This window comes from uncultured Deefgea sp., assembly GCF_947072475.1.
In the GTDB taxonomy this organism is placed as follows: domain Bacteria; phylum Pseudomonadota; class Gammaproteobacteria; order Burkholderiales; family Chitinibacteraceae; genus Deefgea.
In genome coordinates, this window is the sequence record NZ_CAMTIA010000013.1 from 1 (window position 1) to 57671 (window position 57671).

Consider the following 57671-nt stretch of genomic DNA (forward strand, 5'->3'; position numbering starts at 1 on the left):
TAAGCCCCAGCTCGACGAGCGCGGCACAGCATCAACACCAAATCTGAACATTACCATTATTTTTACTGACTGCTCGCAAAGGCGGCGTTGTTTTGCCGCTAAAGTCGATGCCAATTGCAGCGTAGATCAAATAATGACGGGCAATGCTGATAAAAGGTGAAGGCATGCGTCATTTCGCATGCCTTCACCGTAGCCCAATGCTTACTCAGCAGGGCGCGGCGGGATGAGAAGGCGCTCAACAATTCGCCCGTGCAATAAATGCTCGTTGACGATTTCATCAATGTCGTCTTTGTCGATATAGGTATACCAAGTCTCTTCAGGATAAATCACGATCACCGGGCCTTCTTCGCAGCGCTCAAGGCAGCCGGCTTTATTAATCCGCACTTGGCCATCGCCATTGAGTTTGAGCGCTTTCACCCGCTCTTTGGCGTAGGCCCAAAGTTGATCTGCGCCGCAGCTATTACACGACTGACGCTCGCCAGGTTCGCGCTGATTCAGGCAAAAAAACACATGGTATTGATAATGGCTCATTCTCAGCTCCTTTTATTGCAATGCCGGTGCTTTGGTGTGCGGCGTGATAAACAATGGCAAACCATCGGTATCGAATACCGCCTGTACGCCGTCAATAAAGACCAAATCGCTCATCCGGCATTCGAGCATTAATTCTTGAATATACTGCGCAATCAGCTCGACATGGTCGGACGGTAAGAGCGGCCAAACATAGCCTTCCCAGCGTTCCGGATCTTCTTTACTGGCAAAGGTAATCCGAATTTCATTGTTTTCATGGGCGGCAACGGTCACCACTGGGCTGCGCCCTTTGCTGCGAATGCTGCGCAGCGCATTGCTGGTCATTACTTGCAGCCGAGTTTCAAGCTGCGTAACGCGGCCGACATCTTGCGCGGCCAGCCAAGGCAGCGGCGTGCGTGGAATCGGAAATAAGGTTACGCCGTCGGTCTGGAGCGCTTCGCCAATCAGATTGGCCAGTGGCATGCCCCAGCTACCGACTTGGCCACCGAGCGTGATGGCGGCGGGAGCGCCGGTGCGTTCAATCACTACGCCGATTAAGTAGCGTAGTAGCACCGCTTCGTCTTTAAATTTGATCGCGCTACCGGCCGAATCAATCGGGAAGTCGCGGGCCACGCTGAGTGTCGCGCGCCATTCAGCCAATTGCGCTGGGCTAATGGCCGCCAAAATATCCGGACCTAGCAATGCACCTGACAACCAAGCATCGGCATCGGCCGCAATCACGCCATGTTCACGCAAAATAGCCAGCGCCGCATCGCCATCGATTTCGCTCGGCAGTGTGGTTTCACCTTTGCAGCCAGCGACCAATACCACCGGAATGGCAAATAAAGTGGCCGATTGTTGCGCGTGTTGGCTAGGGCTTTCTACTTCTTGACGCAGCGCATGCCACAGTGTCATCCATGCGTCTTGCGATGGCGCTTGAGTCAGTGCGCCATTGAGGGCGTAATGATCTTTGGCCATGAGTAATTCGGCCATCAGCTGTTGCAAGCCGAGGCGTTTTTGCGCTACTTGTGCAGCATCGCGCTCAGTCAATAACGACATTAGTTGACGAATAATCGGATTTTGCGGGTTAACGCGAGGGTATAGACGAGGATCAGGCAGGTTCATGGCAGGCGCTAAGTGAAACCAAAACGGCAATTATACCCATCTGATTGCAATCTGTCGGCATCCCGGCGAGCGCGGCGCGGATTGGTGTGGGCAATGGCGAGACGCTGGCGCAGTCAATCGAACGAGTTGGTGTCATCGCTGCCGGATATGCTTGATTTTGCTGACCAATTATCCCACCAAGCTGGTGGATGCCGGTCCCGCTTTGGTGCGCATGTTTGTGGTATCGGCGGCGGCGAAGCTATTTTTTGTGCGACGAGTTTGCGGTTTGCGGCGAATTTACTGCATGATGCGACTTTTTAATTGCTTGGAATGCTCATGCAAACGCGTTTTATCGATCAGGCGGTATTGTCCGAATTGCTGTGTGCTGCCGAGCAAACACCACGGCAGCGCAAAAACTTTAATTTTCACACTGCTGACGGTGCTAGTTGCCATCGCTTACTCAACGCACTGCAACCCAATAGCTATGTGCAACCGCATTGTCATTTGTCAGTAGATAAAGCCGAAACCATGGTAGTGCTGACTGGGCGAATGGGGGTGCTGATTTTTAATGCCGAGGGCGAGGTGATTGCGCAAAAAGTGATTGCGGCGGGGGGCGATTGTCTGGGTATTGATATTGCGCCGGGGGTATTTCATAGTTTGGTCGCATTAGAGCCTACGGTGTTTTTTGAAGCTAAAGCCGGGCCGTATCTTCCGGTGGCGAGCCATGAGCGCGCATCTTGGGCGCCAGCAGAAGGGGCGGCTGGCGCGGTTGAATATCTAGCTTGGATGAGTTCACGATTTGATGTATAGCCAGCTGGCCTATATTTAATATAGTTTACCGCGCTATACCTATTAGTTTTACGCAGATGTTTTGGTCGGCTCGTTGTGTCGTTCTAGATGTGGTGTTGCTGGCTTAAGCTCGGTTAGTCTTCGGTCGCGGTCGCGGTCGCGATTGACATTAACGTTGGCGCGGCACAAAAAAGCCGCGCCATTGGGCGCGGCTGTTGCTGCGGGCTGCTTGCTTATTTCACCCGCATGCCCGGTTTTGCGCCTTCGTGCGGCTCTAAGATATACAGGCCGCCGTCACCGCCAGCAGCCAATACCATGCCCTCAGACAAACCAAACTTCATTTTTCTCGCGGCTAAATTGGCCACCATTACGGTGTGCTTGCCGATCAAATCTTCGGGTTTATACGCCGACTTAATCCCAGCAAAAACATTGCGTGTTTCATTGCCTAAATCGAGCGTCAGTTGCAGGAGTTTTTCCGCGCCAGCAACGTGCTGTGCATCCGCGATGCGCGCAATGCGTAAATCCACCTTCATAAAGTCATCAATGCTGATGGTTTCACTGATGGCGGGGATTTCGTAAGCGGGCGCTGTCGGTACTGGGGTGTCGAGCACTTGCACATTGGCTTCGATCATTGCGGCAATGTTTTTCGGGTCGATTCGCACCATCAAATGGCTGTAGCTGTTGATGCTGTGATCGAGCAATAAATGCTGAGCATCAGACCATTGCAGTGGCGCGATGTTCAAGAACGCTTCAACGTCATTGGCCAGCTTTGGCAATACGGGTGATAGGTAAATCGTCAAAATACGGAAAGCATTGATCAAGAAGCTGCATACCGCATGCAGATTGTCACTTTGCTCTGGGTGCTTGGCCATTTCCCATGGTTTAACGGTGTCGACGTATTGATTGACTTCGTCGGTTAAAGCCATGATTTCACGAATGGCGCGGCTGTATTCTCGGCTTTCAAACAGGCTGGCAATGCTGTCGCTAGCGCCTTGCAGTTTCTTTTGCAGTGCCACAATCGCCGGCATTAGCGCATAGGTTTCCGCTTCAAAGATGCCGCTGTGTAGGCGACCTGCAAAGCGTTTGCTGATAAAGCCGGCGGCGCGGCTGGCGATATTGACGTATTTGCCGATTAGGTCGGAATTGACCCGTGCGGTAAAGTCTTCGAGGTTTAAGTCAATGTCTTCAGCGGTGTTAGAGAGTTTGGCAGCATAGTAATAGCGCAGCCACTCCGGGTTCAGGTGGTCTAAGTACGACTCGGCGGTGATAAAGGTGCCGCGCGATTTGCTCATTTTTGCGCCGTCAACGGTCAAAAATCCGTGGCTATAAATCGCAGTTGGCGTGCGATAGCCCGAGTACTCGAGCATCGCAGGCCAAAATAGCGAGTGGAAATACAAAATGTCTTTGCCAATAAAATGATACAGCTCGGCGTCAGAATCTTTATTCCAGTAGCTATCAAAGTCCAAACCTAAGCGATCGCACAGGTTTTTGTGGCTGGCCATATAGCCCACCGGCGCATCGAGCCAAACGTAAAAATACTTGCCCGGCGCATCGGGGATTTCAAAACCAAAATACGGCGCATCGCGCGAAATATCCCAATCGGTCAGTCCTGATTCAAACCATTCCTGCATTTTATTGGCTGCTTCTTGCTGCAACTTGCCCGGCGTGGTGGTCCAAGTCTTTAAGAAGTCTTCGCATTCGCCCAGCTTAAAAAAGAAATGTTCTGAATCTCGTAGTACCGGTGTTGCGCCTGATACGGCAGAGTATGGGTTTTTAAGCTCGGTCGGCGCATACGTTGCGCTGCATACCTCACAATTATCGCCGTATTGATCTTTAGCGCCGCACTTTGGGCATTCGCCTTTGACAAAGCGATCGGGCAAGAACATTTGTTTTTCGGGGTCAAATAATTGCGAAATGGTTTTTTTGGCAATTTTGTTGTTGGCTTTGAGCTTAGCGTAAATGTCGTAAGCAAAGTCGCGGTTTTCTGGGCTGTTGGTGCTGTAGTAATTGTCAAATGCGACATGAAAACCGCTGAAGTCACGTAAATGTTCACCGTGCACGCGGGCAATCAGCGCCTCGGGTGTAATGCCTTCTTTTTCTGCGCGCAGCATGATGGGTGTGCCGTGCGTGTCGTCCGCACAAACATAATGGCATTGGTGACCGCGAGATTTTTGAAAGCGAACCCAGATGTCGGTTTGGATGTATTCAACCAAGTGACCAAGGTGAATCGCGCCATTGGCGTAAGGTAGGGCAGAGGTAACGAGTATTTTGCGGGTCATGGTCGGCCAAAATATGCAAGAAAATGACCTTGATTATAACGCAGAGTCAGCAATGACGGTTTGACAGAAAAATAGAAAGGCCTCGACTATAGTATTTTCAATACCCATACAAAAACTTGTCAATCAATGTCAACAATAAAGCAAAAAATTCAGCATTTGAATGATTTTCGCTTACTGGCGGTGGTGATCGTTGGTGTGGTGTTGTCGATTTTTGTTTGGCAATTTGCGGCGATTAAGCTTAAACAGCAGACCGATATTCAATTTGAGCGGCAATCTGAGCCCTTGGTCAACGCTTTAAAGTTGCGGGTACAAAGTTTGGCTTTGGGTCTGTATGGCGCGCGCACCGTGCCTTTAATGGCGCACGGGCAATTAAAGCCACAGCATTTTAAGCAGTATGTGGCGCAATTAAATTTAGCCGATGTGTTTCCTGGTGCTTTGGGGGTTGGCTTTATTCGCCGCGTTGAGCCACAAGATGTGGCGGCTTTTGTGCGTGAGCAGCAGCACTACCGGCCTGAATTTCAGTTGCGCGCCAAAGGCCCGAATGCGGGGACAAAATACTTAATTCAATTTATTGAGCCACTCAAAGGCAATGAGGTCGCGGTCGGCTTGGACATTGCTAGTGAGCCGATGCGTAAAGCGGCGGCGGTGAGCGCCATGCATTCAGCAGGGATGGCGATGAGTGCGCCGATTCAACTGGTACAAGATGGCAAAAAGTCGCCAGGATTTTTGATTTTGCTGCCCTATTATTTGCTACCGAATGCGGGGGATGAAAACCCATCGGCCAAACTTCGTGCTGAATCACTCCTCGGCTGGGTGTATGCGCCGGTGCTGATGTCTAAGTTGGTGGCGGGTTTAAATGATTATCAGAAAAAAACCATCGATTTTGAGGTGTACTCGGGCAAAGTGCTCAAGCCGGAGTTTTTATTGTATGACGACGATTCACACTATGTGCTAGGTGCCAGTCATCCCGAGTATCGTAATCTGCGGCGACAAGTCGAGCTAGAACTCGGTGGCCAGACGTGGACGGTGGTGCTGAGCTCAAACGATAGCTTTGCTGCACGCTTAGAGAGCTGGTTACCCTTGGGATTATTGCTATTTGGTCTGTCTATTACCGCGTTGATTGCCGCTACTTTGCTCAATGCCGCTAGGTTAAAAGAGAAGGCGCAGTCATTGGCTGAGGCGATGTCTTTGCATGCGCGCCAGCGTGAAATTCAACTTGATGCGGTGATTGATAGTACGCCCGATGTGATTGTGACCGCCGATCTGCAAGGGACGATTTTGGGGGTGAATCGTTCGGTCACATCGATGTTTGGTTTTGCTGTGGATGAGGTGCTGGGAAAAAACATTAAAATCTTTATGCCGGAAGAATTGGCGCGCAAGCATGACGATTATGTGGCGCAATATCGCTATCAAAATGGCGCTTCGATCATGGGCAAGGGTCGTGAATTGTGGGCCAAGCACTTCGATGGCCATTTAATTCCCATCGAGGTGAATTTGAATCAATTTCATATTGATGAGGCTACTTTTTTGGTGGCGCAAATTCGAGATATCAGTGTGCGTTTAGCGAGTGAGCAAGCATTGCGCGCCAATCAGCGGCAGTTGTCGATGATTGTTGAGGCATCAGGCTTGGGGATTTGGGATTTAGATTTACGTACCGGGGAGTCATTTTTTGGGGGTATGTGGGGCGAGATGTTGGGTTTTGTCACTCAGGAGCTGATACCCAGCGTAGAAACTTGGAGAAGCTTATTACACCCCGATGATTTGCCCTTGGCCGAAGCTTCTTTGACCGCCCATTTGGCTGGGCATTCGGCGATCCATAGCTGTGAATTAAGAATGAAAACCGCGCAAGGTCTGTGGCGGTGGGTGCATGCGATTGGGCGGGTGTATGAGCGTGACGCGCAAGGTGCGCCGATTAAAATCGCCGGGATTCATCTGGATATTGATGCGCGTAAGTACAATGAATTAATGCTCATTGAGCAAGATACCGCGTTAACCCATTTGCAGCAGCAATTACGCAGTGTGGTGAATTCGGCTACCGAAATTTGTATTATCGCGACCGATATTGCCGGAGAAATTCAGCTGTTTAATGTCGGTGCCGAAAAAATGCTCGGTTATTCTGCCGACGCAGTGATTGGCGTTTTAACCCCAGAAGCCTTTCATGATCCCTCTGAGTTGGCGAGCCGCGCGCAATCTATTGCGGCCCAAACTGGCGTGTGTGTGAGTGGGTTTGAAGTGCTGGTGTCTATGGCAAAACAAGGGGGCAGCGACACCCATGAGTGGACGTATATTTGCCAAGATGGCTCACGTCTGACTGTCAATCTAATTGTGACTGCGCGCTACGATGATGCGGGTCAATTGATTGGTTATTTAGGCGTTGCCACCGATGTGACCGAGCAAAAACATATTAATGCTGCTTTAGAGTTGGCGATTGATCAGGCTGTGGCGGCGAGTCAGGCGAAAAGTGATTTCTTGGCCAATATGAGTCATGAAATTCGCACGCCGATGAATGCGGTGATTGGTTTTTCGACCTTGCTCGCCGATACGCCGTTGAATGCGGTGCAACTGGAGTTTGTTGGCGCGATTCAGCAATCAGGCGATGCTTTACTGAGTTTGATTAATGATATTTTAGATTTTTCTAAGATTGAAGCGGGGCATTTACAGCTTGAGCATATTGAATTTGATGTGCGCTATTTGCTAGAAGGGGCATTAGATATTGTGGCGGAGAAAGCCGCCAAGCAGGCGCTTGATTTGGCCTGTATTACCAGCCCGAATGTGCCTTTGCGGCTGATTGGCGACCCAAGTCGTTTGCGGCAGGTGGTGCTTAATTTACTCAATAACGCGATTAAATTTACGGCGCAAGGCGAGGTGGTGGCGCTGCCAGGTTCAAATGATGAGCGCTGTGTATTGCGTTTTAGCGTTAAAGACACCGGCATTGGCATGAGCGAGTCGGCGCAAATATCGTTGTTTAAGCCATTTTGTCAAGCCGATGCATCGACCACGCGCCGCTTTGGCGGTACGGGCTTGGGCTTGTCAATTTGTAAGCGCTTAATCGAAGCCATGGCCGGTGCAGTGGGCGTGGTTAGCGTTTTGGGTGAAGGGTCGGAGTTTTGGTTTGAGGTGACGTTGGCGGTTGCCAAAGTCGAAGCGCCGCCGCCTGAGGTTGAGCTGGCCTTGCAAGGTCTGCGCGTGCTGGTGGTGGATGATTTTGCGGCCAATCGTGAGCTGATTACTTTGCAGTTAACGTCTTTTGGTATGCTGCCGGCGTGTTTTCATTCGCCGCATGAGGCGCTGGCTGTTTTGGCGCAAGCGCCAGCGCATTTTTCATTGGCTTTGGTTGATTTACAGTTGCCTGATCTGGATGGTTTGCAATTGGCGCGGCAAATTCAGGCTATGGTGGGTGAAACGCCATTGCCTTTGGTGTTGCTGACTTCGATGGCGGTGCCTGGGCTTGCCGCAGAAGCCAAAGCGGCTGGGTATTCTGCTTTTTTAACTAAGCCCGTCCGACAAACGCAGTTGCTCCATGTTATTGAAGAGGCCTTGAAAATGCGGCAATTTCCACGTGGAGCGCAGCATCTGGTGACGGCGCATCATTTGGCCGAGCAAATCGCAGCAAGTAAACCGTATTTATTATTGGCTGAAGATAACCCCATCAATCAGAAGGTGGCGGTATTGATGTTGGAAAAATTTGGCTGTCGGGTCGACGTGGTTGAAAACGGCGCATTGGCGGTCGCAGCCGTTGAGCAGCGCCGTTATGATATGGTGTTGATGGATTGCCAAATGCCCGAAATGGATGGTTTTGTGGCCACACAAACGATTCGTGCATTGCCGCCCGAGCAGGCGGGTGTTTATATTGTCGCCTTAACCGCGAATGCATTTCAATCGGATGTCGATCATTGTTATGCAGTGGGGATGGATGATTTTGTCGCCAAGCCGATTCATATGGCCGAGATTTCACTGGCACTACAGCGTGGTTTGGCCAAGTCAGGGCGCTTGGCGCACTTGGCACCGCAGCCACAAGCGTTGGAGGACGAGATGGATGTTGGTATTAGTTTAGAGTTACAGCAAGAGTTGTTAGATATTGATCGCATGTTTGATGAGCTTAAGCAAGCGGTTGGTATGGATATGAAAGAAGAGCTGTTGGCTTTGTTTTTTCCGACTTTGGATGAATGTGTCACCGGTTTAACGCCCGCAATAACCGCCGGCGACGCAGCGCAAGTGATTGGCTTTGCGCATAAGTTGAAAGGCGCTGCGGCGCAATTGGGGGCGGCAAAAATGGCGGTGTATTGCAAGGCCATTGAGCAGGCCGCCAAAAACAATGATTTTGAATCGGCAATGGCGCAATTTGCCTTGGTGCAGTCTTTGGCTGTCGGTTTATCGCAGCAATTGCGCGTTTAAGTGCGGGTGAGATGCGTGTTTTGCTCGACCCACGAAATGATAGGCTCAATGGCCATTAAGTAGGAATGAATCAATATGTTGCCAGATGTTGCGCAATTACCGCACTGGCTGAGTCAGCAGTTAGCAAGCTCGTCACGGGTCAGTGGTTATGACTACCAGCATCACTCTAGGCGAACGGCCGCCGTGTTGATTCCGATTGTGTTGCATCCTGATGGTGCCACTGTGTTGCTCACCGTCAGGGCCGATCATTTATCGCAACACGCTGGACAAGTGAGTTTTCCGGGCGGCGCGACAGAAGTGAGCGACCCAGATCCTGTAGCGACGGCATTGCGTGAAACCGCCGAAGAAATTGGTTTGCCGTGTGATCAGGTGCAGGTGCTCGCTTGTTTGGGGGAGTACCACACCATTAGTGGCTATTGCGTCACACCGGTAGTGGGGATTTTGCAGCCTGGCTTCTCACTTCGGGTTGACCCCAATGAAGTGGCAGACGTTTTTGAGTTGCCCTTGGTCACGTTGCTGAATCGCTCTTTGTATGAAAAGCGTTGGGTGAATCGACAAGGTGTGCGTGGTGCGACACATTTTTTAGAAGTGAATCAGCGGGTGGTTTGGGGGGCTACTGCAGGTATATTGCTCAACTTCGCGCTAGAGTTGATGTTGGAAGGCATACCTAGGGATATGACGCTGGAGTTGGATGACCAATGCCGCTCGTCATCTGGTTTGCGCTAGCTCGCCTGACGGGGTGCGTTTGGGCGTAAGGCGGGCACGGCTTGGGCTGAACATTCGCGTGAGCACTCAAATTAGTTTGCCGCTAATCAGTATTTTTCCAATAAAAATCAGCTTTACTCGCCAAAGTCATTGACGAGTTCACAGTTTTTTCATTAAGGCGTGATACAATCCGCCACTTTCGCAAATAGCCCACAGTCCAAACATGACCCGTGCACTTCGTAACGTCGCCATTATCGCTCACGTCGATCATGGTAAAACCACGCTGGTAGACCAGCTTTTACAACAAGCCGGTACTTTCCGCGCCAACCAAGCTATCGTTGAGCGCGTAATGGATTCCAACGATCTTGAAAAAGAACGTGGTATTACCATTCTGGCTAAAAACACTGCCATCGAATACGAAGGCACGCACATCAACATCGTTGACACCCCAGGTCACGCGGACTTCGGTGGTGAAGTTGAACGTGTATTGGGTATGGTTGACGGTGTATTGCTGCTGGTTGATGCCGTTGAAGGCCCAATGCCACAAACGCGTTTCGTGACCAAAAAAGCCTTGGCTTTGGGTCTGAAACCGATTGTTGTGATCAACAAAATCGACCGTCCGGGCGCACGTCCAGAATGGGTTCACGATCAAATCTTTGATTTGTTCGATAAACTCGGCGCCACTGACGAACAACTCGATTTTAAAATGATTTTCGCTTCAGGTTTGAATGGCTTTGCCAAACTCACTTTGGAAGAAGAGTCTGACAATATGCGTCCTTTATTGGATCTATTGTTGGCGACTGTACCTAGCCCGCCGGGCGATCCTGAAGCGCCGTTGCAATTGCAAATTTCTGCGCTAGATTATTCAACTTACACTGGTCGTCTAGGCGTAGGTAAAGTATTGAATGGTCGTATCAAGCCAGGTCAATCGGTTGTGGTTATGAATCATGGCGACCAAGTTTCGACTGGCCGTATCAATCAAGTTTTGGGCTTTAAAGGCCTCGAGCGCGTACCAGTTGAAGAAGCTGAAGCCGGCGATATCATCATTATTTCTGGTTTGGATGAAATCGGTATCGGTGTGACCATCTGCGATAAAGACGCGCCTGTTGGTTTGCCAGTACTTGGCGTTGATGAACCAACGTTGACGATGGACTTTATGGTGAATACTTCACCACTCGCTGGTACTGAAGGCAAGTTTGTAACTAGCCGTCAAATCCGCGAACGTCTAGTTAAAGAATTGCTGGTTAACGTGGCACTCCGCGTTGAAGATACTGAAAACACAGATATTTTCCGTGTATCAGGTCGTGGCGAATTGCATTTGACGATTTTGCTAGAAACCATGCGCCGTGAAGGATTCGAGTTGGCCGTGGCTAAACCACGCGTGGTGTTTAAAGACATCGACGGCGTGAAATGCGAGCCGTACGAAAATCTGACCATCGACTTGGAAGACGAGCACCAAGGTGGCGTGATGGAAGAAATCGGTCGTCGTCGTGGCGAGTTGACCAATATGGAATCAGATGGCCAAGGCCGTACTCGTTTGGAATATCATGTTCCTGCGCGTGGCTTGATCGGTTTCCAAGGTGACTTCATGACCTTGACTCGCGGTACTGGCTTGATGAGCCACGTATTTGACGATTACGCACCGACTAAAGCTGAAATGCCAGGTCGTCACAACGGTGTGTTGATTTCTCAAGACAATGGCGAAGCAGTGGCTTATGCGCTGTGGAAACTAGAAGATCGCGGTCGTATGTTCGTAGTGCCGGGCGACAAACTATACGAAGGTATGGTCATCGGTATTCACAGTCGTGATAACGATTTGGTTGTTAACCCGATCAAAGGTAAACAACTGACTAACGTGCGTACTTCAGGTACTGACGAAGCAGTTCGTTTGACGACTGCAATCAAAATGACACTTGAGTCTGCGGTTGAGTTTATTGATGATGATGAATTGGTTGAAATTACACCAAAAACCATCCGTATCCGTAAACGCTTCTTGACTGATAACGAACGTCGTCGCAATAAAACTGCTTAATTGCGGGTTTGTTAGGTAAAACGCCAATCTTTTGATTGGCGTTTTTTTGCGTCCGGTGTTTGCTTGGTGGCGGATTTCGACATGGCTGGGTCATGAGTTGATGGGGGCGTAAAAAAACGCCATCCAGAAGAATGGCGTTTTTTTGGGTGTATTGCTATCGGCATTAGCCATCAACGCTGACGGCTAAATACCCGCTATTTTATCGCAGTGTTTCTAGGTATTTATCCGCATCCAATGCCGCTTGGCAGCCGCTGGCGGCAGAAGTGACTGCCTGGCGATAAATATGGTCTTGCACATCGCCTGCTGCAAACACGCCCGGTACGCTGGTGGCGGTTGCGCCGCCGTTACGGCCACCTTGGGTGATGATGTAGCCTGTGTTGTCCATCTCAAGCTGACCCTTGAAAATGTCGGTGTTTGGTTTGTGGCCAATGGCAATAAACACGCCCATCAAGGCCAAATCTTTGGTCGAGCCATCGACGGTCGATTTCAAGCGTGCACCGGTGACGCCTGTTGCGTCGCCCAAAACTTCGTCGAGAGTCTGATTGGTTTCAAGGGTGATTTTGCCCTCGGCAACTTTTTCCATTAGATGGTCGATCAAGATTTTTTCTGAGCGGAAAGTATCTCGGCGGTGAACTAAAGTCACATGCTTGGCGATATTTGATAAGTAAAGTGCTTCTTCAACGGCGGTGTTGCCGCCGCCCACCACGGCCACATCTTGGCCGCGATAGAAGAAGCCGTCGCATGTGGCGCAGGCCGAAACGCCGCGACCAGAGAACGCTTCTTCAGAAGGCAGGCCTAAGTATTGCGCCGATGCACCGGTGGCAATAATCAGTGCGTCGCAAGTGTATTCGCCTGAGTCGCCCACCAAACGGAGGGGTTTTTCAGTTAAGTGCGTCGTGTGGATGTGATCAAACAGCATTTCGGTGCCAAAACGTTCAGCGTGCTTTTGAAAGCGCGTCATCAATTCTGGGCCTTGTACGCCGTCAAAATCGGCGGGCCAGTTGTCGACTTCCGTGGTGGTCATGAGTTGACCGCCTTGCGCCATACCCGTAATTAATACAGGTTTTAAATTGGCGCGTGCGGCATAGACGGCGGCAGTGTAGCCTGCAGGGCCTGAGCCCAAAATGAGTAAACGGTGGTGTTGGCTTGCCATGTCGATTCCTTGCTGTTGGTCTAAATAATGCGGCTCAATGGGCTTGAGTGTAATGGTTTTTTAAGAAAGCTTCTAATCTAGCTTTTAAATCGGTGTCATAGTGTAAGACTTGTTTTTAATGTTGGGGGCGATGCTGGGTAATATCAAGTGTTGCTGTCGCTAAGGTTAATGGCTGGGTCAGAGGATAAAATTGTTTACAATTGCGATTCAATGTTTTGATGCGGTATGGATCATGCAAAAAAGGAAGGCACGTTGCTGATCATCTTGAGGCGTTTTTTAGGTCATTTTCGAGCTTTGGCGCGCCCGCCTGTGAGGCGGGTGTTGTTAAAACAAATTTATTTCACCGCCAATGAGGCGGTCTGGTTGGTGGCGATTACTGGTTTTGCTTTGGGTGCGACGGTCGTGGTGCAGTTGCATGAAGAGTATGGGCAAAGTCGCGATGCGGCGTTGCGGCTTTTAGGGTCTTTGAGCTTTGTTGAGTTATCGCCCTTATTGGCGTGCTTGATGATGGTGGCGCGCTCGGCGTCAGCGATGGCCATTGAGTTGGCTTCGATGCGGATTTCGGGTGAGGTTGCCGCATTGCGGCGCATGGGGATTTCCATTGAGTCTTATTTATTGCTACCGCGTGTGCTGGGTATGACCGTGGCGGCGGTGGTTTTGGCAGGGGTGATGGCGCTCACGTCGGTGTTGGGTGGCGTATTATTTGCCACCGGTTGGGATGCCAGTTATCAAATTTTTGCTTTGGAGCGCATGCTGCGCTGGCATGAAGTGTTGATTTGCTTATTTAAAGCCGCGAGCTTTGGTTTGGTGGCCGGCGTGGTGTCGATTTATGCTGGGTTTTCGGTGCCGCTGCAGGTGTCTGAAATTCCCAAAGCCGCATCGCGGGCGGTGTTGCGAGGGTTGCTAGCGCTGTTTGTGTTGGATTTTTGTTGGGCACTGGTGTTATGACGCAAAGTGTTTTGAATGTTGATTTAAGCCTCGCATCCGGGCAGTTTTGGCTGAAGTTGGCTGAGCGTGACGATTTTTCCTGGTGGATTGATCGTATCTCAGCGGATTTAAATCGTTCGGCTTTGAGTGCGTGTGGGGTTTTGGAGGCGAGGCCGGTTTTAATTAGTAATTTGCGAGTGTGGGAAAACATCGTTTTGCCGTGTTGGTATCATGGTGCCGGCGATTTGTCGGGTGCCGAGTTGGCGTTGCAGGCTATTTTACAGCGGGCGGGTTTAGATGTTGCCACGCAGTCGGCGATGCTGGCGATGCTGCCTGATCGATTGGATCTCATGCAGCGCAGACTGGTGGCTTTGCTGCGTTTGGCTTTGCAGGGTGCGCCAATTTGGCTGGTTGAGCAAGAATGGTGGGCGTGGTGGCATGATCCGCATTGTGCTGACTGGCCTTTGGTGAAGATCTTTTTGCAGCTGCCTTTGCCTCAGGTGCTGCTGGTGATCTCAACACAGAGCGCGCCTGCGGGGTTTGAGTGCGTTACCTTGGTAAAGAGTCGGGATAATGAAGAATAAAGTTCAGTTGTTAAAGGATTGCGATCCGCGGTTTCGTTGGCTAACTTGGCGGGTGTTGTTGTTGGCAACTTGGGTTTTTGTGGCTTTTGCCGTGCTGTTGATGGTTTTGGGGCAGCGGCAAGGCTTTTTTAGTAGCAAGGAAAAAGTGCATTTTGTGGCCGAAAATGGCAGTGGATTGACGCCGGGTATGCAGGTGCGATTGTCTGGGTTTCGTATTGGGGTGACTGATAAGGTGAGCTTGAATGAGCAGGCAAAGGTGGATGTTACTTTATTGATTGAGCAGCAATATATGCAATGGGTGAAGGCCGATTCAATCGCTATTTTGCAGCAAGAGGGTTTGATTGGGGATCACTACATCGAAATTGCTGGTGGTTCAGTAGCGGCACCTCGTTTGGTTGAGGGTGGCGTATTGGTGTTTGCGCCGGCGCTGGGTATTGCTGATATTGCGCAAAATTTAAGCAATCGGACTTTGCCGATGATTGACTCGATGCAGCAAACATTTGATTACCTGAATGACCCTAAGGGGGATATTCGTTTGGCGCTGGCCAATGTGCGGCAGCTGAGTGTTGAAATGCGTGAAACGCGTCAACGGCTCGATCAATTATTAACTCGAGTTGATGGCGTGGTGGATGTTGAAGCACGCAATACCTTAAACAGTGCGGATCGCTTGTTGACGCGGGTGGATGGGGTGGCTGCAGAGTTAAATACGAAATTGTCGCCCGTGCTGATCGGGGCGGCGTCGATTGTGGTGAGTGTTGATGCTGCGGCCAAAGATGCGAGTGCGACGGCCGCTGTAGTGCGTCAGGCGGTTGAGCTGTCTGCGCCCAGTTTGCCTAGCTTGGTGCGTCATTCCGATGAGTTGCTGTATGGTGGTCGGCAAACTTTGGATGCGGTGAATCAAAGTTGGCCAATCAATACCATGCTAGCGCCTTTGCCACTGCAGGCGCCTGTACCGGAGAGTCGGCGATGAATCGAGTTTGGGTGTTTTTGTTTTGCGCGGTGCTCACGGCTTGCGGTACGGCGCCGGTGGTGACTTCACCTGCACGTATCTTTGCCGAGCGCTCGCACCGTATGGCGTTGCAGGCAATACAGGATGGACGTATTGAAAGTGCTGAGGGTGAATGGCAGCAGGCGCTGCGTGGATATCAGGCCATAGATGATTGGCGTGGGCAGGGTATGGCCAGATTGGGTTTGGCGCAAGCAAGTCAACGTTTGGGGCGTGGTGTTCAGGCTGAGCAAGCTTTGATGCCGATGCTCCAAGAGGGCGAATTTTTGCCCGATCAGCAAGCGCAGGCTGCTTTGCAGTTGGCGCAACTGGCTGTGCGGCAAGATTTACCCCGTGCCGAGCAGTTATTGGCTCAGGCGCGTTTAAATTGTGCTGCGCCGTGTTTTCTAGTGGTGCAGATGGATAATTTAGCGGCACAGCTTGCACTTGCGCGAGGTGATGCGTCTGCTGCGGCGCAGTTTGCGGCGCAGGCGCTCGATGGGGCAAAAGAACTTCCGGCTGAGCGCGCCTTTTCGCGGCGTTTATTGGCGGAGGTGGCCTTGCAGCAAGGGCGCTGGCACGATGCTGAGAGCCAGTTGATGCAGGCGATTGATTCAGATCGCAACAGTGCCGAGCCTATCTGGTTGCTGGATGATTACCGATTGCTATTACGGATCGCCAAGGAAAAAGGCGATATTGCGTTGCAAAAGAAGGCGCAGGCGCATTTGGGGTCTTTGTGCGCAGCGATTGAATGTTCGCCTTGAGTAAAAACTGGATTTCCTATACAATATTTGGCTTGCTATGTTTGTGTTGGTTTAAAATTTCGACATAAGCACAGCTAAAATCCCGTTCGCCCTGTCAAGGGTGCGCTTCAAATGGTTTGAAGCGTCCCGTGCGAATGGAAGACCTAACCCTAAGACACATTGGAGAATTAAATGTCTGTAAGTATGCGCGATATGCTCGAAGCTGGTGTTCACTTTGGCCACCAAACCCGTTACTGGAACCCGAAAATGGGTAAGTACATCTTCGGTGCACGCAACAAGATTCACATTATCAACTTAGAAAAAACATTACCATTGTTTGAAGACGCGATGAAATACATCCGTCAATTGTCTGCAAACAAAGGCAATGTAATGTTTGTTGGTACAAAACGCGCGGCCCGCGAAATCATCGCTGAAGAAGCAGCTCGTGCAGGCGCTCCTTTCGTTGATCACCGCTGGTTGGGTGGTATGTTGACTAACTTTAAAACAGTTAAGCAATCAATCAAACGCCTGACTGAAATGAAAGCGGTTCTGGAAAATGCTGAAGGCAGTGGCTACGGCAAGAAAGAATTGTTGATGATGAAACGTGATGTTGAAAAACTAGAGCGCTCATTAGGTGGTATTAAAGAGATGGGCGGTTTGCCTGATGCGATTTTCGTTATCGATACTGGCTATCAAAAAGGCGCGATCGTTGAAGCCATTAAATTGGGTATCCCAGTGATTGGCGTTGTTGATACCAACAACAGCCCAGAAGGTATTGACTTCGTAATCCCTGGTAACGATGATTCTTCACGTGCTATTCGTTTGTACGCTCGTGCTGCTGCTGATGCAGTACTTGAAGGTCGTAACCAAGCAACACAAGCGTTGGCTGCTGCGGTTGCCGAAGCTGCTGCTGAGTAAGTCGCTCATCGCTGAAACCAAGAAAAAGGGGCGTCTGCCCCTTTTTTGTAATGTTTACCGAATAAACTGAAATCCCTATTCAGGAGAATACATAATGTCTATTACTGCAAAAATGGTTGCTGAGCTACGTGAATTAACCGGCCTTGGCATGATGGAATGCAAGAAAGCTTTGGTTGAAGTTGAGGGCGACATCAAAAAAGCAGAAGAACTATTGCGTATTAAGTCAGGCAATAAAGCATCAAAAATGGCTGGTCGTACTGCTGCTGAAGGTGTTATTACCTCGTTTATCTCTGCCGACAAAAAAGTAGGCGCGGTGGTTGAAGTTAACTGCGAAACAGACTTTGTTGCGAAAGATGATGGTTTTGTTGCTTTTGCTAAAGGCATTGCTCAAGCTGCCGCAGAATCTAATGCCGCTGATGTTGAAGCTTTGTCTGCCGTTCAATTGGCGACAGGCGAAACCGTTGAAGAAGCACGTAAAGCATTGATCGCTAAACTAGGCGAAAACATGACTGTACGTCGTTTTGCGCGCTACGAAACTGAAGGTGAGTTGTCAACGTACTTGCACGGCGCAAAAATCGGTGTGTTGGTCAATTTGATCGGCGGCGACGAAGCTTTGGGTAAAGACATCGCGATGCATATCGCTGCGGCAAAACCTAAAGCGTTGGATGCCAGCGGTGTTGATCCTGAGTTGATCGAAACTGAGCGCCGTGTTGCGATCGAACGCGCTAAAGCGGACAACAAGCCAGAAGAAATGCTCACTAAGATTGCTGACGGTACTGTGAACAAGTTCTTGAAAGACATTACTTTAGTCAACCAAGTGTTTATTAAAGCCGATGATGGCAAACAAACTATTGAGCAATTGCTGAAATCTAAATCAGCCACAGTAGCTGGTTTCACCATGTTTGTTGTTGGTGAAGGCATTGAGAAAAAAGTGGTAGATTACGCTGCTGAAGTTGCAGCAGCTGCACAGCTTTAAGTCTAGTCTTAGGCTTTGAAATGACGCCGCACGGTGACGTGCGGCGTTTGTACGACCACGACCACGCACTGTAAAAGGATAAATACATGAGTCAAACCACAAAATACAAACGCATTTTGTTGAAGCTCTCCGGTGAAGCCTTAATGGGGGATGATAGCTACGGCATTAACCGAGCTACGATCGACCGGATTGTGCAGGAAGTGAAAAGCGTTGTTGATTTGGGCGTTCAAGTCGCTATCGTCATCGGTGGTGGCAATATTTTTCGCGGCGTTGCGCCTGCAGCGTCGGGCATGGATCGCGCTACTGCTGATTACATGGGGATGCTGGCCACCGTCATGAATGCATTGGCATTGCAAGATGCGATGAAGCGTGCAGGCATTATTTCACGTGTTCAATCTGCGCTGACCATCGCTCAGGTTGCCGAGCCGTATGTTCGCGGTAAGGCCATTCAATATCTAGAAGAAAATAAAGTTGTTATTTTTGGTGCCGGTACGGGTAATCCATTTTTTACCACCGACACTGCAGCTGCGCTGCGTGGCATGGAAATGGGCGCTGATATCGTCATCAAGGCGACCAAAGTGGATGGCGTTTATACCGATGATCCTAAAAAGAATCCGGATGCCATTCGTTATCAAACTGTGACGTTTGATGAAGTCATTGGTCGTAATTTGAAGGTCATGGATGCGACGGCATTTGCTTTGTGCCGCGATCAGAAAATGAATATTTGCGTATTAAGCATCTTTAAAGCCGGCGCATTAAAGCGTATGGTGCTTGGGGAAGATGAGGGTACGCTGGTACACTGCTAAGCGTATTGATTCGCAGGGCGACGGGCGGAGCGATGTTCCGCCTGTTTTTTATTGCAGCAAGAGGTAAATGATGATTGCAGATCTAAAGAAAACCACCGAAGCCAAAATGCAAAAAACGGCTGAAAAACTACGCACGGACTTGGCTAAGGTTCGTACTGGGCGTGCTCATACGGGCTTGCTAGATCATGTACAGGTGGATTACTGGGGCAGTATGGTACCAGTGAGTCAGGTTGCGAATGTGACGCTGATTGATTCACGTACGATTGGTGTGCAGCCGTGGGAAAAACCGATGGTGGCTAAGGTTGAAAAGGCCATTCGTGATTGTGATTTGGGCTTAAACCCCGCCTCGCAAGGTGATTTGATTCGCGTGCCGATGCCGATGCTGACTGAAGAGCGTCGTAAAGATTTAATTAAAGTGGTGCGCAATGAAACCGAAGAAGCACGGGTTGCACTGCGTAATGTACGCCGCGATGCCAATGATCAAATGAAGCGCGCGCTCAAGGATAAAGACATTTCTGAAGATGACGAGCGTCGCGGTCAGGATGACGTGCAAAAACTGACTGACAAATATATTGCAGAGCTCGATAAGCAGCTTGCAGATAAAGAAAAAGAACTTTTGACGGTATAAAAGTCGATTTGATTAGGCGGTAAGAAACGTGGCTTTATTCTCTCGCGAACGCGAAGAACCCAAGGTTTTAGCGGGTAAAATTCCTCAACATATTGCGGTCATTATGGATGGTAACGGACGCTGGGCTAAACAGCGTCTGATGCCCCGTGTTTATGGGCATAAAAAGGGGGTTGATTCTTTGCGTGAGGTGATTAGCACCTGCAAAGAATTGGGCGTGCAATGCCTGACTGTTTTTGCTTTTTCGAGTGAAAACTGGCGTCGCCCTGAGGAAGAAGTCACGTTTTTGATGGGGCTGTTTTTGCAAGTCTTGCAAACTGAAGTTGAGCGGATGTATCGCAACAATATTCAATTAAAAATCATTGGTAATCGCTGTCATTTTTCGGCTGAATTATTAACGATGATTGAAAATGCAGAAGCTAAAACGGCAGGCAATGATGGTTTAATGCTGACCATTGCGGCCGATTACGGTGGGCATTGGGATGTGCTGCAAGCAACGCATCGCTTGCTGGCTGAGCATCCTGAGCGAGCTTGCGAGTTTGGCGAAGAAGACTTGAAGCCTTATCTGGCGATGGCTTATGCGCCCGATCCTGATCTATTTATCCGTACTGGTGGTGAGCAAAGAATAAGTAATTTCTTGCTATGGCAGTTGGCCTACACCGAACTTTATTTTACTGATTTGCCTTGGCCGGACTTTGGTCGTGAGCCTTTGCTGGATGCCATTGCATGGTATCAAGGGCGAGAGCGACGCTTTGGGCGTATCAGTGAACAACTAGATGAATCAAAATAAATAATTATATATGCTGAAAACCCGTGTTTTAACTACGTTACTGTTGTTGCCGCTGGTTTTAGCAGCGCTGTTTTTATTGCCACCAATGGGGTGGACTGTGTTTTGCGCCCTCCTAATGGGGCTGGCCGCTTGGGAATGGAAAAATCTAGTCGGTATGCATGGCCGTTTTTCCAAGTGTTACCCCCTGTTGACGGCGGTTTTGTTTTTGCTCTGCTCTCGTTTTGCGCCCATTCATTTTATTTATGGTTTGTTGTTGGCATCGATGGTTTTTTGGCTGTGTTTGGTGCCATTCTGGCTGAAATTTAAATGGCCTTTAAATTCAGTGGGCAATCTAAATGCTTTTAGCGGTTGGGCATTATTGATCCCTGCCGGTCTTGCGATGATTGTATTGCGCGGCAATGGTTGGCCCTTATTGTGTGTAATGGCCATTGCTTGGGTCGCCGACTCATTTGCGTATTTTTCTGGCAAGCAATTTGGCAAAAAAAAATTAGCGCCCAATATCAGCCCAGGTAAAAGTTGGGAGGGGGTATATGGTGGCGCACTGGCTGTTGTCTGCTATTGCCTGCTTATACCCAAGCCATTTCTATTGTTACCCAGCATTGTTGTTTTACAAAGCCAAACCGCACAAATGGTCGTATGGGCTGTTTTTGCGTTGGTGCTCACCGCTGCGAGCGTGATGGGTGACTTGCTTGAGTCTTTATTAAAGCGTCAGCGCGGTATCAAAGACAGCAGTCATTTATTGCCAGGACATGGCGGCATATTGGATCGTGTCGATAGTTTGTTGGCCATCTTACCCATCTCTGCGGCGATTTACTTACTCCACCTTATGCCTTTGTAAAAAAGCGATTGGATAATCATGCAGCAACAAATTGTCACTATTCTCGGTGCGACGGGCAGTATTGGTAGTAACACATTGGACGTCATTGGGCGTCACCCTGAGCGTTATCGCGTTTATGCGCTGAGCGCCGCGACGCAAATTGATAAGTTACTTGCTGCGTGTGAAACCCATCGCCCTTTGCATGCTGTTGTGCTGGACGAGCAAAGTGCCGAACGCTTAAAAAAAGGTTTAATTGCGCGTGGTTTAAGCACTGAAGTCAGTTATGGCCCTCAAGCCTTGGTGCAAATTTCAACCGCGCCGGAAGTGACCACAGTGATGGCGGCGATTGTAGGTGCGGCGGGGATGTCGGCAACGCTGGCTGCGGCACAAGTAGGCAAGCGGGTCTTGCTGGCCAATAAAGAAACCTTAGTCTTGGCGGGGCAATTATTTATGGACGCCGTGGCACGCTCAGGCAGCGTGTTATTGCCGATTGACAGTGAACACAATGCGATTTTTCAATCGTTACCTCCTTTTTATCGAGAAAATCCTTACGCCTATACCTTGGCAGATGCCGGAATTGAAAAGATTTTACTGACAGCATCGGGCGGCCCATTTCGGACTCGTGAGCTGGATACTTTTTCGCAAATTACCGCCGCAGAAGCAGTGAAGCATCCGAATTGGTCAATGGGGCGAAAAATCTCAGTCGATTCGGCCAGCATGATGAATAAAGGACTTGAAGTCATTGAGGCGCGCTGGTTATTTAATGCCCCAGCTGAACAGATTGAGGTGGTGGTTCATCCACAAAGTGTGGTCCATTCCATGGTGCAATACCGTGATGGATCGGTGATGGCGCAATTGGGTTCGCCCGATATGCGCACGCCCATTGCTTATGGCTTGGCTTATCCTGAGCGCATTGCTGCCGGCGTGAAGGCATTAGATTTATTTTCGGTCGGCCGGTTGGATTTTACTGCGCCGGACTTTGCGCGGTTTCCTTGTTTAAATTTGGCGTATGAGGCGCTTAAAGCCGGCGGTGCTGCGCCAGCGGTGCTTAATGCCGCCAATGAGGTTGCGGTGGCGGCCTTTTTAGAATCGACGATTTTGTTCACTCAAATCCCACACGTGATTGAAAGCACACTGAGTCAATTGGCGCTGCGGCCGGCCGGCAATATTGAAGAGTTGCTCGATGTTGACGCTCAATCACGGTGTGTTGCGCAAGAAATTGTTCTGCAAATGGGTGGTACATGCTAACTTTATTTGCATTTATTGTTGCGATTGGTCTACTGGTATTCATTCACGAGTTCGGTCACTATTGGGCTGCAAGGCGATGCGGGGTAGGGGTATTAACTTTTTCCATTGGATTTGGTCGGCCAATTTATCAGTGGAAGCGCGGTCTAACCACTTGGCAAATCGCCCTCATTCCTTTGGGTGGCTACGTCAAGATGCTCGATGAGTCTGAAGGTGAGGTGGCGCCAGAGTTGCGTCAATTTGCCTTTAATACCCAGCATCCAGCAAAAAAAATGGCCATCGCCTTTGCCGGTCCTTTTGCCAATTTATTATTGGCCTCACTGATTTATGCCGGACTTTATGCCTACGGTGTCGTGACGTTAAAGCCATTGATCGGCACCGTGGCCATAGAAAGCATTGCCGCAAAAGCGGGTTTACGCGCCGGTGATGTGCTACAGCGCGTTAACGGTGATGCGGTGCAAAGCTGGGATCAGGCGCAAGTGAGTGTATTTGGTGCAGCGAGCCAGAGTGAACTTAAACTGGATGTCGATACGCCGCAGGGCGAACGATCGATGACTTTGGATTTGCGCTCATTAAGTAGTGAAGACTTTGATCAGCACATTTTGAGCCGTTTAGGGCTCTCGCCATATGCCACGACCACTCAAATAGCCTATGTGCAAGAAAAAGGCGCGGCAGCGCGCGCGGGGCTGCAAGTGGGCGACGTGGCGTTGCTGCTCAATCAGCAGCCCTTGGCCTCATGGTTGGATTTCCAACGTTACATTGTTCAAAACCCCAGCCAGCCTTTTGAACTACAAGTTCGGCGTGGCGCACAAACATTGGATTTGACGATCACGCCGGATGTCATTGATAAAGACGGTAAAAAAATAGGCCGAATCGGCGTCAGTCCCACCAATGATGCCGCTTGGTATCAAAGCATGCAGCAAACCATTCAATTGTCGCCCGTGCAAGCCTTGTTGGCAGGGGTGGAGAAAACCTATGATTTGTCGATTTTGACCGTGAAAATGTTCGGAAAAATGTTGATCGGTGCCATTTCGCCAAAACAAATCAGTGGCCCATTGGGGATTGCTGAATTTGCCGGTCAGAGTGCAGCAATGGGCTGGGTAGCTTACCTGCAGTGTTTGGCCTTAATCAGTGTCAGCTTGGGTGTGCTTAATTTGATGCCAGTACCGATTTTGGATGGCGGTCATTTGCTGTATCATGGCTACGAATTGCTCACTGGGCGCACTATTGCTGTTTGGCTTACGGTGATTTTGCAAAAAATTGGCATTTTTTTATTGCTGATGTTAATGGCGTTGGCGTTATTTAATGACGCTCAGCGCTTCTTGTTTGGCTTAGGCTAATCTCTAACCTGTTGACGAATCGACCGATGAAATTTAAACCTATGTACGTGCTGGTCGCAGCGGCGTTTGCCAGCATCAGCCTTGCTGCTCAAGCTTTTAACCCTATCACTGTCCAGGATATCCGAGTTGAAGGTTTACAAAGAACCGATCCTGGAACGGTATTTAATTACCTCACGGTGAAAGTGGGGGATAAATTTGATGAAACTCAGGCCAGTGAAGCCATTCGTGCTTTATTTGCAACTGGGTTTTTTGATGATGTTCGTATCGAAGTCGACAAAAATGTAATCGTCATTACGGTTGAAGAGCGCCCGACAGTGGCGCAAATTAATGTCAATGGCGCCAAGCTCTTAGAAAAAGAACAAGTTAAAGCGGCATTTAAAGGACAAAATCTGGCCGAAGGGCGGATTTTTCAGCAAGAGGTGTTAGATGCTGCGGTCAATGAATTAAAGCAGCAGTATTATGCCCGCGGCCGTTATTCGGTCGATGTGAAAACCACGGTGACAAAATTAGATCGTAATCGTGTCGGGGTGCAAGTCGATATTGCTGAGGGTGATGTTGCTAAAATTAAATCAATTAATTTTGTCGGTAATAAAGTTTACTCGCAAGATGATTTAATTAGCCAAATGTCACTGACTACGCCAACGTGGATGACGTGGTATACCAAAACCGACCAATATTCAAAGCCAAAATTTGGTGCTGATTTAGAGGCGATCAAGTCACTGTATCTTGATAATGGCTATTTAAATTTTGCGATTGAATCAACACAAGTCGCTTTATCTGAAGACAAAGCCGATGTGTTTTTGACCATTAATTTGCGTGAAGGTGATTTATATCGCACCGGTGATATTAGTTTTGCCGGTAATTTTGATTTACCAGAGGCAGAATTAAAAGCTTTAGTTGCTGCAGAGACCGGTGAAATCTTTTCTCGCGACACCATTAATAAAACCACTGCAGCAATCTCAGATCGTCTGGGTAAAGAAGGGCATGCATTTCCGAATGTAAATGCGGTGCCAACGATTGATGAAGCGAAAAAAACAGTCGCATTTACTTTCTTTGTTGATCCTGGCAAAAAAACATCAGTTCGACGCGTTAATATTTATGGAAATAATTTAACCAAAGACGAAGTGCTGCGCCGTGAAGTGCGCCAAATGGAGTCTGCTGAATATAATTTGGCCGACATCAAACGAACCAAAGAGCGTTTGCAACAACTCGATTTCTTTAGCGAAGTGAATATTGATACCCCTGTCGTACCGGAAAGTTCGGACTTAGTGGATATGAATATTAATGTCGTTGAAAAGAAAACCGGTAACTTAAATTTCGGTGTTGGTTACGGGCAAGGCGAAGGGGCTTTATTTCAAGCTTCTATTTCTCAAGCTAACTTCTTGGGCACCGGCAAACGATTCTCTGCTGAAGTGAATACCAGTCAAGCCTCTAAAGTATTGGCATTTGGGATGAATAATCCATACGCCACACCCGATGGTGTTTCTTTTGGTTGGACGGCTTATTTACGTGATACTGATCCAGGTGTGATGGATTTAGGGCAATATCAAACGCAATCAAAAGGGGTCGGATTTAATTTTGGCATGCCAACTACTGAATACAATTCAATTGGTTTGGGTATCAATGCTGAAATTATGGACTTCAAAGTATCAGAGCTCTCTCCTGATTATGTGCTTGATTACATTAAAGAGTATGGTAAAAGCGCCGCGATTTATTCGTTAAATGCCAATTGGGCCACTGATTCTCGTGATTCTGCGGTATTTCCAACCAAAGGCTTTTTGTTTAAGACTTCTGCAGAGTTAGGCGTTCCTCCGTCAGATATTAATTATTATAAATTAAATTTACAGAGCCAATATTTCTACTCGCTACCGACTAAAAAACCATTTACATTTATGTGGAATATGGAAGTAGGTTACGGTGGATCTTATGGCGATTCGAATGAATATCCATTCTATAAAAACTTCTATGCCGGTGGTGTGAATTCGGTTCGAGGTTATAAATCAGGTAGTTTAGGGCCGATTGATAACACCGATAACAGCATGGGTGGCTCGACGCGATTTGTGAATAATTTTGAAGTCTTTGCACCAGTTCCTGGCATGAAAGACGATAAATCAATGCGCTTAAGTGCTTTTTATGATGCGGGTAATGTTTGGGGTTATGATCAAGACATTACTTTTAGTTCGATTCAACATTCAGTCGGTGTTGGTTTTACTTGGATTTCGCCAATTGGCCCACTGAAACTCATTTATGCACATCCGATTAATCCATCAGCGACCGCAAAAACTGAATCGATTCAGTTCCAAATTGGCCAGCTATTTTAAAGAGATGAGAACAATGAAGTTAATAAAATTATGGCCAATTTTTTTACTGCTCGCTGCGGCAAGTGTTTTTGCTGATACCAAAATAGGATTTGTTGATACGCAACGCATTCTACGCGAAGCATCGCCAGCAGTTCGCGCCGCTAAAAAACTAGAAAAAGAGTTCGAACCGCGACGCGCTGAAATGCAAAGGGTTTCGGCGCAAGGCAAATCATTGCAACAAATTTTGGATAAAAACAATATTCCAGAAAGTGACCGTCGAATTAAAGAGCGCGAACTGATTAAATTAAATCAAGACTTTCAGCGTATGCAGCGTGAAATCAATGAAGATCTAAATGCTCGGCGTAATGAAGAATTGGCGGGCTTGCAAGAACGCGTTAATTTGGCGATTCGCACGGTCGCCGAAGGCGAAAAACTAGACTTAGTGGTTCAAGACGCGGTTTATCGTAATCCAAAGATTGACGTTACTGATAAAGTCTTGAAACTATTGGTAGATAAATAATCGTGCTTGAAATAATAAAGTTATATAAATTATCGGCATTAATTAGCGCTTTTGGTGGTGAATTACGTGGAGAAGATGTAGAGATTTCTGCTATTTCATCACTAGATTCTGCAGTAGAAGGTTGTTTGTCATTTTGTTTGGGAAATAAATTTCTAAATCAGGCGAAAGCATGCCAAGCCTCTGCTTTGGTATTAAAGCAGTTTGAGCCGCAATTGCAGTGTTCGCAAATCATCATTAAAGATCCTCAGCTGTTTATTGCACGGGTATTGTCTTTATTGTACCCAGCGCCTAAAGCACAAGGGAAAATCCACCATTCAGCCATTGTGGCTGATGATGCGATTATTGATCCAAGCGCTGAGATTGGTCCTTTGGTGGTGGTTGAATCAGGCGCTGTCATTGGTGCCAATACACTAATACAAGCGGGCACTGTGATTGGCCAAAATGTTAAAATTGGCGCCAATTGTCTATTTCATGCACGGGTCGTGGTCTACGCCGACACTGAAATTGCTGATTATGTTGAAATCCATAGTGGCGCAGTGATTGGATCTGATGGGTTTGGTAATGCTTGGGCCGGACAGCACTGGGAGAAAATCCCGCAGATTGGCCGAGTACAGATTGGCTCGCACGTAGAAATTGGCGCAAATACGACGATAGATCGTGGGGCTTTGGACAATACCGTGATTGCCGATGGTGTGCGCTTAGATAACCAAATCCAAGTGGCGCATAACGTCACTATCGGCGCACATACCGCCATTGCCGCATGCACGGGCATTGCTGGTTCAACAAATATTGGCGCTAATTGCTTAATCGGTGGTGGGGTGTTGATTGCCGGTCATATCGAGATTGCGGATCGGATTACTTTATTAGCGGGTAATGGCGTACCGTCTTCATTAACTGAAGCGGGCGTTTACGCCAGCGGCGTACCTGTGATGCCTTATGCGTCATGGGCGAGGAATGTATTGCAGTTTCGGCGTTTAGATGAAATGGCTAAGCGTGTTAAAAAAATCGAGAAACAATGCTTAGTGAATGCATCTGAGCAGGAAGGAGAAACAAATGGAACAAATGGAACCTATTGATATTGTTGGCATCATGAAGCATTTGCCACATCGCTACCCATTTTTATTAGTGGATCGTGTTTTGGAATTAGAAAAAGGAAAATCGGTTGTTGCATTGAAAAATGTATCAATGAATGAGCCTTTTTTTCAAGGACATTTCCCTAAATATCCAGTAATGCCAGGGGTGTTAATTTTAGAAGCATTAGCGCAAGCTGCAGGTATTTTAACATTTAAAAGCATTGAGCCTGCCCCGTCAGAAGATACGATTTTGTTTTATGCGGGCATTGATAATGCGCGCTTTAAGCGTCAAGTTGTTCCTGGCGATCAATTGATTTTAAAAGCTGAAATTGTGGCCAGTAAACGTGGGATTTGGAAGTACGTTGCTAAAGCCTACGTTGGCGATGAATTAGCTTGTGAAGCTGATTTAATGTGCGCTCAGCGCGAAGTTACACCTAATACTTAAGAAATATATGCCAAGAATTCATCCTACTGCGCTGGTCGATTCAAATGCTGTTCTAGCTGATGACGTAACGATTGGCCCATATTCTATTATTGGGCCCAATGTTAAATTGTCTGCAGGTACCGTAGTTGAAGCGCATTGCGTGATTGAAGGTCACACTCAAATTGGTGAAAATAATCTATTTCATTCTTTTTGTTCTGTTGGTTGTGTGCCGCAAGATAAAAAATATAACGGTGAGCCCACCCAATTAACGATAGGGGATCGCAATACATTTTTTCAAAATGTGACGATTTCAGTAGGAACATCGCAAGATCGTGGCCATACCATTGTGGGTAATGACAATTGGATTATGGCTTATGCGCATATTGCGCATGATTGCATGGTGGGTAATAACGTGATTTTGGCCAATAATGCAACCTTGGCAGGTCATGTTTCTATCGGTGATTTTGTTATTTTGGGTGGACTCACCGCAGTCCATCAATTCTGTGTCATTGGTGCGCATGCGATGGCGGGTGGTGGCTCTATTATTGTGCAAGATTTACCGCCTTTTGTGATGTGCGAAGGCAATCGGGCCAGTGCTCGTAGTATTAATATCGAAGGTTTAAAGCGTCGAGGGTTTAGTCCTGAGGCGATTTTGGCGGTCAAAAAAGCGTATAAAATTTTGTATCGCGACGGTATTGCTTATAGCGATGCAATCATTCAAATTCGTGAAATGGCAAAAAATGAACCGGCTTTAGATTGTTTTGTCGATTTCTTTGATCAAGCCAAACGTGGGATTGTTCGTTAATACTTATGAACGATCAACTGTTTACCGCAGCGAAAGGGCCGCGTATCGCAATTGTTGCTGGAGAAGCTTCTGGTGATTTATTAGGCGCGGCTTTAATTCAAGCATTACTTCATCTTTTTCCAACGGCACAATTTTCTGGCGTTGCGGGGCCTAAAATGTTGGCGGCGGGTGCCAAAACGATAGAACCAATGGAAACATTATCTGTAGGTGGGATTGTTGAGGTGATTCGACATTTACCAAACCTACTGAAATTGCGCCGACGTTTAGTTCGTTCGATTAAAAATGAACGGCCCGATTTGTTAATTACGATCGATGCCCCGGATTTTAATATTGGATTGGCGCGTAAAGTAAAACGCTGTGGCATTCAGACCGTACATTATGTGAGCCCTTCGGTATGGGCTTGGCGTCCAGAGCGAATTAAAGCGATTGCTAAAGCGGTATCGCATATGCTACTTATTTTGCCGTTTGAAAAGGCGATTTATCAGCAAGCCAATATTCCCGCTACTTATGTCGGTCATCCTTTGGCAGATTTAATGCCTTTAATGGATGAGCAATTAAAGATGCGTGAAATACTCAATATTGGAACGACTCAAAAAGTATTAGCGGTTTTGCCGGGTAGTCGCCAGCGCGAAGTGAAAGTGATGGCGGCAATTTTTGTAAAAACCGCATTGCGTTTGTCTGAAATGCAAACGGATATGGTTTTTTTAGTGCCGTTTATTACGCGCGAAACGCGGCAAATATTTGAAAGTGAAATTTGGCTACAAAATGCGCAGTTACTTGATTGGCGTTTAATGTTTGGCCATTCACATGAAGCGATGATTGCGTCGGATGCTATTTTATTGGCGTCAGGCACGGCGGCATTAGAAGCTATGCTGGCGAAAAAACCGGTGGTGGTGGCGTATAAAATCAGCCCGTTAACTTATAAAATAGTTAAAAGAAAGTTTTTATTGCCCTATGTCAGTTTGCCCAATATTATTGCGGGCCGTTTTATTGTTCCTGAATTTTTGCAAGACGAAGCCGAGCCCGATAATTTAGCACAGGCATTAAATAATTATTTACTCGATAAAACCTTGTCGAGTGAATTGGCAGCGGTTTTTACTTTGCAGCATCAAACTTTGCAATGCAATGCTGCCGCTCGGGCAGCGGCAGCTGTGGCGCTGTTATTACCTAAAAGTGTATCGGCATGCTGATTTGTGGGGTGGATGAAGCTGGGCGTGGCCCATTGGTGGGGTCGGTCTTTGCGGGGGCGGTCATACTGCCCAATACGCATACGATTAAAGGCCTGACTGACTCAAAAAAACTGTCAGAAAAGCAACGTGATCGTTTAGCTATTTGTATTAAAGAACAAGCCATTGCGTGGGCGGTAGCCAGTGCAACTGCGGCAGAGGTAGATGAGATTAATATTTTACAAGCGACCTTGCTCGCTATGCAGCGTGCGGTAAGTGCTTTGTCTATTACGCCAAGTGAAGTCTTGGTTGATGGTAATCGATCACCTGTTTTCATGATGCCCAGTCGGGCGATTATTAAAGGTGATGCAAGCGAAGCGTGTATCTCCGCCGCTTCCATTTTGGCCAAAGTGAGCCGAGATGCCGAAGCGTATGCTTTGGATTTGCTATATCCGCAATACGGTTTTGCCCAGCATAAGGGCTATGGAACGGCAAAACATTTGGCAGCACTGGCTCAATTTGGCCCTATTTCTGAACACCGTATCTCATTCGCACCCGTTCGAGCTGCATACGCGCAACGTCAGCTATTTTAAACGTTGTCGTGATCTGCTGTAACTTCTATGATGTATTGAAGTAATTTATTATGACCGCTAACTAGGAAGCTGGCTTATGTTTGTCATTATTGGCTACATTTTTATGTGCGTCTGTATTTTGGGGGCATATGTCTGGCATGGTGGTCATTTGGCAGTGTTTTGGCAACCGTCGGAAATTATTATTATTTTCGGTGGTGCCATTGGCGGGATGATTGCGGGCTCAAGCGCGAAAGGGCTGAAATTATTCACTAAAGCTTTGCCGACGATTTTCAAAGGAACGCCATTTAATAAAGCATTTTATATGGATTTATTTGCTTGTCTTTTTGAATTGCTCGCCAAAGTACGCAAAGAAGGTTTGATGTCGATTGAAGGCGATGTTGAAGATCCGCATGCCAGTCCGATTTTTTCTAAATACCCCAAAATTGCGCACGATCATCATGTCACCGATTTTATTTGCGACTATTTGCGCTTAATGGTGGGCGGCAATTTAAATGCATTTGAAATCGAAAATCTAATGGATATCGAAATTGAAGCGCATCATAACGAAGCCCATGTGGCGGCCGGGATGATGGCCAAATTAGGCGATGGTTTGCCCGCGTTTGGTATTGTTGCTGCAGTGATGGGGGTGGTGCATGTAATGGGGTCTTTGCATTTGCCACCGTCTGAATTGGGTAAATTAATTGGTGCAGCATTGGTCGGTACCTTTATGGGGATTTGGTTGGCTTATGGTTTTGTTGGGCCACTAGCCAATGTATTAGAAACTAAAATGGCCGAAGGGCATCAAGTGTTCTTAACCATTAAAGTGACATTAATTGCTAGCTTGAATGGCTATGCACCGCAAGTTGCCGTTGAATTTGGGCGTAAAGCATTAGATTCAACTGAGCGCCCTTCGTTTAAAGAATTAGAAGAATTTGTAAAAAACGCTAAATCTAAATAATGCAGTCTTTAAGGGTTGATAAATAATGAGCGATGACTCTCAGCGCCCCATTGTTGTAAAAAAAATCAAAAAAGGCGGCGGCGGCCATCATGGTGGGGCATGGAAAATTGCCTATGCCGACTTTGTGACGGCCATGATGGCGTTTTTTTTATTGATGTGGCTATTAGGCTCGGTCTCTAAAGGCAATTTAAAAGGCATTTCTGATTATTTTAATAACCCGTTAAAAGTCGCCAATGCTGGGGGCTCTGGATCGGGGGATGCGGATTCCTTGATTCAAGGCGGTGGTAATGACATTACCCAGCAAGCGGGGCAAGTGAAGAAAGGTGACCCGCCGGCGCAAGCCGAGGCGGCAAAAGATAAAAAAAGACTCAGTGAATTAAAGCAAAAATTTGAAGCTTTAATGAACGACAAAATGAAACAAAACACCAATTTAGGGCAGTATAAAAACCAAATTAAATTGGATATGGTTGCGGAAGGCTTGCGCATTCAGATTGTTGACGAACAAAATCGGCCGATGTTTAAATCAGGCAGCTCCGAGCTTGAAGAGTACGCGCATGGCGTCTTGCAAGAAATCGCGCAATTACTCAATGAAGTGCCCAATACGGTTTCTTTAGCCGGTCACACCGACGGTACGCAATTTGCTGGTGGCGCAGCAGGTTTTACCAATTGGGAATTGTCGTCAGAGCGGGCAAATTCATCGCGTCGCGAGTTAATTATTGGTGGCTTAGATCCAGAAAAAGTGTTGCGAGTGAATGGGTTTGGCGATGTCATTCCACTGGATAAAGGCAATGTCTATAACCCAGTCAATCGCCGAATTAGTATTGTGGTGCTCAATCGCGATGCAGAAACCGATATTCGTCGTCAAGCCGGTAAAAATGAAGACGCCGCTGAGCCGACTGCGGCAGGGCAAGAAGGCTTTGTCAATCCAATACAAAAACCTGCGCAATAGGATGTCAGTCAGAAATTGGCCGCAAAGTGCTATTTTTTTGTTAATTACACTGACCTCTTTGCTATTACTGGTCCCGCTCAGTCATTTTTTTAGTCCTTTGGCCGCGACGATGGTTATTCCATTGGCGGCGTTTATCGCTGCGTATGTCTTGCATGACCGTTTCTGGTGGAAATGGATGCATTTATGCTTTTTACCGCTGTTGATTGTTTGTTCTCAATTTGACATTCAATCGTATTGGTATTTGCTAGCCTTGTTGTTGTGCTGGTTTATTTTTGGCCGAGTGATGATTTCACGCGTGCCTTTGTATTTAAGTAACCGCGCCGCTTTGCTGCAGTTGCAGGCTATCGTGCCAGCGCAGGCCAATTTCTTAGATATTGGCGCAGGTACTGGCACTGTTTTGAATTATTTGGCTCAGCATCGAGCCGATTTAAGCTTATGTGGTGTGGAGTATGCAAAAGGGCCTTGGTTGCTTGGCAAAATGCGTTTGCCTACTAAGGTCGCATGGCTCAATGTGGACTACAAAAATATCGATTTAGGCGCTTTTGAGTGTGTCTATGCTTTTTTGTCCTCAGCGGCGATGCCCGATTTATGGCAGCAAGCCGTACAACAAATGCGCCCGGGTACTTTGTTTATTAGTAATACTTTTGTGGTTCCAGAAATTCCTGCGGATCAAATGATCGATTTAAATGATTGGAAAGACGGTAAGCTTTTCCTATGGCGAATGTAAAATCTGCAAGTCCTGCGTGGCTGCAATTTTGGGAACGGCGCGCCATTCCTATTTTGCAAGAATCACGCAATCAACTCATGGGAATGATCCGCCGCGCGGATTTGATTCGACCCAGCGAGGTCGCTGAAATCGTCGCACGTGATCCTTTGCTGACAGCGCAAGTGCTCCGGATGATGAATCAACGGCAAAAAAGCACAATGTCAGCGGATGTGGTGGCGATTGAAGCTGCGATTTTACTCATTGGGGTAACACCATTTTTAGACCGTTTTTCTCGCGCGCAAACGGTAGAGGCGGTGATGCTGCCTGCACATCAGGCCGAATATGGTCAACTATTAAAGCGGATTTTCGAAGCCCGTTTGGCGCGACGCTTGGCGACAATTTTTGCCAATAAACGCTTTGATGCCAAGCTCGGTGAAATTCAAGCTGCCGCTATATTAGCCAATTTATGCGAATCCTTGGCCTTGATTGCGCCGCATTTGGATGAACAAGCACCCGCAGCTTCTTTCGATGTGTTGTCTTTATTGCAGCTATGGCAAATGCCGCCGCCGATTCTTGATTTGATCCGTGTAGATGCTGAGCCGGCGACGCGCAGTGTGTTGCAGCATGCCGTAGTGCCCTTGTCTCGACAGCTTGAGCGTGGCTGGTGGCAAGACGAGATTCAGCAGCGTTTAGTCACCATCGCAGGGGTATTGAATTTTTCTTTGGAACAAGTTTGGCATGTGCTGACCGCGCAGTTGCTGGCTTTTGCGCGCAAAGAGGGTAAAAGCACACAGTTGTATTCACCGGCCCGATATCTAGTGATGCTGCCAGGTGATTGGCCTGCGCCAGTGAATGCGGCAAAATCCACAGAGAGCGTGGCTGCGGTGCCAAGCAAAGATATTCTGGCCGAAAGAATGCAAGCTTTGCATTTGGCAGCCGTGCAGGGCGTGCCGACCAATCAAGTGATGGCTTTGGCGGTACGGGCTTTGGCCGATGGTTTAGGCCTGCAGCGGATTGCATTTACTTTATTGATGGCCGCCGAAAACGCATTGCGCGCGCGCTATGTACAAGGGGTTGCGCCGAGCGATCCTTTGCATACTTTGCGGATTGCTTTAGAAAAACAGCATGTTTTTACCAAGTTATTACAAAAGCCGCAGAGCTTTTGGCTCAATGCAGATAATTACGCCCAGTTTGCACCGCATTTACCGGCTGAGTTGGTCGAGCAAATCGGCGCGAAAAGCTTTTGTGCCATGTCGATTTTTGTCGGTACGCAGCCGGTGGGCTTGATTTATGCCGATTCAGGTTTAGAGGGCGTGGTGAACGAATTTCATTACACGCACTTTAAACAAATATGTATTTTAGCGAGCAAGGCCTTAGCGCATAATGCGCGCCGCTCCTCAGTGTGAAACCAATGGAAATTATTACTTCGTCGCAAAACAGTCATTTCAAGCACGCCTTAAAGCTTTCGCAAAATCGGCGTGAGCGCAATAAAACCCAGCAAACGCTGTTAGATGGCGCTCACTTATTGGCCGCATGGCTTGATGCTGGGCATGCGATTGAAAAAATCATTGTTTCTGAAGCAGGCTATCAGCGCGCAGAAGTGCAAAGCTTGTTGGCACGCAGTGCGTGTAGCGTGCTTTGTTTGGCCAATGCGCTATTTAGCCAACTGACCGAGCTGCCCAGCGCGACCGGGGTTTTGACCTTGGTCGGCATCCCTAGCGCACCGCAGGCGCAGCATACTGGTTGGGTGTTATTGCTGGATGGCGTACAAGACCCGGGCAATGTTGGGGCGATTTTACGTACCGCACAAGCTGCAGGTGTTGAGCAGGTATGGCTCTCTAGTGCCTGCGCCGATGTCTGGTCGCCAAAGGTACTCAGGGCGGGTATGGGGGCGCAATTGGCCTTGCCGATGATTGAAAATGCCGATCTTTGCCAGCTTGCCAGCCAGTTTAAAGGCCCTATTGCCGCGACTTTGCTCGATGGCGCCGCTGATTTATATGATGCGCCACTACAAGGTGATTTGGCTTTGGTTTTAGGCTCGGAAGGGGCCGGCGTGACCGATGCGTTGGCCGATCTCGCTACGCTTAGAATTAAAATTCCAATGCAAGCGGGGATTGAATCGCTTAATGTTGGCCATGCAGCAGCGATTTGTTTGTATGAAATTAAACGCCAGAATCGGGTCCGCTAGTCAGGTCAATCGCGCTGATCTGAATCATGTACGAATGCTATGCTAGTGGATCGTACTCTGCATGAAACGCGGCGGCACAGCGTGCTTAACGTTGTACCGCCGTATTGGAGCCAGTCAAACCGGTGGTTTAACTAAAAAACGCCGGCTTATTTTTTAATCAGCCCTTGGTAAATGGTGTCGACTAATTCAGCCTCGGCACTGTCTTGCGACAATTCCCACGCCATAATGCCACCGAGTTTTTTCTTTTTCACGTAAGCAATTTTTTCTTTTAATAATTGCACGTCGTCATACGCCCAAACGTCTTTACCATTGACTTTCCATACTGCACGCGTTTTTTCATCGCGATGCACCGTTCCGGGTAAGGTTTTTAAGTAGGAATAAGGTGCAGAGCCCGCTTCGAGTGGACCTTTCGCTTTGGCGATTACGGGTTGATACAGACCGTTGTTTTCTAAACTATTCACGGTCCAGCCATAGCCATAAAATGGCACGCCCAACACGATTTTGTTGGCGGGTACGCCGCGGCTGAGGTATTCATCAACGGTGCTGTCGACAGACACTCGATCTTTTGCGCCACCAATCAAGGTGGCGTGATGTCCGGTGGTGGCAGACCAAGGGCCAGTAAAGTCATACGTCATGAGGTTGATCCAGTTTAATGATGGAATGACTTTCTCTAGCTCGATTTTTTCTGATTTAGAGCTGGCCGCAGGTGTGGCAATCGTCAGTAGCAGGCCAGGTTGAACCGCATCAATTTGCTTACGGAACTCAGCGAGCAGCGCGGTATAGTTGGGGGTGTCTTCTTCGCGAACGATATTGCCCTCGTTGCCGGCTGAACCAGGGTATTCCCAGTCGATATCAAAGCCATCGAAAACCCCTGCGGCAAGGCCGGGAACCACTTTGCCGGTTTGATCTGGCACATTGCCTTTGATGTAGGCATCAACGCAAGACTTAACAAATGCTGCTCGATTGGCGGGTAGCGCCGCATCTGAAAAGTGTTTCGACCACGTCCAGCCACCTAAACTGATCACCACTTTTAAATTTGGGTATTTTTTCTTTAATTGCTTGAGCTGGTTCCAATGGCCGTATAAGCCTTTGTCGCCTTTATCTTCTAAGCCATTGAGCGTTTTATCTGCCGCTAATGGTAGCCAGTAATCATCGCCCGCCGAGCCTTCGCCGGCTTGATCAACGCCCACCACACAGCGATTGTTTTTCACATTACCAAAGGCGTATTCCAGCACGGTGATTTTGCCGGCGGCACCGCTGGTTTCTAGATTTTTAACGTTAAAATCGCTGCTGTGTTTACCCCAAGAGGTGAAATACATCACCGACTGCGGGCTGCTTGGCCCGGTAACGCCGCTAGTATTTGCTTTGACTGCGCTGGTAGTACTGGCTGCAGTATTGTCGGCATCAAGGCGAATGAGTTTGAGGTTGTCAATAAAAGCGTCTTTGCCTTCACCTTTGGCTGAATCCCATTGCTCCCACTTCAGATGGAAATCAAATTTAGCCTTAAATTCGATTTCATAATGTTCCCATTTTTTGGTGTCTTTCAGGCGATTGGGAAAACCATTGGCGGTACTGGCAATCCATTGCTCTTTGCGACCCGGTTTGCCTTCATCTAGTCCGAGCGTTGCGCCGCAATTGCTGCCGCACAAACCTAAATAATCAAAAACAATTTTGTATTGGCCAGCTGGAAACTGCTTACGGCTAAAAATATCGCCGATATTCACCGGTTTATTAAAGCGCGCGGCTTTGTTTTCGGCATTGAGTGGGTCTGGCTCAATCGAGGTGTATATTGGCGAGGTTTCCTCTCCGCCTAGGCCAATCCATTGGCTTAAATCTTGGTTGAAGTGGTCTTCCATCACCGGCGTTTCGGCGTGGGCAAACGCGGTAACGAGTAGTAATGGTAATAGTTTTTTTCTCATTATTATTCCCCTCAGTAAGGCAAAAAAAGCTAAGGTCTGTTGACGTTTGTTTTACAGTCGGAAAAGAAAACGTCAACAGATTCTTGAGCTTAGCTTACTGTAAAGGGGGAGTGACATACCAATTTATATGCCACGGTGTTTGATTTGTAGCTACTGAAAATGAACTACAACAAGAGCTGAAGCTTTATTTGATTTTGAACTTTTATTCGGTGGAAATGAGCGATGGATACCAATACACATACCTTGGCGGTGTTGTTTGCGCAATTGGGTTTGCCCAATGCGCCGCAAGAAATTGAGCAGTTTTTAGCTGCGCAGCATTTGCCTCGAAGCGTGCCTATCGCGCAAGCTTCGTTTTGGAGCGCCAGCCAAGCTGCTTTTTTACGTGAGGCCTTAGAGCAAGATGCAGAATGGGCCGAGTCGATTGATGTGCTGGCCAATTTGCTGAGCCATTAATCGCTCTGCAATTGATTTGGCGGCTCGTTTATCACGCTGAGCATTATTCGCTCGGTGTATCGGCGGCCTCTAGAAATAAATAGCCCAGTTGGCTCAGTTGTTGCTGTAAAAAATCAATCGCCGCTTGGCTGTCGTGCGCATCGCCTTGGACGCTAAATTCGATATGCGCTTGCTGGCAATGCTGATTGCCAAAACTAGGTAAGCTAGAAAAAGTCAGTTGCGGCCATTGATCGACAACGGCTTGCATCAAGTCAATCAAATCACCTTCTTTGGCGTTGAGTACGGTCAAGCTGCGGCGAGTGGCCACGGTGCCTGCGGTGTAGTACTGATCGAGTAGCCATTCCACCATCGGCCAAGCCATCGTTGGGAAACCCGGTAGCAAATAATGCTGAGCAATCGCCGCGCCAGCGACTTGGTTGACTGGGTTGGGGATGATGCTTGCGCCTTGTGGGAACTGCGCCATTTTAATTCGATGCGGATACGCATCTGCGCCAAAGCGTTGTTCAATCAGCGCAGCTGCTTGCGGTTGGGGTAGCAATGGCACGTTGAGCGCGCTGGCCAATGCCGCGCGCGTATGGTCATCGGGCGTAGCGCCAATACCGCCGCAGCTAATCACATGGCGCTGTTCGGCCAAGGTGCGTTTGAAGTGGGCGATCAACGTCGCCGGATCATCCGGCAAATAATGCACGCTACTTAAAGTATGACCGCGCGCCTGCAGTCGCTGCAAAATCGCCGCAAAGTGCTGATCGACTCGCCGACCGCTTAAAATCTCATCACCAATAATCAATACAGTAAATTGCGCCATTGTGTCGTATCCATAAAAGTATTTATCTGATGGGTATATCCATGTGGCTTTTGTATTCTGTGCGCTGCATGGATATACATTGTGATTAGCTGCTTTCTTCGCTTAAAGTTTGTAGGATTTGAAACATGTTTTGAAAAACAGCCGGTATGGCTTGGCGGCCTTGGATTTCGGCGGCTTCGGCGATTTCGAGCGCCATGCCCGGCTTTGAGTGATGGCGTAGGGCGCGGCTGATGGTGTCTTCGTCGCTGAGTGGCGGCTGCTGAGCCAGTGCAGTGCGGTAATAGTGATTCATTTCGCCGCGCGGTGCGGCAGCTTGGCGGTAGGTGTCGGCAAAGCCGTTATCCCACAAAAAATGCTCGATGTCGCGGCAATCGAGCATGGTGATGTGTTGATCTTCTGGGCGACTCCCCAGCAGGCTGCGGGCGCGTTTTTGGTATTTCATGCCAGCGTCGTCGCCATCGCAAATCACATGCCAATGAATCCCCAAATGGTCGGCAAATTTAATCAACGGCGCTAAGCCCGCTTGGGCAAATTCAACGCAGCGGATGCCTTCGAGTGGGAAATTAACCCCGCAAATTCGCGCGAGTTCTGGCAGTAACCAAAACTCAGTTTCACCTTCAACTAACAGCCAAACGCGGGCAAACATGCTGCTGGCGCGATTGCTGCGAATATGAAAAGCGACTTTTCTGGCGTCGGACAGCGATAGCGCCTGATCGGCCAATTGATACACGTGAACGTGGTTGCTGCGCCGTACTAAGCGGCGCAGTGCGTGCTGGGCAAAGCTGCCAAGTAAGTCGCCATTATTGGTGGTGATGATTTTTTGTAAGGTGAGTTGCTCGATCAAACCCCAAATCATCGCCAATTGAATCGGGTGTAGATGCGTTTCGGGGTCTTCCATCACCAAAATCGGCTCGGCGTCGGCATGCAGCGGATTTTCTCCGCGCGCGGCCAATAGCGCACCGAGCAAAATCAGCAAGGTAACGCGGCGCGAGCTCGAGCCAGAACGATTGGCGATGTCAATTAAAGTGTCGTCGTCACGAAAATTAAGCGGCGCGGCGGCGATTTGTTCGGCCAGCCGTTGTGGCGGCTCTTTGCCTTGCAATAAATGCGCTTGTTCGTGAAACAAAGCTTGCATTGCGGCCAAACCAGCGGACAACTCTTGTGGGTGCAGTTGATGCGGTAGCGTTAAAATTCGCTCAAATACGGCGCGCACTGCGGCGCTGGCCGGTAGCAGCGGGTCGTCATCGTGCGCTTGGCTGGCTAAGCGCGGATGCGTTAGCCAATCAGTGAGTTGCATATCGCGAAAACGGAGTACGGGATGCAACTCAATGATCTCTGTGGCGAGCGCATCGCTGTTGGGGTGCTCAATTTCGTTGCCATCGGCAGCCATAAAGCTGCGCCGAGCGCGAATCTCGGTGTGGCCAAAGCGCTCAGCCGCAAAGCGCAGCGCCAATGTGGCGTTGCCGTTGGCATCCCGCCATGACAGGGCATGCCAGTGCTCGGGCATCGTGTGGGCTTGAAAAAACAAGGTAATATGCAGCCGCCGCGCAATGCTGGCGCGTGAATTGGCGATGCGATGAAAATCATCGTGCGTAAATAAAGTGCTAATCGGGACGGGGCTAGAGAGGCAACGGCAGAGCGCGCTAATCAGGCTGGTTTTTCCCCAGTTGTTTTCGCCAAACAGCGCGGTGGCGCTGGCATTCAATGCTAAGTCAATTTGACTAATGCCGCGAAAATTGGTGATTTGAAGCCGAGCCAGTTGCATTGTCGATTACCGAGTCAAGAAAGGGCGTCACGTTGATGGCTGTGATCATAACATGCACTTGTCAATGTTCGTCAGCTTGCATCAGGTGGCGTGTGCAGCGGCCTCTTGTTCTTGGTCAAACCATTGATGGCACGCCAAGCGTAAGCGCTCCGCGCCAGCGGTGAGTTGTTTTTCGGCATGCCACACAATAAAAAATCGGCGCTCCAAAGCGTGGTTTTTTAAGTTAATAGTGGCAAAAGTACCCGCCGCCAATTCGCGCCTAATTGCGCGGCGCGAGCCGCAACTAATGCCCATATTAAGTCGAATCGCCTCTCGAATCGCCTCGCCACTGCCTAATTCAAGCACCACATTGATGGCCCCCAGATGCGGCAAGAGCATGGTTTCTAAGCTTTGCCGAACGCCAGAGCCCGGTTCGCGCAAAATCCACGCGCATTGCGCGAGTTCAGTTGGCTTGGGCGTGCTGCCTGCTAAGGGATGATCAGGATGGCAAAAAATAACCATTTCGTCTTTAAGCCAGAGCTCACACATTAAATTACTGTGGGTCAGCGGCGCTTCGATTAGGCCAATATCGGCCTTGCAGTCGAGCAGCATTTTCATCACGGCTGGTGAATTGCCGATTTCAACTTCGTAGCGGGTGTTCGCCACTTGCATTAAGGGGGCGAGTAGCGCAGGTAACACATAGTTACCGATGGTTAAACTGGCGGCGATTTTAAGTCGGCTTGGTGCACCTTGCTGGTAAATGGTTTCTAAGTCATTGGCTTGTTGCAGCATATTGAGTGCGCGCGGCAATAAATAGCGGCCGTGTTCATTCAGCGAGACTCGGCGGCCAATGCGATCAAACAAGGTCACGCCTAAGCGGCGCTCTAATTCGCCAATCGCGCCACTCATCGCCGATTGCGACAGCCCCAATGCCGCGCCTGCCGCAGTGACTTGCCCCGCTTGGCTAATGGCGACAAACACTTCGAGCTCTCTGAGGGTGATTTTTAGCATGGTATTTTCGCTTATCGGTTTTTACGATGATTATAGCCTGAAAAACCTGTTTTTCATGATGCATGGAGGGGAATAGAGTGGCGTTGTCCGCAAATAAAAACATCACGGAATCCACTTATGACCTGCATCAATCAACTTAAATCCTGCGCACCCGGCTTGGCCGTGGTTTTGGGCTTAACCATTATTTCAACCTTGGTCGGCAATGCATTTCCACTAATGGGTGGCGCAGTGGTTGGGATTTTACTCGGGATTATCATCCGCAGCCGTACCACGATTGCACCGCAATTTAATGCTGGGATTCAGTTCTCATCGAAACAAATCTTGCAGTGGTCGATTGTCGGCTTGGGCTTTAGTTTACCGATTGCCGACGTGATTAAAACCGGCATGAGCTCGTTAGAAATCACTTTTGCTACGATTACCGCAGCGGTACTTAGTGCGATCATTTTTGGCCGCGTATTAAAAATTCCGCTCAAACTGTGTGTATTAATCGGTACCGGCACGGCGATTTGTGGCGGCTCGGCGATTGCTGCGATTACCCCGGTGGTGAAACCGGATGAACACGATACGGCGTTCGCTTTATCAACGATTTTCTTATTTAATATTGTCGCTGTGCTGGTGTTTCCGGCCATCGGCCATATGCTGGGCATGAGCGATAGTGGCTTTGGCATGTGGGCCGGTACCGCGATTAATGACACTTCGTCGGTAGTCGCCGCCGCGTATTCTTGGAGTGACAATGCCGGTGACTACGCCACAATTGTCAAGCTGACTCGTGCGATGTTGATTATTCCGGTGACGCTGATTTTTGCTTTCTTATTTGGCATGACGCGTCGTAAAGAAACCATCAGCGAAGAAACCGAGTCAGTCTGGAAAGCCGTGCCGTGGTTTATTTTGTGGTTCTTATTGGCTTCTTTGTTTGGCAGTATGTTGCCTGATTGGATGATTAAAACCGCCCAGTTTATTGCACCAGTGATGATTACGATGGCTTTGGTAGCGATTGGTCTATCGACAGATTTGGGCCGGATGCGTCAAACTGGCTGGCGTCCAGTGGCTTTGGGTTTATTGGTGTGGGTGAGTGTCGCCAGCACCAGCTTGGTGGTGCAGCATTTGACCGGTCGTTGGTAGTCTTGTGACGAAATGAGTTAACTCAAAAGTATTGATTATTAGGGTATTGCGCTATGGGCTTTGATATATAAAGCACATAAGCCAATACCCTTTTTGTTTGGGCAATGTTCAGATTACGTGTTGATAGTTTTAAGTGCCTGCGGCACGGTTGTTTACAGTCGCAGTCAGTGGCGGCACCCTCTTTCTTTGACTCGCCAAAGAAAGAGGGGGAAAGAAAGGCGACCCGAGCGCGCCCAGCTCCGCTGTGCCCTCGATCGTCGTGAGCCAAACGATATGGCTGTTTGTCTCGCTCCTCACTCGGTGCGCTTAAACGGGTTTTTAAGCCCCAGCTCGACGAGCGCGGCACAGCATCAACACCAAATCTGAACACTGCCTTTTATTGGGTGTTTGTTGAGTTAATCCATTGCGCCTAGCGCAAGAGTCGCTGAGGTGCGGCAGTCTCATGTAGACTAATTGAAAGCCGAATGTAATTTGTCGTTTTTTGGGGGTAGAGATGATTTATTTGATCTGTGGGTTTTTACTGGTTGTCGCCACGGTATTGATTCATGTATTGGGGATTTTTTTAATTACTTTCGTTGAAAAATTCTTAATCCAGCAATTTGCCAGCTCGATCATGGTTGAGGCTATTTTATTTGCCATTGTGACCTATTTATTGATGGTGGTGCATTTGGTATCGATCTTTCTGTGGGCTTTTGTATACGTCGAGATTGGCGCTATGCATAATTTTAGCGATGCGTTTTTCTATTCGATTTCTAGTTACTCCACCGTCGGCTTTTATGCCGAAGGCCCTGCCGGGCCCATTGGCCGCTTAAGCGGTGCCTTTGAATCTTGCGTGGGCATGGTGATGTTTGGCTTATCCGCATCGTATTTGTTTGGTATTCGCGGCAAGTTAAATGCCAATGCATTGGCTAAGCAAACATCAACATAATCCATGGGTATATAGCTGTAGACATTATTAATAAATGGATGCAGCTCAATACCCATGCAGTTAAATTGTTTGTTCGCCACTGGCCTCTTGCGCTAGTCGCTGGCGGCGTTCCAGTTGTTTGGCGTCGTAAGCCGATTTGTGCGCGATATACAATACGCGGTCGACTTCGGCGCAGACGTCGCCCTTGGCGTTCACCATTTCCACGGCATAGGTGCGGGTGATTTCTGGGGTGATGGCGAGTAATTGATGGATTTCAGTCAGTTCTGCTGCATCCAGTCGAAATTCGGCCGTCAGCGTGCTAAGCGCTGGGCGTTTAAAGCGGATGGTGCCGCCTTTATCCCAAACCACATACTCTTCGCCCAAATTAAAATACAGCATGCTCATATAAAAAGGGTCGGTGGCGGCAAACATACTGCCGCCAAACAGGCTGCCATTGAGGTTGCGCGTTTTCCAGTTGAGCGGCAATTTGACGGTGATTTGTCGAACATCAGCGCTGATTTGGCTGACTTTGCAACCGGTGCGGCGGATCGCAGGGTAGTAGTTAAAACCGATTTTTAAGAGCGCAGCCGCAAGGCGCGGCCGAGCAAGGATGGCAAAGGCGAGTTTTTTTACTAGGGGCGACATAGTCATCCATCGGTTTGTTATTGAGTTAAACGAGTTAAGCCATCATGCCGCGCGTTGGTCGCAGATTAAAACGCATAATCACGCTCAACTTTGGCGATGCGGGTTTTGTACTGGCCATACCACTGAGCGCGTCCTGATTTTTGTGCCAGTTGATGCTCGCTATGGGCTTTCCAGTTTTGGATTGACGCTAAATCAGCCCAGTACGACACCGTGATGCCAATGGCAGCTCGGGCAGACTCAACCCCTAAAAACCCCGGTTGGTCTTGTGCTAAGGCCAGCATTTTTTCAGCCATTTCAGCGTAGCCTTGCTCATCCTCAGTACGTATTGAAGTGAAAATCACTGCGTAGTAAGGTGGTTTTGGCGTATTGGCGTATTGGCGTAGCTGGGGTGCTGGTTTTCAGTTGTCATGGTGCCGTTATTGCCTTGAAGTGTTAATCAGGGAAATCGTCAGTGATACGTCATATTCAGAACGTGATGTGCCACTGACGATGCAAGTTTAATCGGCTTCTTCGCCTAAAAACCCACCGCTTTGATGTGACCACAGCCGCGCATACAGGCCACCTTGTTCTAGCAAGCTTTGATGGTCGCCTTGCTCAACAATTCGCCCTTGGTCGAGTACGATCAAGCGATCCATCGCCGCAATGGTGGATAAGCGATGGGCAATCGCCACCACGGTTTTACCTTCCATTAGGCGGTATAAGCTGGTTTGAATCGCCGCCTCAACTTCAGAGTCGAGCGCGCTGGTGGCTTCGTCGAGCAATAAAATCGGCGCGTCTTTGAGCATTACGCGGGCAATCGCAATCCTTTGGCGTTGTCCGCCCGAGAGTTTGACGCCGCGCTCGCCCACATGCGCGTCGTAGCCGGTGCGCCCGGCAGGATCGCTTAAGTTCAGAATAAATTCATGCGCTTCGGCGCGTTTGGCGGCGGCAATCATTTCCTCATCCGTGGCATTGGGGCGGCCGTATAAGATGTTTTCGCGCACCGAGCGATGTAACAGCGACGTGTCTTGCGTCACCATGCCAATGTGCGCGCGTAAGCTGTCTTGCGCTACCTTGGCGATGTTTTGGCCGTCAATCGTAATGTGCCCAGACTGAAGGTCGTAAAAGCGCAGTAATAGGTTCACAATCGTCGATTTGCCTGCGCCGGAGCGACCGACTAAGCCGATTTTTTCGCCAGCGCGAATTTGTAGCGACAGCTGCTTGAGTAGTAAGCGATCTGCTTCGTAGCCAAAATCAACGTGGGCAAATTGGATTTCGCCGCGTGATACAGTCAGTTGCGTAGCGTCGGGTTCGTCATTGACTTCGTGCGGCGTGGTCAAGGTGTTGATGCCGTCTTGTACGGTGCCAATATGCTCAAATAGTGCGGCGATTTCCCACATAATCCATTGCGACATGCCGTTTAAACGCAGCGCCATCGCCAATGAGGCCGCCACCGCGCCTGCGCTTACCTGACCATGGCTCCATAAATACAAAGCAGTACCGGCGCTAGCGATAATCAAGCACACGCTTAAGGTGTGATTGACCACCTCAAAACAACTGACTAAACGCATTTGGCCATGCACGGTGTGCATAAATTCTTGCATCGCGCTGCGGGCAAATGCTGCTTCGCGGCGACCGTGCGAAAACAGCTTCACCGTGGCAATATTGGTATAGGCATCGGTAATGCGGCCGGTCATCAGTGAGCGAGCGTCAGCTTGGTTTTGCGCTGCCTTACCCAGACGCGGAACAAAATAAAACATCGCGCCAATATACAGCAACATCCACGACAGCAGCGGCACTAATAACCACAGATCAAAGCTGCCAGCGACAGCCAGCATGGTGAAAAAATAAATCGCCACAAACACCATGATGTCAGTGACGATAAACACCGTTTCACGCACCGCTAACGCGGTTTGCATGACTTTGGCCGAAACGCGCCCAGCAAATTCATCCTGATAAAAACGCATGCTTTGACTGAGCATTTGCCGGTGAAAGTTCCAGCGCAGCAACATCGGGAAATTGCCGGCTAAGGCTTGATGTTTTAGTAAAGTTTGCAGGCCAACCACCAGCGGGCTGAGTAATAACACGCCCGCAATCAGGCTCAGTCGAAACTGCTCTTGCGCCCAGAGTTGACTCGGTTCGACATGGGCCAGCCAGTCAACAATATGCCCGAGCAAGCTATACAAAATCGCTTCAAAAGAACCAATGATGGCGGTGCAGAGCATCATGCTAAAAATCAGTGGGCGTAGCCCTTTTGTACAGCGCCATATAAATGATTTGAAATCATGGGGTAAGGTTTTGTTTTGCTGTTCTGGGTAGGGGTGAACTATATTTTCAAAAAGTCGAAACACTGAGAGTTAGCCTTGCTGCCATTCGGATTAATAGATTGTACCGAATCTGACGCAAGCAGCGTGGGCTATTGTCAGTTATCATCCGGTTTTTATGCTGTTGAGTTGAATGCTGTTGCTCAACTCAGTGCAATGCAATTTCGGCTAGGCCGATTTAATTTGATGATGGGTGAGGGTGTGCCAGATGGATAGAAATGATTTACTCATTGCGACGCGCTCGGTGTTTTTGGCTCAATTTAATCAAAGAGTGCCGATGGTGCTGGCCCATTCGATTGGGCAATTATTTAATCAGGCCGATCGAGCCAGTTCAATGCTGGAGCAGCGGCGTTTGTTGGCGGCACGGCAATTGATTATGAGTCATGACCAATTGCTTGAGCAGCAATTATCACGTCAGGTTGAGCAATTATTGCATCGCAGCTTTCAAACGGCGTATAGCCATTTTCGACCGTCGTTTACCGAGGGACTCAATGCCACTTTGTCTTTGGTGGAGTCGGCGTCGTTTGAAGAAGAATTACATATTGATCAAATTACCCTGCGTTTTCGGCAAGAGGCCGAAGAAGCCATTCGCGATTTAAATATTCGAATTGCTTTGTTGCTAGAGCAAGACGTGATTAAAGAGCGAGAAAATCCATTTCGCACCTATATTATTTCGCGCAGTTTTGCCAGTGCTTTAGAAGAAACGGTGGCCGAAACGGGGAGCGACAATGAATTAATCCCCGTGCTGTTGGCGCAACTCACCACGTCAATGTGCCCGCACGTCGCGCCGCTGTATGCGGCTTTAAATCAACTGCTGGCCCAGCATGGGATTGCAGCGCAATTGCAATTAAAGGTCAGAAAGCAAAGTGAGCCAGCGGCAATCGCTGCGGGCAATTCGCTGGATCTGCCCGATGCATCACCCTCGGCATTCACCCCCGAAGCGCAACACAGCGCACCCGCATCGGGAGGCCGTGAGCCGCAGCGTGTAGCGGCACCCAGTCGTTCATCGGCGGCTTCATCAGCAACTTCACCAGCAGCTTCATCAGCAGGTTCGGTAGGCGCAGCGCCTTGGAGCGCACGCTCAGAAGATCAATTTTTGGATTTTGTGCAATCTAGACCGTCTGCTTCGCAGGCTTTATCGCCAGGTGCTGCGCCAGCGAGTGCGCCCAATGAGATGGCGGGTATGGGCTATGGCGGCTATGGCGGCTCTGACTCGATGGACTTGGCGGCAGCGCCGGCGTCCAGTGCCGAGGCCCGTGCCAGCATAGTGCGGGCACCTTCATGGCTGAGTCATATTGGCCAAGTCGGTCGAAGCATTCAGCAGTTTTTTAGTGGCCACAGCCTGCAGCAAGGCGCGCAGGGGCAAAGCCCGGTGTGGGATGACGCTGCATCGCTGGAACTACGTTCGGTGAGTGCGCCGCTGAGCCAATCACTGCAAAGTTTGATTGCCGTCGCCACGCCAACGGCCGACGCCATGTGGCGTGGCGACGGCCAATTGCGTAATTTGATTTTAGAGCAGCGGCAACAATTGGGTGCTAGCACCAGCGACGTCAATGAGGCGATGACCATTGATGTGGTTGCCATGCTGTTTGAATTTATTTTGCGTGACGATAAAGTACCGGCCGAAGTTCGGGCGCAGCTTGGGCGTTTGCAGTTTTTGGTATTAAAAATTGCGCTGCAAGATCCAAATCTTTTTGCCAGAAAAACCCATCCAGCGCGCATGCTGGTCAACCGTATTGGTTCGATTTCTCTGGGTATGCAGCAAAATAGCGAAAGCGCCTCCCGAGTCAATACCGAGATTTGCCGCATTGTGGCGATTATTTTGGCCGATGAAAGTGAAGATTTGGCCTTGTTTGTACACATGCTCGATGCGCTGGATGCATGGGTGGCCAATGAATTAGCCCATTGCGAAAAAATGGCCAGTAGCGCCACGCAAGTTTTAGATTCTGCCAAACAGCGCACATTACATTTTGCGCGAATTACCGCGATGATTTCCGACGCTTTATCGCCCTATACCATCGAGCCGTATTTATATGATTTTTTGGTGAGCACTTGGGCGCGGGTGATTGAATTGGCCGGGCGCGAAGCGCCGCATAAAGCCATACAGTATCGCTTATTGGTGCCCGATTTGATTTGGAGCTTAGCGCCTAAAGTCGATCGCGATGAATGCAAGATTTTATTGGGTTTGATCCCAACCATGATTACTACCTTGCGCGAAGGGGTGTTAACGCTTAATTGGACTGCCGAGCAATTGCAAGAATTAAACCTGCATTTGGTGGATGCGCATCGTTTGGCGATGCGTTCAGGTGCCAGTCAAGTGCTGAGCGCCGTGCCGCCACCGCTATCGGTGATGCATGAGGCTTTTGCGCCATTTTTGGACGCGGTGCATACCACTGAGGCCACAGAGAATGAGGTGGTGCTGGCGTTAAATCCGCTGTTTATTCAGGCCGAAATCGATGCTTTAGAAATCAATCTCAATTTAATTGATCAATTGATTGAGTCGGAATTAGGGCCGCCAACCGCAGTGGACATCGATAGCGAAGACGAGGATTTTACGGCGTGTTTAAGTAATGGCGTGGCGGTGGAGATTAATTTTGATGGCAGCGCGCGTATTGCGCAATTGAGCTGGCAAGCCAATCATCCCGATGCGATTGTGTTGACTTGGCCCGACCAAGACGCGCCGGCAGTATTGAGCTTGCGGGCGTTTCGCCGTTTGTTTGCCCGTGATCGCGTGCGCTTTTTAGAGCAAGCGCCTTTATTTGATCGGGCAATGAACGAATTATTGGCCTCGGCCGAGCAAGTGGCCAGCGCCGAAACTGCATTGCCGAGCATGGCGATGGCCTAACCAAGCCCAAGCCCAAGCCCAAGCCCAAGCATGGGTTGGACAATAGTCTAAAACAGCGTCTCGCTGGTGCTGGTCTTGATTTGGGCGCAGCGTGCCGTGCCGTGCCGTGCCGTGCCGATTGCGCTGCGAATGCGGACTTTGCCCGCCTTTTCTGGCAACTGAAGTCAGCTTAACAAGGTAGAATATGCCTTGCTTCTTACTTCGGTGCCCGCATGTCCAGCCGCCTGCATATCTACCAGTCCAATCGCCTAGAAAATCTGTTCGAATTATTACAAGCGCTGTATGGCGTTGCCTTGAGTGATCCGTTTGCCAGCGAAAAAATCATTGTCTCCAGTAAAGGCATGGAGCGCTGGCTGCGGTTTAAATTGGCCGATCGCGTTGGGATTTGCGCGGGGATCGACTTTCAACTGCCCGCCAGCTTTGTCTGGTCTTTGCTCAAAGACGCATTGCCGCATTTGCAGGCCGATTCGCCGTACAGTTCTAGCCCGTTGGCTTGGCGCTTATTTGGCGTATTACCCACATCGGGCGCACGCGCCGCTAGCCCGATTGTGGCGGCGTATTTGGATGAAGGCGATGCGCGGCGGCAAATGGCCTTGGCGGGTAAATTGGCCGATGTGTTCGATCAGTATTTGGTGTTTCGCAGCCATTGGATTGCAGCGTGGGAAGCGGGTCAGTTGGTGGGCTTGGGCCCCGATGAAGCGTGGCAAGCCACTTTGTGGCGTGAAGTCAAAGCCAGTATCGACGCCGATTTTGGCGCAATGCCGCATCGTGCCGATATGTTTGTGCAGCTGTTTAATGCGTGGCAAAACGACGGCCCGAGCCGTCTGCCCGAGCGCATTACCGTGTTTGGCGTTGCGGGCATGCCGCCGGCGTATATCGATGTGCTGGGCGCTTTGGCCGAACACATCGACGTAAATCTATTTTTACTCAATCCCTGCCGCGAAGAATGGGGGGCGATTGTCAGCGCCCAAGTGATTGCGCGCCGCCAATTAGAACGCGATCAAGAAGACTTGTATCTCGATCTTGGTCATCCGCTGTTGGCGTCTATGGGCAAAGCCGGGCGTGATTTTTATCGTGCGGTGACTGAGGCTTTCCCGTGGAGTGGTGGCGGTGAGCAGTGGTTGTTTTACGACCCGCTCGAGCACATTGCCACCCCCAGCTTATTGCAAACGCTGCAATCGGACGTGCTCAATTTACTCAATCGCGACACGCATAACGCCCAAGTGGTTGCAAAGAACGATCGTTCACTGGCGTTCCATAACGCACATAGCGCGATGCGTGAGGTGGAAATCTTGCACGATGAAATCGCCGCCATGCTGGTCAATGACGACAGTTTATTGGCCTCCGAAATCGCCGTGTTACTGCCTGATATGGGGCCGTATGCCCCGCTGATTGAGGCGGTGTTTGGCGGTGCCAAAGCCTCTGGCGCACCCAATATTCCTTTTAATATCGCCGACTTAACCACGCAGCAAGAATGCCCAGCGGTTGATGTGTTAATGCAGCTATTGCAATTGCCAGAAAGCCGCTGCAAAGCCGATGAAATGTATGGCTTACTCGAAACGCCACAAGTGGCTGCGCGTTTTGACATCAGTAGCGATCAATTGCTAACGATTCGGCATTGGATTGCGGCCGTCGGCATCCGCTGGGGCTTAGATGCGGCGCATCGCGCTGAGTTTGATTTGTTTGATATGGGCGCAGCCAATACTTGGCAACTGGGTTTGGATCGATTGCTATTGGGGCTGACTTTACCCAATGCTTTGGCTGGCGACGCGGTGCCGCTATGGGGCGAGGCTTCGTTTGCTGAGGTCTCTTCTGGAGAAGGATCTGGAGAGGGATCTGGAGAGGGATTGCCTGAGGAGGGGTTGTCTGAATGGTCGGCGCTGGCGCCATGGGATGATTTAGAAGGCTCGCAAGCGAGCTTATTGGCTAAATTAACGCGTTTTGTCGCCGCCATCGCCCAATGGCGCAGCGCACTGGCCGCGCCGCGCACGCTGCTGGAATGGCGCGATGGTATTTTATTACTGCTTGAGGAATTTATTGTATTTGACGAGCACGACGAAGCCGAGCTCAAGCTGGCCGATGCGATTCGTTCGACCTTGGCCGATTTGGCGCAAGAATCGCAATTGGCCGGTTTGGTCGATGCTGTGCCGCGCGAGGTGGTTGCCGATTGGCTGCAACATCGGTTTGAAAACAGCAGCCGAGGCTCAGGCTTTATGTCGCGTGGGGTGACGTTTTGTACCATGGTGCCGATGCGCGGTTTGCCGTTTCGCGTGGTGGCCGTCTTGGGTTTGAATGAAAATGATTTTCCGCGTAATCCACCCACGGCGGGCTTTGATTTAATTGCCCAGCATCCGCGTTTAGGCGATCGCTCGCGCCGACTGGATGACCGATATTTGTTTTTAGATTTGATATTGGCGGCACGAGAAAAACTTTATTTGTCGTGGGTTGGGCGCAGCTTAAAAGACGACGCGCATTTTCCGCCTTCGGTCTTAGTGAGCGATGTGCTCGATTGTGTGGCGCAGGGGTTTTTTCTGGAAGGCGATGTCGACGCCAGTATTGAAGATCGCCGCGCGCAGTTATTACGGCATTTAACCCGTGAGTATCCGCTGCAACCCTTTAGTCTGCAAAACTTTGCTGGCCATACCCCTGATCAAGCCGCGAGCAGTATTGCGTCATTTAATCCGCTGTGGCGCAGTGCCGCCGAGCAAATTGCCCGAACGGCGCGCCACTCTGCAGGGCTGGCGGGCGGTGATTCTGGTGTGAACGAGACCGCAGCGAGTGAATTTATCGCCAACGACGGGATGTTGCGCGACGCTGCCGCTCTGGATAGCGCCGTGGTCGATTCATACCCGCCCTTTGAGATGCCCAGCAGTTTACGTTGGGATGAATTGGCGCAATGCTTGGCCAAACCAGCGGCGTATTTTTTGCGGCACCGCGCGCATTTGTTTTTTCAAAATGACGTCAATGACGGCCACCTTGAAGACGACGAAGCGTTTGACTTAAAAGATTTTCGTGATTACGCCGTGCGCGAATTGGGCTTGAGGTATGGGCTTGAAGCGCATGATTTAGTTTTTGCTCGGGGCAATACCCCGTTGGGTGCGCCGGGCAATCTCTTGGTTGACGAGCAGTTGTATGCCGCTTGCGCGCTGCTCGAAGCCTTGCCACGTTATCAAAGTAGCCCGGTATTGCCGCCGCAAATGGTGCAGCTCAATATTCCATTCAGTGCGGGTCCGGCGGTGCAAATTACCGGCTGGTTGGATGCGTGTTATGCCGAGGGGCGGATCGTTTTAAAAAGCCAAATTTATCCGCGCGATGTGTTTCGCGCTTGGGTGGAGCATTTGGCACTGTGTGCCATGCAGCCCAGTGGCATGCAAACGGTGACGCGGTGGTTGTCACCGGAGCGGGTGTTGTACTTCGCGCCGATTGCGCCCGCGCAAGCGATGGCGCATTTGAGCGAGGTACTGGCTTTGTATCAAGCGGCAATGCATGCGCCCTTGGCGTTTTTCCCGCATAGCGCCTTGGCTTGGGGCAAGGCGGCGGACAGTGATGCGGCGGACGATGACGCCACGCAGGCTATACGTTGGGCGGCGCTGATTAAACGCTGGTTACCGAGTTTTAATACCGATGGTGAGTGGCAAGAAGTGCAAAATCAATTGCTTTGGCCGCAAGATCCTTTGCAAATGTCGAGCGCCACAGCCGCGCAGTGCCGCCATTGGGCTGAGCGCATTGTTTTGCCGATGTTGGCGGTGGTGAAAGATCGCAGCTTGCACCTCGATTTTGCCAGTTTGCTCACAGGAGACCCAGCATGATGCCCGCGAGTAATGACGACCTTGTGTTACCGCCCAATATCCCAGCCAGCGCAGCGAGTGTGCCGCCGGTTTTTTCGCCCTTAATGGTGCACGATGTGCCACTCGGAGGCCGAGTGCTGATTGAAGCATCGGCCGGTACCGGAAAAACTTTTAATATCACTGGCCTGTATGCGCGCTTGATTTTAGGGGCGGGTATATCACCAGACGAACCAGCGTATAACGCAGCCAATGGATTACTCCCCGAGCGTATCTTGGTGGTGACGTTTACCAAGGCGGCAACGGCCGAGCTGAAAGATCGGATTCGTTTGCGTTTGGCGCAATTAACGCAAACCTTTGTTGAGCAAACGCCAGTGATGGTGGGCGGCGCGCCGGAGCCATTTTGTGCTGAGGTGTGGGCACGGGTGATGGCCGAAGGCTTAGACCCCGATCCTTTATTGCGGCAACTGCGCTTGGCGCTGGCGACGCTCGATTGCGCAGCGATTTCGACGATTCATAGTTTTTGCCAACGCTTATTGACCGAACAAGCGTTTGAGGCGGGCTTTGATTTTGATCGGCAATTGCTTGAGGACGAAAGCGAATTACTCGCCGAAATTGCCCATGATTTTTGGCGCAGTCAGGTGTATGCCGCCGATATGGCGTGGGTGGCGTATTTGCGCGAGCAAAAAATCGACGTGCCGTATTTAGAGCAATTGGCAGGCCAAGTCAAAAGCCTGGATCCGGCGTATTTCTTGCCTTTGCCTGATTTGCCATCGGCCACGTATCGGGACGAGCGCGCCGCGCAATACGCCGAGCAATGGCAGCAATGCCAGCATTGGTGGGATCAAGGCGAAATTGCCGCATTGCTACTTAACGCGCAAGCGGGTGGGGTTTTTTCTGGTACGTATAAGCTCAGTGATGAAAAGTGGCAAGGCTGGCTGGCGGCCACGCATCGATTGCTGCAAAGCGCCACGCCGAGCGTGGCGTTATTTAAAGATTGGGAAAAATTTAGCCAAAGTCATTTACTAAAAATGACCAAAAAAGAATTTAAAGCAGTGGCGCCGCAGCATGAGTTTTTTTCCGCCGCCGAGGCTTTACTGGCCAATGCCGACAGTATGGCGGCCGATTTGGCCTTGCAACTCAAATACTGGCGCTTGGATTTTGCGCGCTATGTGCGCGAACAATTGGCGTTACGCAAAGCGCACAGCGGCAAAATGTCGTTTGACGACAGCATTACTTGCTTGGCTGGCGCGCTCGATGATCCGATTCGGGCCCAAAACTTGGTCGAAAAAGTCAGCCAAAAATACCGTGCAGCTTTGGTTGATGAGTTTCAAGATACCGATCCTTTGCAATTTAAAATTATTGATCGCTTGTTTGGCCAAGCGTTAAGCGACGGCAGTACGCCGCCGTTTTTTATGGTGGGCGATCCGAAGCAAGCGATTTACGCCTTTCGCGGCGCCGACGTGTACGCCTATTTGGGCGCGCGTGGGCAGGCTAAAGCGTGTTATTCGATTGAGACTAATTTTCGCTCTGACGCGCCGATTGTGGCTTTTGTGAATGCGTTATTTGCGCCCAAAGATGCTTTTGTTGAGCAACAAATTAGCCATCCGACCATTGCCGCTAAACAAAGTGGCGATTCCAAATGGCAATGCGCTGATGATCGCGGCGCAGTGCACGCTTTTGTATTTGATGGTTTTAATCCCGATAGCGCCGAAAAAATGCTGTTGGCGGCCACCGCCGATGAAATCGCTGGCTTACTCAATGCCGCTAGCCAAGGCCAGGCCAGTCTGGACGGAAACGCTTTAAGTCCAAAAGATATCGCGGTATTGGTGCCAAGTCATCGGCAAGCGCATGCCATGCGCCATGCTTTGGCTGCGCGCGGCGTGGCGTCGGTGATGCAAACCCGAGAAAGCGTGTTTGCTTCGAGTGAGGCGCAAGGCTTGTGCGCGATGCTGGCGGCGATTGAAGCGCCAGCGCAGACCAGCTTGCTACGCCATGCTTTGGTCAGCTCGGTGATGGGTTTGAGTGTGGCGCAATTAATGGCGCTGCAATTGGATGACGCTGCTTGGCAGGCCGAGGTGGAAAACCTACAAAGCTGGCGCGATGAATGGCGCAAATTTGGCTTTATGCCGATGTTTCGGCGCTGGTTGGTCGAGGCCGATATTACCAGCCGTGTCTTAAAGCAAGATGGTGGCGAGCGGCGTTTGACCAATTTATTGCACGTGGCGGAGTTGGTGCAGCATGAATCCAGATCCCGCCCCAATCCGGCTTTATTGCTGGCGTGGCTCGAGCGACAAATTGCTGAGCCCAATCAAGGCGCAGAAAGCCAGCAAATGCGCTTAGAAAGCGACGCCGACCGCGTGCGTTTGGTGACGATCCATGCGTCCAAAGGCTTGGAATATCCGATTGTGTTTTGCCCGTTTGCATGGAAAGGCAAGGGGCAATTGGTGCGTAATCCACAGTGGGTGTCGTTCCACCAGCCCAGTGCCGGGCATGCGCTGCAAATTGACGTCGGCACCGATCAGCTGGATGTGCATCTTGAGCAAGCCGAGCATGAGGCGTATGCCGAGCAAATTCGTCTGTTGTATGTGGCCGTCACCCGCGCCAAACATCGCTTGTATTTGGCGTATCCGGCGTTTGAAAAACTGGCTTGGCAGTCGCTGGCGGGGCTGAAAAACGCACCGCTGACGCATTTATTGCGCACTGAAACGGGCGAGCCGATCGGTCAACACCTGAAATCGCTCACGCCATCGCTGCTGAGTAGCGCCTTTGCTCGTTTGGGGGCGGTGACGGTGAGTGATTTGCCTGAGCCGACGCGCTACACCGGTGTGGATCATGCCTTACCTGATTTGCAGCTGACGCCGCGCTCCAAACGATTTGATTTTGCGCCGTGGAGTTTGGCCGCGCCGTGGCGCTTGGCGAGCTTTACTTCGCTCACGCGTAGCCACGCGAGCGATGCGCTGGCCGAAATCGGCACGGATTACGACGCCGATGGCGTGCAGGTGCAGCGCTTTGAAAGTGAAGCGTTGACGACGCAAATACGCTTTTGTTTTGCGCGCGGTAGCCGCGCGGGGACCACGCTGCATGCGGTGTTGGAACATACCGATTTTAGCCGCGTCAATGCCGCTGAGTTGGCGCAAACCGTGACGCAAGCAATGCAAAAGTCCGGCTTGCCGATCAACGATGCTGCGCCGCAAGTGGCGACTTGGTTATTGGAGGTATTGGCCGCGCCCATCGCGCTTGGGACGAAAGAAAATGGCGAGCAAGGTGAGAAGGGCGTGCTGCGCTTAAATCAATTGGCCCAGCGCCAGCGTTTAAATGAATGGTCTTTTTTATTGGGATGTAAATCAGTCGATATTGCGGCTTTTTGCCGCGTATTGGCGCAGCCCGAATTTGGCGTTGAACCGCGCTTTATTGCTGCCGCGCAGCGCTTAAAGCCCGAGAAATTTGTTGGTTATTTAAATGGTTTTGTTGATTTGATTTTCTTCTGGCAAGGACAGTATTTTATTGCCGATTATAAATCCAACTTTTTAGGTGACCGCTTGAGCGATTACGATCAAGGCGCTTTGCGCGAGGTGATGAGCGACTCGCATTATTACTTGCAGTATTTGCTGTATAGCTGCGCTTGGCACCGGCATATGTTGGCGCGCTTGGGGGATGGCTATGATTATGAACGTGATTTTGGCGGGGTGTTGTATTTGTTTATTCGAGGTATGTCGATGGAGGCGAATGATTGCGGAGTCTGGCAGGATAAACCCCCTTTAAGACTCATTGAGGCACTCAATCGCGCTTTGGGTGAAGGAGTGGCGCAATGATCAATACCACCGAGACGACACTGCTGCCAACCGCCAACGAGATCAATGCCGGTGAAAAAATCGACGTTGAAAAAATCGATTTTTCTAGCGCACTGCTGGATTTACTTCGCCGCAAGAATCCAGCCGCCCCTGCCGATCTAATGGGACTCGTCGCGCAACTGGCTAAAGCCAGCGAGCGCGGTGATGTCTGCGTTGATATTCCGCCGCAAACCGATTTGGCCGCATGGCTAGCGAGTGGTTTGGTGGGCGAAGCGGGTGATTTTATGCCCTTGATTGCCTCGCATCAGCGACTGTATTTAGCGCGTTATCATGCGTATGAATCACGCTTGGCGCTGCAATTGCGTGCCATGGCGCTGGATGCGCCGCCCGCTCCCGATGAAGCGGCATTGGCGGCGCATGTGCAAACTTTTTTTGCCGACAGCCATGAAAACCCCGATTGGCAAAAAATCGCCGTCACCGCCGCACTGCATCAGCGTTTAAGTATTGTTAGCGGCGGACCGGGTACGGGCAAAACCACCACCTTGATTAAATTATTGACCTTGCTGCAAATCAGTAGCGATCGCGTGCTCAATATTGCGCTGGCCGCGCCAACCGGTAAGGCGGCGATGCGCATGCAAGCGGCGATTAGTCAGGGTAAGCAAGATTTAGCCAAAAAAGGCTTGTTAAGTGCGGCGTTGGCGGCGCAAATCCCCGATCAAGCCACGACTTTGCATCGCTTGCTGGGTAGTCAATTTAATTCTGTGCAGTTTCGCCATCATGCTGCGCGCCCCTTGGTGCTCGATGTGCTGGTGCTGGACGAAGCGTCGATGATTGATTTGGCCTTGATGAGTAAATTGGTCGACGCTTTGCCGCCACAAGCTCGCTTGATTTTATTGGGTGATAAAGATCAACTCGCTTCGGTTGAAGCGGGTGCGGTGATGGGGGATTTATGTGCCG

General features: G+C 49.7%; 46 protein-coding genes (1 of these 46 running past the window's edge). 35 read left to right on the plus strand and 11 right to left on the minus strand.

Annotation, left to right across the window (positions count from 1 at the left end; genetic code table 11):
* Positions 1 to 201: 201 nt before the first annotated feature.
* Entirely contained in the window at positions 202 to 531 is a 330-nt protein-coding gene (locus tag Q0V82_RS06415; RefSeq protein WP_297573801.1) for a ferredoxin, read from the minus strand.
* 12 nt (positions 532 to 543) lie between these two features.
* Positions 544 to 1632, minus strand: a complete 1089-nt coding sequence (locus Q0V82_RS06420) for a hypothetical protein (RefSeq protein WP_297573803.1) — start codon at positions 1630 to 1632, stop codon at positions 544 to 546.
* A 315-nt stretch (positions 1633 to 1947) separates the two neighbouring features.
* Here Q0V82_RS06420 and Q0V82_RS06425 point away from each other — a divergent pair, with 315 nt between their 5' ends.
* Positions 1948 to 2421 (plus strand): WbuC family cupin fold metalloprotein, encoded by a 474-nt coding sequence (locus Q0V82_RS06425; protein ID WP_297573804.1) that lies wholly within the window; start codon positions 1948 to 1950, stop codon positions 2419 to 2421.
* A gap of 212 nt (positions 2422 to 2633) precedes the next feature.
* On the opposite strand, the gene metG is transcribed toward Q0V82_RS06425, so the two are convergent.
* On the minus strand, positions 2634 to 4679 hold the full coding sequence (metG, locus tag Q0V82_RS06430) for a methionine--tRNA ligase (RefSeq protein WP_297573805.1): 2046 nt from the start codon (positions 4677 to 4679) through the stop codon (positions 2634 to 2636).
* Positions 4680 to 4805: 126 nt separating this feature from the next.
* Between metG and Q0V82_RS06435 the strand changes: the two genes are divergently transcribed.
* The 3 genes from Q0V82_RS06435 to typA all read left to right on the plus strand — a co-directional run bounded on the left by Q0V82_RS06435 (position 4806) and on the right by typA (position 11811).
* The gene (locus Q0V82_RS06435; protein WP_297573806.1) at positions 4806 to 9074 is read left to right on the plus strand and encodes a PAS domain S-box protein; all 4269 of its coding nucleotides are present in this window, start codon (positions 4806 to 4808) and stop codon (positions 9072 to 9074) included.
* A gap of 75 nt (positions 9075 to 9149) precedes the next feature.
* A complete protein-coding gene (locus tag Q0V82_RS06440) occupies positions 9150 to 9800 on the plus strand; it encodes a CoA pyrophosphatase (protein ID WP_297573807.1) in 651 nt (216 codons plus the stop codon).
* A 202-nt stretch (positions 9801 to 10002) separates the two neighbouring features.
* On the plus strand, positions 10003 to 11811 hold the full coding sequence (typA, locus tag Q0V82_RS06445) for a translational GTPase TypA (protein WP_297573809.1): 1809 nt from the start codon (positions 10003 to 10005) through the stop codon (positions 11809 to 11811).
* A 199-nt stretch (positions 11812 to 12010) separates the two neighbouring features.
* Here typA and trxB read toward each other — a convergent pair whose 3' ends face one another.
* Positions 12011 to 12964, minus strand: a complete 954-nt coding sequence (gene trxB, locus Q0V82_RS06450; RefSeq protein WP_297573811.1) for a thioredoxin-disulfide reductase — start codon at positions 12962 to 12964, stop codon at positions 12011 to 12013.
* A 321-nt stretch (positions 12965 to 13285) separates the two neighbouring features.
* Here trxB and Q0V82_RS06455 point away from each other — a divergent pair, with 321 nt between their 5' ends.
* The 24 genes from Q0V82_RS06455 to Q0V82_RS06570 all read left to right on the plus strand — a co-directional run bounded on the left by Q0V82_RS06455 (position 13286) and on the right by Q0V82_RS06570 (position 35381).
* Positions 13286 to 13912 (plus strand): ABC transporter permease, encoded by a 627-nt coding sequence (locus Q0V82_RS06455; protein WP_297573813.1) that lies wholly within the window; start codon positions 13286 to 13288, stop codon positions 13910 to 13912.
* Positions 13909 to 14475: a hypothetical protein gene (locus tag Q0V82_RS06460; protein ID WP_297573814.1), complete on the plus strand. Its 567-nt coding sequence runs from the start codon at positions 13909 to 13911 to the stop codon at positions 14473 to 14475. The genes Q0V82_RS06455 and Q0V82_RS06460 overlap by 4 nt, the downstream gene beginning before the upstream one ends.
* Positions 14465 to 15445: an MlaD family protein gene (locus tag Q0V82_RS06465; protein WP_297573816.1), complete on the plus strand. Its 981-nt coding sequence runs from the start codon at positions 14465 to 14467 to the stop codon at positions 15443 to 15445. Before Q0V82_RS06460 ends, Q0V82_RS06465 begins: the two co-directional genes overlap by 11 nt.
* Positions 15442 to 16224, plus strand: coding sequence for a hypothetical protein (locus tag Q0V82_RS06470; RefSeq protein ID WP_297573818.1), 783 nt, complete (start codon positions 15442 to 15444; stop codon positions 16222 to 16224). Before Q0V82_RS06465 ends, Q0V82_RS06470 begins: the two co-directional genes overlap by 4 nt.
* Before the next feature lie 171 nt (positions 16225 to 16395).
* Positions 16396 to 17121: a 30S ribosomal protein S2 gene (gene rpsB, locus Q0V82_RS06475; protein ID WP_226762652.1), complete on the plus strand. Its 726-nt coding sequence runs from the start codon at positions 16396 to 16398 to the stop codon at positions 17119 to 17121.
* Positions 17122 to 17212: 91 nt separating this feature from the next.
* Positions 17213 to 18097: a translation elongation factor Ts gene (gene tsf, locus Q0V82_RS06480; protein WP_297573932.1), complete on the plus strand. Its 885-nt coding sequence runs from the start codon at positions 17213 to 17215 to the stop codon at positions 18095 to 18097.
* Positions 18098 to 18183: 86 nt separating this feature from the next.
* Complete coding sequence (gene pyrH / locus Q0V82_RS06485) at positions 18184 to 18903, plus strand: UMP kinase (protein WP_297573821.1); 720 nt, start codon at positions 18184 to 18186, stop codon at positions 18901 to 18903.
* A 70-nt stretch (positions 18904 to 18973) separates the two neighbouring features.
* Complete coding sequence (frr, locus tag Q0V82_RS06490; RefSeq protein WP_297573935.1) at positions 18974 to 19531, plus strand: ribosome recycling factor; 558 nt, start codon at positions 18974 to 18976, stop codon at positions 19529 to 19531.
* A 28-nt stretch (positions 19532 to 19559) separates the two neighbouring features.
* Positions 19560 to 20318 carry a polyprenyl diphosphate synthase gene (uppS, locus tag Q0V82_RS06495; protein ID WP_297573823.1) on the plus strand — a complete coding sequence of 253 codons (759 nt, stop codon included), beginning with the start codon at positions 19560 to 19562 and terminating at the stop codon, positions 20316 to 20318.
* A 10-nt stretch (positions 20319 to 20328) separates the two neighbouring features.
* Complete coding sequence (locus tag Q0V82_RS06500; RefSeq protein ID WP_297573825.1) at positions 20329 to 21156, plus strand: phosphatidate cytidylyltransferase; 828 nt, start codon at positions 20329 to 20331, stop codon at positions 21154 to 21156.
* Positions 21157 to 21174: 18 nt separating this feature from the next.
* On the plus strand, positions 21175 to 22383 hold the full coding sequence (ispC, locus tag Q0V82_RS06505; RefSeq protein WP_297573827.1) for a 1-deoxy-D-xylulose-5-phosphate reductoisomerase: 1209 nt from the start codon (positions 21175 to 21177) through the stop codon (positions 22381 to 22383).
* A complete protein-coding gene (gene rseP, locus Q0V82_RS06510) occupies positions 22377 to 23720 on the plus strand; it encodes an RIP metalloprotease RseP (protein ID WP_297573830.1) in 1344 nt (447 codons plus the stop codon). Before ispC ends, rseP begins: the two co-directional genes overlap by 7 nt.
* A 26-nt stretch (positions 23721 to 23746) precedes the next feature.
* Entirely contained in the window at positions 23747 to 26041 is a 2295-nt protein-coding gene (gene bamA, locus Q0V82_RS06515; protein WP_297573832.1) for an outer membrane protein assembly factor BamA, read from the plus strand.
* Positions 26042 to 26054: 13 nt separating this feature from the next.
* The gene (locus Q0V82_RS06520) at positions 26055 to 26540 is read left to right on the plus strand and encodes an OmpH family outer membrane protein (protein ID WP_297573834.1); all 486 of its coding nucleotides are present in this window, start codon (positions 26055 to 26057) and stop codon (positions 26538 to 26540) included.
* A gap of 2 nt (positions 26541 to 26542) precedes the next feature.
* A complete protein-coding gene (gene lpxD / locus Q0V82_RS06525) occupies positions 26543 to 27616 on the plus strand; it encodes a UDP-3-O-(3-hydroxymyristoyl)glucosamine N-acyltransferase (protein WP_297573836.1) in 1074 nt (357 codons plus the stop codon).
* Positions 27594 to 28058, plus strand: coding sequence for a 3-hydroxyacyl-ACP dehydratase FabZ (gene fabZ, locus Q0V82_RS06530; protein ID WP_297573837.1), 465 nt, complete (start codon positions 27594 to 27596; stop codon positions 28056 to 28058). The genes lpxD and fabZ overlap by 23 nt, the downstream gene beginning before the upstream one ends.
* 7 nt (positions 28059 to 28065) lie before the next feature.
* Entirely contained in the window at positions 28066 to 28842 is a 777-nt protein-coding gene (lpxA, locus tag Q0V82_RS06535; protein ID WP_297573838.1) for an acyl-ACP--UDP-N-acetylglucosamine O-acyltransferase, read from the plus strand.
* Positions 28843 to 28847: 5 nt separating this feature from the next.
* Positions 28848 to 30032, plus strand: a complete 1185-nt coding sequence (lpxB, locus tag Q0V82_RS06540; protein ID WP_297573842.1) for a lipid-A-disaccharide synthase — start codon at positions 28848 to 28850, stop codon at positions 30030 to 30032.
* Positions 30026 to 30601 (plus strand): ribonuclease HII, encoded by a 576-nt coding sequence (gene rnhB, locus Q0V82_RS06545; RefSeq protein WP_297573844.1) that lies wholly within the window; start codon positions 30026 to 30028, stop codon positions 30599 to 30601. Before lpxB ends, rnhB begins: the two co-directional genes overlap by 7 nt.
* A gap of 76 nt (positions 30602 to 30677) precedes the next feature.
* On the plus strand, positions 30678 to 31538 hold the full coding sequence (gene motA / locus Q0V82_RS06550; RefSeq protein ID WP_297573847.1) for a flagellar motor stator protein MotA: 861 nt from the start codon (positions 30678 to 30680) through the stop codon (positions 31536 to 31538).
* Between the two features lie 25 nt (positions 31539 to 31563).
* Positions 31564 to 32487: a flagellar motor protein MotB gene (gene motB / locus Q0V82_RS06555; RefSeq protein WP_297573849.1), complete on the plus strand. Its 924-nt coding sequence runs from the start codon at positions 31564 to 31566 to the stop codon at positions 32485 to 32487.
* Between the two features lie 37 nt (positions 32488 to 32524).
* Entirely contained in the window at positions 32525 to 33214 is a 690-nt protein-coding gene (locus Q0V82_RS06560; protein WP_297573851.1) for a class I SAM-dependent methyltransferase, read from the plus strand.
* Positions 33202 to 34599 carry a hypothetical protein gene (locus Q0V82_RS06565; protein ID WP_297573853.1) on the plus strand — a complete coding sequence of 466 codons (1398 nt, stop codon included), beginning with the start codon at positions 33202 to 33204 and terminating at the stop codon, positions 34597 to 34599. The genes Q0V82_RS06560 and Q0V82_RS06565 overlap by 13 nt, the downstream gene beginning before the upstream one ends.
* 5 nt (positions 34600 to 34604) lie before the next feature.
* A complete protein-coding gene (locus tag Q0V82_RS06570; RefSeq protein ID WP_297573855.1) occupies positions 34605 to 35381 on the plus strand; it encodes an RNA methyltransferase in 777 nt (258 codons plus the stop codon).
* A 146-nt stretch (positions 35382 to 35527) separates the two neighbouring features.
* Here the strand turns inward: Q0V82_RS06570 and Q0V82_RS06575 are convergent, their stop codons facing one another.
* On the minus strand, positions 35528 to 37300 hold the full coding sequence (locus Q0V82_RS06575; protein WP_297573858.1) for a glycoside hydrolase family 18 protein: 1773 nt from the start codon (positions 37298 to 37300) through the stop codon (positions 35528 to 35530).
* A 222-nt stretch (positions 37301 to 37522) separates the two neighbouring features.
* Between Q0V82_RS06575 and Q0V82_RS06580 the strand changes: the two genes are divergently transcribed.
* Positions 37523 to 37753 (plus strand): DUF2789 domain-containing protein, encoded by a 231-nt coding sequence (locus Q0V82_RS06580; protein ID WP_297573860.1) that lies wholly within the window; start codon positions 37523 to 37525, stop codon positions 37751 to 37753.
* 43 nt (positions 37754 to 37796) lie between these two features.
* Here Q0V82_RS06580 and Q0V82_RS06585 read toward each other — a convergent pair whose 3' ends face one another.
* The 3 genes from Q0V82_RS06585 to Q0V82_RS06595 all read right to left on the minus strand — a co-directional run bounded on the left by Q0V82_RS06585 (position 37797) and on the right by Q0V82_RS06595 (position 41313).
* Positions 37797 to 38558, minus strand: a complete 762-nt coding sequence (locus tag Q0V82_RS06585; RefSeq protein ID WP_297573862.1) for a molybdopterin-binding protein — start codon at positions 38556 to 38558, stop codon at positions 37797 to 37799.
* Positions 38559 to 38643: 85 nt separating this feature from the next.
* The gene (locus Q0V82_RS06590) at positions 38644 to 40323 is read right to left on the minus strand and encodes a DUF2813 domain-containing protein (RefSeq protein WP_297573865.1); all 1680 of its coding nucleotides are present in this window, start codon (positions 40321 to 40323) and stop codon (positions 38644 to 38646) included.
* Between the two features lie 81 nt (positions 40324 to 40404).
* Complete coding sequence (locus Q0V82_RS06595; RefSeq protein WP_297573867.1) at positions 40405 to 41313, minus strand: LysR family transcriptional regulator; 909 nt, start codon at positions 41311 to 41313, stop codon at positions 40405 to 40407.
* Positions 41314 to 41430: 117 nt separating this feature from the next.
* On the opposite strand from Q0V82_RS06595, the gene Q0V82_RS06600 reads away from it, so the two are divergent.
* Both Q0V82_RS06600 and Q0V82_RS06605 read left to right on the plus strand, forming a co-directional pair.
* Positions 41431 to 42435, plus strand: coding sequence for a YeiH family protein (locus tag Q0V82_RS06600; RefSeq protein WP_297573869.1), 1005 nt, complete (start codon positions 41431 to 41433; stop codon positions 42433 to 42435).
* A gap of 493 nt (positions 42436 to 42928) precedes the next feature.
* A complete protein-coding gene (locus Q0V82_RS06605) occupies positions 42929 to 43363 on the plus strand; it encodes an ion channel (protein WP_297573871.1) in 435 nt (144 codons plus the stop codon).
* A gap of 60 nt (positions 43364 to 43423) precedes the next feature.
* Here the strand turns inward: Q0V82_RS06605 and Q0V82_RS06610 are convergent, their stop codons facing one another.
* The 3 genes from Q0V82_RS06610 to Q0V82_RS06620 all read right to left on the minus strand — a co-directional run bounded on the left by Q0V82_RS06610 (position 43424) and on the right by Q0V82_RS06620 (position 46317).
* A complete protein-coding gene (locus tag Q0V82_RS06610) occupies positions 43424 to 43987 on the minus strand; it encodes a DUF4442 domain-containing protein (RefSeq protein WP_297573873.1) in 564 nt (187 codons plus the stop codon).
* Positions 43988 to 44052: 65 nt separating this feature from the next.
* A complete protein-coding gene (locus Q0V82_RS06615; RefSeq protein WP_297573876.1) occupies positions 44053 to 44328 on the minus strand; it encodes an antibiotic biosynthesis monooxygenase in 276 nt (91 codons plus the stop codon).
* Positions 44329 to 44484: 156 nt separating this feature from the next.
* Positions 44485 to 46317 carry an ABC transporter ATP-binding protein gene (locus tag Q0V82_RS06620; protein ID WP_297573878.1) on the minus strand — a complete coding sequence of 611 codons (1833 nt, stop codon included), beginning with the start codon at positions 46315 to 46317 and terminating at the stop codon, positions 44485 to 44487.
* A 181-nt stretch (positions 46318 to 46498) separates the two neighbouring features.
* On the opposite strand from Q0V82_RS06620, the gene Q0V82_RS06625 reads away from it, so the two are divergent.
* From Q0V82_RS06625 to recD, 4 genes are all read left to right on the plus strand, one after another.
* A complete protein-coding gene (locus Q0V82_RS06625) occupies positions 46499 to 49135 on the plus strand; it encodes a DUF1631 family protein (protein ID WP_297573880.1) in 2637 nt (878 codons plus the stop codon).
* Between the two features lie 212 nt (positions 49136 to 49347).
* The gene (locus Q0V82_RS06630; protein ID WP_297573882.1) at positions 49348 to 52944 is read left to right on the plus strand and encodes an exodeoxyribonuclease V subunit gamma; all 3597 of its coding nucleotides are present in this window, start codon (positions 49348 to 49350) and stop codon (positions 52942 to 52944) included.
* A complete protein-coding gene (recB, locus tag Q0V82_RS06635) occupies positions 52941 to 56735 on the plus strand; it encodes an exodeoxyribonuclease V subunit beta (RefSeq protein WP_297573884.1) in 3795 nt (1264 codons plus the stop codon). The genes Q0V82_RS06630 and recB overlap by 4 nt, the downstream gene beginning before the upstream one ends.
* Positions 56732 to 57671: the 5' portion of an exodeoxyribonuclease V subunit alpha gene (gene recD, locus Q0V82_RS06640; RefSeq protein WP_297573886.1), read on the plus strand. It continues 890 nt past the right edge of the window; 940 of the gene's 1830 nt are visible here — the first part of the coding sequence; it begins with the start codon at positions 56732 to 56734; its stop codon lies off the right edge, out of view. The genes recB and recD overlap by 4 nt, the downstream gene beginning before the upstream one ends.

Excerpts from the sequence above, each read along its gene's own strand:
- Q0V82_RS06625 (WP_297573880.1), top strand. The coding sequence starts at position 46,499 with ATGGATAGAAATGATTTACTCATTGCGACGCGCTCGGTGTTTTTGGCT.
- motA (WP_297573847.1), top strand. The coding sequence starts at position 30,678 with ATGTTTGTCATTATTGGCTACATTTTTATGTGCGTCTGTATTTTGGGG.
- rpsB (WP_226762652.1), top strand. The coding sequence starts at position 16,396 with ATGTCTGTAAGTATGCGCGATATGCTCGAAGCTGGTGTTCACTTTGGC.
- lpxA (WP_297573838.1), top strand. The coding sequence starts at position 28,066 with ATGCCAAGAATTCATCCTACTGCGCTGGTCGATTCAAATGCTGTTCTA.
- Q0V82_RS06470 (WP_297573818.1), top strand. The coding sequence starts at position 15,442 with ATGAATCGAGTTTGGGTGTTTTTGTTTTGCGCGGTGCTCACGGCTTGC.
- Q0V82_RS06415 (WP_297573801.1), bottom strand. The coding sequence starts at position 531 with ATGAGCCATTATCAATACCATGTGTTTTTTTGCCTGAATCAGCGCGAA.
- Q0V82_RS06600 (WP_297573869.1), top strand. The coding sequence starts at position 41,431 with ATGACCTGCATCAATCAACTTAAATCCTGCGCACCCGGCTTGGCCGTG.
- Q0V82_RS06440 (WP_297573807.1), top strand. The coding sequence starts at position 9,150 with ATGTTGCCAGATGTTGCGCAATTACCGCACTGGCTGAGTCAGCAGTTA.
- motB (WP_297573849.1), top strand. The coding sequence starts at position 31,564 with ATGAGCGATGACTCTCAGCGCCCCATTGTTGTAAAAAAAATCAAAAAA.
- Q0V82_RS06425 (WP_297573804.1), top strand. The coding sequence starts at position 1,948 with ATGCAAACGCGTTTTATCGATCAGGCGGTATTGTCCGAATTGCTGTGT.
- Q0V82_RS06605 (WP_297573871.1), top strand. The coding sequence starts at position 42,929 with ATGATTTATTTGATCTGTGGGTTTTTACTGGTTGTCGCCACGGTATTG.
- fabZ (WP_297573837.1), top strand. The coding sequence starts at position 27,594 with ATGGAACAAATGGAACCTATTGATATTGTTGGCATCATGAAGCATTTG.
- rnhB (WP_297573844.1), top strand. The coding sequence starts at position 30,026 with ATGCTGATTTGTGGGGTGGATGAAGCTGGGCGTGGCCCATTGGTGGGG.
- Q0V82_RS06580 (WP_297573860.1), top strand. The coding sequence starts at position 37,523 with ATGGATACCAATACACATACCTTGGCGGTGTTGTTTGCGCAATTGGGT.
- pyrH (WP_297573821.1), top strand. The coding sequence starts at position 18,184 with ATGAGTCAAACCACAAAATACAAACGCATTTTGTTGAAGCTCTCCGGT.
- Q0V82_RS06570 (WP_297573855.1), top strand. The coding sequence starts at position 34,605 with ATGGAAATTATTACTTCGTCGCAAAACAGTCATTTCAAGCACGCCTTA.
- Q0V82_RS06595 (WP_297573867.1), bottom strand. The coding sequence starts at position 41,313 with ATGCTAAAAATCACCCTCAGAGAGCTCGAAGTGTTTGTCGCCATTAGC.
- lpxB (WP_297573842.1), top strand. The coding sequence starts at position 28,848 with ATGAACGATCAACTGTTTACCGCAGCGAAAGGGCCGCGTATCGCAATT.
- Q0V82_RS06420 (WP_297573803.1), bottom strand. The coding sequence starts at position 1,632 with ATGAACCTGCCTGATCCTCGTCTATACCCTCGCGTTAACCCGCAAAAT.
- ispC (WP_297573827.1), top strand. The coding sequence starts at position 21,175 with ATGCAGCAACAAATTGTCACTATTCTCGGTGCGACGGGCAGTATTGGT.
- Q0V82_RS06460 (WP_297573814.1), top strand. The coding sequence starts at position 13,909 with ATGACGCAAAGTGTTTTGAATGTTGATTTAAGCCTCGCATCCGGGCAG.
- Q0V82_RS06565 (WP_297573853.1), top strand. The coding sequence starts at position 33,202 with ATGGCGAATGTAAAATCTGCAAGTCCTGCGTGGCTGCAATTTTGGGAA.
- typA (WP_297573809.1), top strand. The coding sequence starts at position 10,003 with ATGACCCGTGCACTTCGTAACGTCGCCATTATCGCTCACGTCGATCAT.
- frr (WP_297573935.1), top strand. The coding sequence starts at position 18,974 with ATGATTGCAGATCTAAAGAAAACCACCGAAGCCAAAATGCAAAAAACG.
- Q0V82_RS06520 (WP_297573834.1), top strand. The coding sequence starts at position 26,055 with ATGAAGTTAATAAAATTATGGCCAATTTTTTTACTGCTCGCTGCGGCA.
- metG (WP_297573805.1), bottom strand. The coding sequence starts at position 4,679 with ATGACCCGCAAAATACTCGTTACCTCTGCCCTACCTTACGCCAATGGC.
- Q0V82_RS06465 (WP_297573816.1), top strand. The coding sequence starts at position 14,465 with ATGAAGAATAAAGTTCAGTTGTTAAAGGATTGCGATCCGCGGTTTCGT.
- rseP (WP_297573830.1), top strand. The coding sequence starts at position 22,377 with ATGCTAACTTTATTTGCATTTATTGTTGCGATTGGTCTACTGGTATTC.
- Q0V82_RS06585 (WP_297573862.1), bottom strand. The coding sequence starts at position 38,558 with ATGGCGCAATTTACTGTATTGATTATTGGTGATGAGATTTTAAGCGGT.
- Q0V82_RS06435 (WP_297573806.1), top strand. The coding sequence starts at position 4,806 with ATGTCAACAATAAAGCAAAAAATTCAGCATTTGAATGATTTTCGCTTA.
- bamA (WP_297573832.1), top strand. The coding sequence starts at position 23,747 with ATGAAATTTAAACCTATGTACGTGCTGGTCGCAGCGGCGTTTGCCAGC.
- recB (WP_297573884.1), top strand. The coding sequence starts at position 52,941 with ATGATGCCCGCGAGTAATGACGACCTTGTGTTACCGCCCAATATCCCA.
- Q0V82_RS06610 (WP_297573873.1), bottom strand. The coding sequence starts at position 43,987 with ATGTCGCCCCTAGTAAAAAAACTCGCCTTTGCCATCCTTGCTCGGCCG.
- Q0V82_RS06630 (WP_297573882.1), top strand. The coding sequence starts at position 49,348 with ATGTCCAGCCGCCTGCATATCTACCAGTCCAATCGCCTAGAAAATCTG.
- Q0V82_RS06500 (WP_297573825.1), top strand. The coding sequence starts at position 20,329 with ATGCTGAAAACCCGTGTTTTAACTACGTTACTGTTGTTGCCGCTGGTT.
- trxB (WP_297573811.1), bottom strand. The coding sequence starts at position 12,964 with ATGGCAAGCCAACACCACCGTTTACTCATTTTGGGCTCAGGCCCTGCA.
- Q0V82_RS06575 (WP_297573858.1), bottom strand. The coding sequence starts at position 37,300 with ATGAGAAAAAAACTATTACCATTACTACTCGTTACCGCGTTTGCCCAC.
- Q0V82_RS06590 (WP_297573865.1), bottom strand. The coding sequence starts at position 40,323 with ATGCAACTGGCTCGGCTTCAAATCACCAATTTTCGCGGCATTAGTCAA.